Source organism: Teichococcus oryzae (assembly GCF_008386565.1).
GTDB lineage: Bacteria > Pseudomonadota > Alphaproteobacteria > Acetobacterales > Acetobacteraceae > Pseudoroseomonas > Pseudoroseomonas oryzae.
Genome location: NZ_VUKA01000005.1, coordinates 56,841 through 114,044, shown reverse-complemented (window position 1 = coordinate 114,044; position 57,204 = coordinate 56,841). Strand labels below are relative to the sequence as shown.

Here is a 57,204-nt window from a genome sequence, read left to right as displayed (position 1 = left end):
GGCACTCCATCCCGCACCACCGGCAGCATGGAGCGGCCGTCGCAGGCGCGCGGCGGCGTGCCGCCCAGCCAGTCCAGGATGGTGGGCAGCACGTCCACGCTTTCGGTGAAGCAGTCCTCGATCTGGCCGGCGGCCTGCGGCGCATCCGGGTCCTTGATCACCAGCGGAATGCGGAAGCTCTCGTCGTGATAGCCGATCTTGCCGAGCAGGTAGTGGTCGCCCAGCTGCTCGCCATGGTCGCTGGTGAAGATCACCAGCGTGTCCTTCCACTGGTCCGTTTCGTCCAGATAGGCGAAGACCTCGCCCAGGGCCTGGTCCACTTCCGAGATCATGCCGGCATAGGTGGCGCGCATCTGCGCGATGGTGGCCTCGTCCAGTTCCGAGGCCGCGCCGCCGGCACCGTGGAAGAAGGAACCCTGGCTGATGCCGTTGAGGTAGAAGGAATGCAGCGGGTGCTGCTTCGCCTCGTCCTGCCAAGTGGGCCCGCGCACCAGCTTCGGCATATCCGCCGGGTCGTACATGGTGTTGAAGGGCGCGGGCGCGATGAAGGGCGGGTGCGGCCGCCAGTAGCCCAGGTGCAGGAACCAGGGCTTGTCGCCCTTGCCCTTCAGGTAGGTCAAAGCACGCTCGGTGAAATAGGCAGTGTCGGAGAGTTCCGCCGGGATGCGGCTGGGGCGCTGCGTGGCGCCGGGGACGGAATCCTCGCCTTCCGGCAGCCAGATATCCTCGCGGTTCTCCGGCAGATCGAAACCCTTCTGCGCCAGCCAGCCGAAATAGCCGTCCATGCTGGGCTCGAAGGCGCCGACGCTGCGGAAGCCTTCCATCAGGTCACCCAGCAGGGTGAAGCGGAAATCCTTCTCCGTGGTGCCGCGCGGGTCCGGCGTGGTGGTGGTGTAGCCGATCAATGCCGGGTCGTAGCCGATGCCCCGCAGCGCCTTGCCCAGGTTCATGTGCCGGGAATCCAGCGGCACGGTGTTCTGCACCGCCCGGTGGTTCATCAGGTAGAGGCCGGTCAGCAGGCTGGCGCGGGCGGGGCCGCAGGGCACGGCGGTGGTGACATGGTTGCGGAAGGTCACGCCCTCCCGGCACAGCCGGTCGAGATTCGGGGTCTTGAGAAAACCGGCGCCGAGCGCGGGCACGAAATCGGCCCGCCACTGGTCCACCACGATCAAAAGCACATTGCGCCGCTGAGTCACGTTTGCTCCGCCTTGTTCGACGGGCAGCGGCTTAACGGCGAAGCGCGACGTGCCGATGACAGGAAAATGACGGATCGAAGACGCTGAAGGGGAAGGGCAGGCCATGCCCTGGCGACAGCCATTCAGCCAGCCCGGCGGCTGATGTTCCTGGCCGAAGGCGATGGCGAAAAAAGATGCGGCGCCGGGAGGATGTGCCGTGAGGAGAGGAGGCGTGAGAAGCCCGGCGCCGCGAGGGATCGAGTTTGGGGTAGTCTGCCGGGAGAACGGGCCAGAAGCGGATATGTTTCAAGGGGGGCGGGATCGTTGTGTTTCACGCCCGCGCGACAAGCTGATCATCCAGCGGGTCCCGTTCCGCCGGCCAGGCTGGAGCCTGGCGATCAGGAGATGCCTGCCTCATGCCGACGCCGCGAAAGCAAAGGCAGCGCCTGCGCTGGGCCATTCTGGGCCTGGTGGTGCTGTTGCTGTGGGGCATGACGGCGGCGCTCGGGGTTTTCGTGCTGCGGCTTTCCTGGTCCGGCGCCGGCTCCTGAATGGCGGCCCCCCACCGCCGGGGGTCCAGGCCCCCGCCGGCGGGAGCGCTGTTCCTCAGACCGCGCCATGCGCCTCGACATGCAGCGCGTAAAGTGAATGGCTGGACGTCATGTAGAGGCGGTTGTTCTTGGGGCCGCCGAAGGCGAGGTTGGCGCAGCGTTCCGGCAGGCGGATGAAGCCGATCGGCTTGCCCTGCGGATTGAACACCATGACGCCGTCCAGATCCTCCGGCTTGCCGCGCAGGCCGAAGACCTGCCGTCCGCCGTCCATGGACGGCTCCGGCTCCAGCGCGCCATTGCTGCCCCAGCCGCACCAGAGATTGCCGTCGCGATCGACCTTGAAGCCGTCCAGCGCGCCCTGGTCCGCGGCATCGATCAGCTTTGTCTTGTTGCCGACGCTTCCATCGGGCGCGACATCGAAGCTCCAGATGCTGCGGTTCGGCGTACCGCGCCATTCCACCACATAAAGCTTGCTTTCATCCGGGGAGAAGGCGAGGCCGTTGGGGTTGACGATGTCGGTGATCACGGCGCGCAGCGTGCCGTCGGCGGCGATGCGGTACACATTGGTGGTCGGCTGCTCCGGCCTGGCGCGGCTGCCTTCCCATTCGCCATTGATGCCGAACAACGGATCGGTGAACCAGATCGTGTCGTCCGAGCGGACCACCACATCATTCGGCGCGTTGAGCCGCTTGCCCTCGAAGCTGTCCGCCAGAACCGTGATCCGTCCGTCACGCTCCGTCCGCGTCAGGCGCCGCGTCACGGAATGCTCGCAGGTGATCAGGCGGCCCTGGCGGTCTCGCACATTGCCATTGGCGAAATTCGCCGGCTCGCGAAAGACGGTGAAGCTGCCGTCCTTCTCGTCATACTTCATGATGCGGTTGTTCGGGATGTCGCTGCAAAGCAGGTAGCCGCCCTCGGGGAAATAGGCCGGTCCCTCGGCCCAGCGCATGCCCGTGGCGACCTGTTCCAGCGTGCTGCTGTAGATCCGGTACCGGGCGAAGCTGGGATCGAGGATCTGCACCGCCGGATCGGGATAGCGCTGGTTCGGCCGGAAGGGGAAGGATTGCGCCCCGGCCGCGGAGGCCAACAGGGAGCCGCCCGCCATGGCGGCGCCGGCACCCAGCAGCCGGCGTCGTGTGGTGTTCATGTTGCCTTTCTCCTCCAGGGCGGGCTGCGCCGCCTTCTCACATCCGGCGGTCATCGCCCGGACGGCCGTCAAGGCCTGTCCGGGCTCCGCTCCATGGCGCGATCCTGAGCTTTGTCGGGACGTTTTTCCAGCGCGGTTGACGCCTGGGACCTCGCATCCCGGCACGCCGGTTCCTGACACCTGAGGCACCCTGCGGGGCATCGGGCTGAGCAGGCCCATTGACGACCATGAGATCAGCGATTTAGGCAGAAGATCCTGATGCATGGTAAGGGAGACTTATCGGATCATACGTCTGCTGCGCTTCCTGCCGCTGATCGAGAGCGCCGAAGGGCATGACAAGGCTTAGCGCTTCCGGCGGGCCATCGAGCCCACGGCGCTGCTGGAGCCGGGCTTCGACCTGCCGCCTGGCGTGGCAGACCGGTTGCGGCGGGAACAAGGGGAGGTGTCCGGCGGCGCCGCGCGGCGCATGTCGCTCCGGCAGGTGTTTGAAGCCAGTTCCGGCTTTCACCTCGCGCTGATGCAGGCCTCCAACAACCGCTTCTTCGCTGATGCGGTGCTCCGGCTCACACGCCTGCGGCGGCTGATTGGCGACATCATCGCGACGGGCCAGGAACGCCTGACCTCGCAATCGGCCAAGCACCTCGCCATCCTGGACAGCATCGAGCGCGGCGACATGGCGGAAGCTTCCGCGCGCATGCCGCGCCATCTCAACGCCGGACGGGCATCCAAGGCGCGCCTGGTCGCCCAGGGAACGTTGCCGGTGCCCGGAGGTCTGGCCGCGTCGGAATAAGGCCCTGTTCCCGGGACTTCTGCCGTCTATTTCAGTGCAAGAGGTGAATGCGGAATGGAAAGCCGCGTGGCGGCGTTCCCATCATGGCCGGTCATCCAGCGCAACCGCCCGGAACGTTTCCAGCAGGGAGCTGATCGCCGGCCATTCGGCGTATTCCCGGCGGGCGACCAGCACAAGGTTCCGCCGGATGGGCGGCTCCAGCGACAACTCGCTCGGCGGGTGGTCCTGCCGCGACGCCCGCGAATGCTCTGGCAGGATCGCAATGCCGAGCCCGAGATGGACCATGCCGAGAATGGCCTCGATGGAGTCCAGCTCAAGGATGGCGTTCACCTTGATGCTCCTGGCGCGGAGCGCCTCCTCCACGATCTGCCCCACGCCCATGGCCCCGCTGAAGCGGATGAACGGGCGCGTCGCCAGCATCTCCCGGATATCCGGCAGGACCAGGTCATCATGCGCGAAGAGCTTGAGTTCCTCCTCCCGGATCAGCTCGGTCGCCAAGCCGATGTTCGGGCGATCCGGCCCGGTCACGACGGCGGCGTCGAGACGGCCCTGGCCAACCTTGAACATGAGCTCGGCCGAAAGGCCGCTTTCCGCGCGGATCACGAGGCCAGGATGGACGCCACGCAGTTGCAGCAACACCCTGGGAAGGAGGCTTGTCGCCGCGGAAGGAACGACGCCGACGCGGAGCGAGCCGACAAGCTCCGGCGACGCGGCATGAACGGAGGCCCGGAGCGCGTCATACTGGTCGATCAGGGCCCGTGCGCGGTGGACCAGCGTCCAGCCATGCTGGTTCAGCACCGGCGGCCGCGTCGTCCGGTCAAACAGCGTGATTCGCCATTCCTCCTCCAGGGCCTTCATTTGCAGGCTGACTGCGGATTGCGTGATGAAGAGCTGCTCGGCCGCGGCGCTGAAGCCACCGCGATCAGCGATCATGACCAAGGTCTTCAGATGCCGGATTCCCATGCGGCATCATAAGTTTTACTCAACTTAACAGCAAAATTTTAACGATTTACCTTTTGGTCGCCTGTGCCACTCTGGCGGAAAACCGCGACAATGAGGAAATGTGCCGATGCTGCTCAACCTGACGCCGGAGCAGGCGCGCCTCCAGAAACGGGCGAGGGAGGTGGCCGAGGCCGTCGTGCGCGGCCGCGCCGCGGAAACCGACCGCACCGAGGCCTATCCCTGGGACAATGTCCGCGCCCTCAACGAGGCCGGGCTGATCGGCTACACGATCCCAAAGGAATATGGCGGGGCCGGGGGCAGCTTCCTGGATGCTGTCCTGATCGTCGAGGAGATGGCGCGGGTCTGCGGCGTCACCGGCCGCATCGCGGTCGAGGCCAATATGGGCGCCATCTCCGCCGTGATGCGCTACGGCACGGAGGAGCAGAAACGGCTCGCCGCCCGGATCGTGCTGGCCGGCGACAAGCCCGCGATCTGCATCACCGAGCCGAATGCCGGCTCCGCCGCGACGGAGATGACGACCTCCGCCGTCAGGCGGGGCGACGTGTATGTGCTGAACGGGACAAAGCACTGGATCACCGGCGCCGGGGTATCAAAGCTGCACCTGGTCTTTGCCCGCGTCTTCGACGAAACCGGCGAGGAGCAGGGCATCGGCGGCTTCATGATCGCCCATGGCGACACCGGGGTGCCGGACACGCCGGGGTTCCGGATCGGCAAGCGGGAACCCACCATGGGCCTGCGCGGCATCCCCGAGAGCGAGGTGATCATGGAGGACGCCGAGGTCCCGGCGAGCATGGCGCTGCGGCCGCCAGGAGGCTGGCGCCGGGGCTTCGCGGAGCTGATGAACGCCTATAACAGCCAGCGCGTCGGCGCCGGCACCGTGGCGCTCGGGCTCGCGCAGGGCGCCTTCGAGCATGCGCTGGACTACGCCAAGTCGCGCGAGCAGTTCGGCCGCCCGATCGCGGAGTTCCAGGGGCTGCAATGGATGCTCGCCGACATGTCGGTGCAGCTGAACGCGGCGCGCTTGTCGCTCTACAACGCGGCCGGCAGCGCCGATCCCTTTCCTGACCCGATGCTGGCCGCGCAGGCCAAGGTCCTGGCTTCCGAGATGGCCATCAAGGTCACGAATGACGCGCTGCAGATCTTCGGCGCCCGGGGCTACTCGCGCAACCTGCCGCTGGAGCGCATGGTGCGGGATGCGAGGATGTTCACGATCGGCGGTGGCACGGCGCAGGTCCTGCGGACGCAGATCGCCGGACGGCTCCTGGGCCGCAAGCTGCCGCAAACGCGGGATGGCTACCAGCCTGGCGCCCTGAAGGCCGCGGCGGAATAGCAGCCCGGCTCCGCACCGCAGAACCGTGCCGGCGGAATGGTCGGCCAGGTGCCGGAAAGCGAAGATGCCCTTGTGGCGGCGAACAAGAACAGGAGGAGCGACATGAACGACGCTCAGGGCTACCCGCTCACGACATCCAGCCCGCAGGCGGCGCTGCTTTACAACATCGCCCAGCAGAACCTTCTCGAATACCGCCTGGTCACGATGCAATCCATCAAGGACGCGATCGAGGCCGATCCCCATTTCGCGATGGCCCATTGCCTGCGCGGCTACCAGTTCATGATGTACGGGTCCTTTTCCGTGCTGAACAACGCGAAATCGGCCCTGCGCGCGGCGGAGGCCGGGGCGGCGGGGGCGACGGAGCGCGAGCGGATGCATGTCGAGGCGCTGCGCGCCTGGACGGAAGGCCGGACCGGCAGAGCCATCACGACATGGGAGCAGCTCCTCGGCGCCTATCCACTCGACATCGTCGCGCTGCGGATGCACCACTTCAACTGCTTCTGGACGGGGCGCCAGCATTCGCTCCGCGGCGGCGCGGCTGCCGTGCTCGATCGCTGGTCGCAGGACATGCCGGGCTACGGCAATGTGCTGGGAATGCTCGCCTTCGGCTATGAGGAATGCGGCCAGTACCGCGAAGCCGAGAAGTTCGGCCGGCTGGCCGTGCAGCACAACCCGCACGACCTCTGGGCCCTGCACGCCGTCGCGCATGTGATGGAAATGGAGGACCGGCAGCGGGAAGGCATCGACTGGCTGACCCGGCCGGAGGACCACTGGTCCGACCGCAACCCCTTCAAGGGCCATCTCTGGTGGCACCTCGCCCTGTTTCACCTGGAAAGCGGGCATTATGACCAGGTGCTGGATCTTTATGACCGCTGCGTGCGGAACGATGGCTCGACCTTCTATCTCGACATCCAGAACGCGGCCTCGCTGCTGGCACGCCTGGAGCTGCTCGGGGTGGAGGCCGGTGACCGGTGGACGCAGCTGGCGGACTTCGCCGAGAAAAGCATCGGGGATCACGGGCTGATCTTCACCGACCTGCACTACATGATGGCTCTCGCGAAGGAGCGCCGCTTCGACGCGGCCGAGCGTCTCCTCGCCTCGATGGAGGAGTTCGCGGCGGAGGATGCGGCGGACAGCGCCGCGGTGGTGCGGTCGATCGGCCTGCCGCTGTGCCGCGGGATCCTTCGCTTCGAGCAGGGCGACTACGCCGGCGCCGTCGATGCGCTCGCGCCGCTGCACAACAACGACGCGCCGATCGGCGCGAGCCACGCGCAGCGCGACATCATCGACCAGTACCTGATCGAGGCGACGCGGCGCGCCAGCAACCTGCCGCGGACGCGCATGCTGCTGGCCGAGCGTGCCGCGCTGCGGCCGCGCAACAAGGCGGCCGTGGAGCGCCACATCGACGTCACGCGCCGGATCTACAAGACGGCCTGACCTGCGGCCAGGGCGGGCGGCGCCCGCGCCGCCACATCCCGCCAGCCCAGGGGCGGGCAGGCCGGTCAGGCGGCTCCGGAGGCTTTCAGGGCGCCGCTGCCATCAGCCTCCGAAAAGTGGCTCGGCAACGCCCCGCACCCCCAGGCCATGGATGGCCAGGAGCGCGCCGGCATGGGGCTGCCTCGCCCGCTCGTCCTCATCGAGGAAGATCGTGCCGGAGGTCACGTAAAGGATGTCCAGGTCCGGCCCGCCGAAATTGCACATGGTGGGATGCGAGACGGGCAGCCGGACCATGCGGTCCAGCCGGCCCGCCGGGTCGAACCGGCCAACCGCCCAGCCGCCCAGCAGCGCGCCCCAGTAATAGCCTTCCGAATCAAAGGTCGCGCCATCGACCTTCCAGGGCTGGTCGCGGGTTTGCAGGTAGATCCGGCGATCGGCAAGGGTGCCCGCCGCGAGGTCGAGATCGTAGCGGTAATAGGTTTCGGCTGTGCTGTCGCCAAAGATCAGGGTCCGGTCGTCGGGGCTGAAGGCCATGCCGTTGGACACGATGAACCCGCCATCCATCTTGTGGCAGCTGAAGTCGGGATCGAGGCGGTAGAGCGAACCCGTCGCGTCGCTGTTGCCCGGATTGCGCGAGCCGACCCAGTAGCGGCCCTGGCGATCGCAGCGCCCGTCATTGAGGCGGTTCTCCGGCATGTCCGGCTCCGGGTCCAGGACATGCTCCACCTTGCCGGTGCCGAGATCCACGGTGGCGAAGCCGGTCTTCAGCCCCGCGACGATGCCGCCATTCCGGCGGAACACGTAGGAGCCGATATTGGTCGGCATGGGCCAGACATCCACCGTCCCATCCCGGTTGAGCCTTTGCAGGCACGGCTTGCGCGTATCGACCCAGTACAGGACCTGCTCGGTGGGGTGCCACATTGGCACCTCCCCGACGATGTTCCCGGCCGCGTGGGCCACCCGGATGTCGGCGGCGGGCGCTTCGGACATGGCTTTATGATTCCTCCGGCTGTTCTGCTTCGCTTCCGGTGGAAGGTTCATGCTGCGCCGCAAAATGCCGTGCTGTTCGAAGATCCCTGAAAAAGACCTCTGGTCATCTGCGACGGGAGCAGCTTATGTTCTTCCAAGAAAGCGCTTTCTTAAGGCGCAGTGTAGAGACATGATGGCGCGGAACGCAACCGCTCCTGGGGGAGAGACGCCAGTGAACCGAAAGCCCTTGGCTGTGCCGGTCCCGGACCGGCGGGCGCAGCCTGCATGAACGCTTTCCACAAGCTCAAGGACCGCGTCGCCATCGTTGGCGTCGGCAACACGGCTTACGGGAACTTCCCCGAGATCGATGATTTCGGCCTCGGGGCGCGGGCCTTCCGCAATGCGGTGGAGGATTGCGGCATCGGGAAGGACCAGATCGATGGCCTGCTCGTCTGCCGGGTGCCGTCCTATGCGCGCATGGGCGAGATCCTCGGGCTGAACCCGCGCTGGACCGTGCAGATGCCGCCGCATGGGCGGATGTCGGGCATGGCCATCATCGAGGCGGCGGCGGCGCTCGATGCGGGCCTTTGCGACTATGCCGCGCTGATCTATGCGAATATCGGCCGCTCGCGCCGCGTGAACTATGGCGGCGACGAAAGCCCGGGCGTCTGGGACCCGTGGGGCTTCACCTCGCCCGGCGCCTCGCATGCGCTGATGTTTCAGCGCCATTCCGCGCTCTACGGCACGACGACGCGGCAGCTCGCCGAGGTGTCGGTGGCCTTCCGGCACCATGCCTGCCTGAACCCATCGGCGGTGATGAAGCAGCCCATCACCATCGACGACCATGAGGCCGCGCGGCCCATCACGGAGCCGTTGCGCCTGCTCGATTACTGCCTGATCAACGATGGCGCTGTCTGCATCATCATGACAACGAAGGAGCGCGCGCGGGACCTGAAGAAGCGCCCCGTCATGATCTCCGGCATCGGCGCGCGCGAGGCTTATTCCACCGCCTCCATCCCGAATTTCAGCCTGAATTTCTGGTATGACGAGATGCGCGATGTCGCCGCCCAGGCCTATGGCATGGCGGGCGTCGGGCCGGCCGATGTCGATGCGCTGATGTGCTACGACAATTTCAGCCCGACGGTGCTCTTCAGCCTCGAGGGGCTGGGCTTCTGCGAACAGGGCGAAGCGGGCTCCTTTGTCGAGGGCGGCGCGCTGAAGCTCGGAGGCAGGCTTCCGACGAACACCGATGGCGGCCATCTTTCCAACTCCTACATGCAGGGCTGGGCTCTCAACATCGAGGCCGTCCGGCAGCTCCGCGGCGAATGCGAGGGGCGCCAGGTGAAGGATGCCGAGGTGGTGCAGTATTGCGGGGCGACGCCGTGCAGCCGCTCGATCATCTATACGGCAGGCTGAGGAGATGACGATGCAGGGCACCACCGCCAAGCCGCGCCCGAGGATCGACCCGGTCAGCCGCGGCTTCTGGGACAATGCCCGGGCCGGAAAGCTGTCGGTCCAGATGTGCCAGGATTGCGGCGACAAGCATTTCCCCGGCTCGCCCGTTTGCCCGAAATGCCTGTCCGAGAACCAGTCCTGGGCGCCGGTTTCCGGCAAGGGAACGTTGCTGTCCTGGGTGCGCTTCCATCGCGCCTACTGGGACGGCTTCCGGGACGATCTGCCTTATCTCGTCTGCCTTGTCGGACTGGATGAAGGACCGCTGCTGATGAGCAACCTGGCCGGCGTGGAGCCGGAGCAGATCCGCATCGGCGCCAGGGTCGAAGCCATCTTCGAGAGCATCGACGAGGAATTCACCCTGCCGAAGTTCCGCGTCTCGGACTGAACGGCTGAAGACGCGCGCAAGCGCGCGAGCCACCGAAGGGAGGTCAATCCATGAAATTCATCACCAGGGCCATCAAGGCCGGCCTTGTGGCCGTCAGCCTTCTCGGGCCCGGCACGGCGCTCGCGCAGGACCGGGCCAGCACCTTGCGCGTCGTCGTTCATGCCAATCTTCAGATCCTGGACCCGGTGTGGACAACCGCCTTCATCACCGGGCGCCATGCCTATCTCATCTACGACACGCTTTACGCGATGAACTCCCGCTTCGAGCCGAGGCCGCAAATGGCGGAAGGGCACGAGGTCCTGGAGGATGGCCTCGTCTACCGCATCCGCCTGCGCGAAGGGCTGCGCTTCCACGATGGCAACCCGGTGCGCGCCCAGGATGCGGTGGCCTCGCTGCGCCGCTGGTCGATGCGCGATGCCATGGGGCAGAGGATGGCCTCGGTCACGGCATCGATCGACGTGGTGGATGACCGGACCTTCGAGATCCGGCTGAAGGAGCAATGGGGCCTGGTGATCGAGACCCTCGCCAAGGCCTCGAATCCCGCCTTCATCATGCCGGAACGGATCGCCCAGACGCCGCCGACGACGCAGGTCACCGAAACCATCGGCTCGGGGCCGTTCATCTTCGTGCGCGAGGAATGGCGCCCGGGCAATGTCGTGGTCTACCGGCGCAACCCGGATTACGTGCCGCGCGATGAGCCTGCCGACTACATGTCCGGCGGCAAGCGCGCGCTCGTCGAGAGGGTGGAGTGGCGCTACATCCCTGACCACAACACCTCCCTCGCGGCCCTCAACGCCGGCGAGATCGACTACTTCGAGGCGCCTCCGCTCGACTTCATCGCCAGCCTGGAGCGCAACCGCAACGTCCGCATCGTCAAGATCGATCCGCTCGGCACGCAGGGCGCCATCCGCCCGAACTCGCTCTTTCCGCCCTTCAACGACCCCCGCGCCCGGCAGGCGCTTGCACACCTGGTGCGCCAGGAGGACTACATGCGGGTGGTCGTGGGCAATCCCCAGCTCTACCAGGCCTTCTGTGGCGCCTTCTTCCAGTGCGGATCGGGCAACGAGACCACCGTCGGCAGCGAGCCCTTCCGCCAGCCCAATGTGGAGCGGGCGAAGGAGCTGTTCCGGGAAGCGGGCTACAAGGGCGAGCCCATCGTGGTGCTGCAGCCGACCGACCGCGCCCAGTACAACGCCGCCACCATGGTGCTGGTCCAGAGCCTGCGGCGCGCCGGCGTGAATGTGGACGTGCAGGCGATGGACTGGAGCACGCTGCTGTCGCGGCGCGCCAGCCGGAACCCGCCGGACCAGGGCGGCTATCACATCTTCATCACGACGCATGGCGGCCCCGATACCGCGATGCCGGTGTCCAACAGCTGGTTCAATTCCCGTTGCGACCGCGCCAATCCGGGCTGGGCCTGCGACATGGAGCTGGACGCGATGGTGGCCGAGTGGGCCAAGGAAAGCGACGCCGAGAAGCGCCGCCCGATCCTGGAGCGCATCCATCGCCGCGCCTGGGAAACGCTGCCCTACATCCCCTTCGGCCAGTACACCCAGCCCGTCGCCGTGCGCTCGAACATCCATGGCATTCTGGCCGCCGGGATGCCCGTCTACTGGAACATCGAGAAGCGCTGAGCCATGGGGTCCTATATCGCCCGGCGCATCCTCGCCACGCTTCCCGTTCTGGGCGTGGTGGCGGTGATCGTCTTCCTTCTGCTCCGGCTGAGCCCGGGTGACCCGGCGGCGATCATCGCCGGGGATCACGCCACGGCGGACGACATCGCCCAGATCCGCAGGGAGCTCGGGCTGGACCGTCCGCTTCTTGAACAATTCATCCTGTGGCTGGGGCAGCTCCTGAGCGGGGATTTCGGGAACTCGATCTACCTGGACCGGCCCGTTCTGGGGCTCATCGCGGAAAGGGTGGAGCCGACCCTGGCGCTTTCCCTCACCACCATGGCCTTCGCCATCCTGCTGGCCATCCCCGCCGGCGTGGTGGCGGCCTGGCGGGCGGGCTCCTGGGTGGACCAGGCCTTCATGGCGCTGTCGGTGCTCGCCTTCTCCGTGCCGGTCTTCCTGATCGGCTACGGGCTGGTGATGGGGCTGTCGCTCGGCCTGGACATCCTGCCGGTGCAGGGCTTCGTCAGCCTGTGGGACGACCCGCTCGGCTTCGCCGCGCATCTTGTGCTGCCCACGGTCGCGCTGGGGCTGGTCTACACGGCGCTGCTGGCCCGCATCACCCGCGCGACGATGCTGGAAACGCTGAACGAGGACTTCATCCGCACCGCCCGGGCCAAGGGCCTGGCCGAGCCGCGCGTCCTGATCCTGCATGCGCTGAAGAACGCCTCCGTGCCGATCGTCACCACCATCGGCACCGGCATCGCCCTGCTGATCGGCGGCGTGGTGGTCACGGAAAGCGTCTTCGCCATTCCCGGCATCGGGCGCCTGACCATCGATGCCGTGCTGCAGCGGGATTATCCGGTGATCCAGGGCGTCATCCTCGTCATCGCCGGCATCTATGTTTTCGTGAATCTCGCCATCGATCTCACCTATTCGCTCCTGGATCCGAGGATTCGCTACTGATGAGCGCGACGACCCTCCCCGCCGTGGCGGCGCCGCGGTCGCGGCCCGGCCTCCTGCGGCGCTTCCGCCGGTACCCCTTGCCCTCCATCGGCGCCATCCTGCTTCTCGCGCTGGTGGTGTCGGCCCTGGCGGCGCCCTGGATCGCCCCGCACGATCCCTTCGAGATGAACGTGGTGGACCGGCTGGTGCCGCCGGGCGCCGACTACACCTTCGGCACGGATGCCTATGGGCGGGACATCTTCAGCCGCACCCTGCATGGCGGCCGCGTTTCGCTCTTCATCGGCGTGTCGGTTGCCATCGCCAGCACGGCGATCGGCCTGCTCATCGGCGTCGTGGCCGGGTATTTCCGGATGGCGGACGCCATCCTGATGCGCGTCATGGACGGGCTGATGGCCATTCCGGGCATCCTGCTCGCCATCGCGCTGATGTCGCTGACGCGGGCGAGCATCTGGGTGGTGATCGTGGCGATCACCATTCCCGAGGTGCCGCGCGTGGTGAGGCTGGTCCGGGCGGTGGTGCTGACGGTCCGCGAGCAGGTCTATATCGAGGCCGCGACGGCGATCGGCACGCGGTTCCCGCGCCTGATGTGGCGCCACATCCTGCCCAACACCGTGGCCCCGCTGATCGTCCAGGCCACCTATATCGCGGCCTCGGCGGTGCTGGTGGAATCCTATCTCAGCTTCCTCGGCGTCGGCACGCCGCCCGAGGTGCCGAGCTGGGGGAACATCATCGCAGAAGGCCGCCTTTACGTGCAGATCGCCTTCTGGAACATCCTGTTCCCCAGCATCTTCCTGGCGCTGATGGTGCTCTCCATCAACGTCCTCGGCGACGGGCTGCGCGACATGCTCGACCCGCGGCTGGCGAGGCGGCTGTGATGACCGAACAGCCGATCCTGGCCCTGGAAGGGCTGCGCACCGAATTCGCCACGGGCCAGGGCGCGCCCGTGGTCGCGGTGAATGATCTTTCGCTCACCCTGAAGCGGGGCGAGACGCTCTGCATCGTGGGCGAATCAGGCTGCGGGAAAAGCCTCACGGCGCTTTCCATCCTGCGCCTCCTGCCCCGGCCCTATGGCCGGATCGGGGGCGGGCGGGTGCTGCTGGAGGGGCGCGACCTGGCCCAGGCCACGGATGCCGAGATGCGCCAGATCCGTGGCCGCGCCATCTCCATGATCTTCCAGGAGCCGATGACAAGCCTGAACCCGGTGCTCACCATCGGCCGCCAGATCGCCGAGACGGTGATGGTGCATGAAGGGCTGGACTGGACCGCCTGCATGGGCCGCGCCTTGGAGATGCTGCGCCAGGTGCGCATCCCCGAGCCGGAGCGCCGGCTGCACGAATATCCGCACCAGCTTTCCGGCGGCATGCGGCAGCGCGTGATGATCGCCATGGCGCTGGCCTGCCGGCCGCGCGTGCTGCTGGCGGACGAGCCGACCACGGCGCTCGACGTCACCATCCAGGCGCAGATCCTGGACCTGGTGCGGGATCTTCAGGCCGAGACCGGCGCGGCCGTCATCCTCATCACCCATGACCTCGGGGTCGTCGCCGAAATGGCCGACCGGGTCCTCGTCATGTATGCCGGGCACAAGGTGGAGGAAGGAAGCGTCGAGGAGATCTTCGACGCGCCGGCGCATCCCTACACGCAGGGGCTGATGCAGGCGATGCCGCATCTCGGAAGCGGCGAGCACCGCTCGCGGCTCAACGAGATCGCTGGCGTGGTGCCGGCGCTGAACGCCCGGCCGCCGGGCTGCTCCTTCGCGCCGCGCTGCGGGTTGGCGACGGATCGCTGCCGCCAGGAAATGCCGCCGCTCACCGGGCTGGGCGGAACGCATATGGCGGCCTGCTGGGCGGCCGGGGGGAGCCAGGCATGAGCGCGTCGCAACCCGTTCTGGCCGTCGAGGGGCTGGTCAAGCATTACGGCATCCGGCCTGGCCTTTTCGGCCGCGCGCGGGCCCAGGTGCGGGCCGTGGACGGCGTCAGCTTCAGCATCGCGCCGGGCGAGACGCTGGGCCTGGTCGGCGAAAGCGGATGCGGGAAGTCCACGGTGGGCAAGGCGGTCCTGCGGCTGGTGGAGCCGACGGCCGGCCGGGTCACGCTGGAAGGGGAGGACATCACCGCGCTGAACCGCGCCGGCATGATCGCCAGGCGCCGGCGGATGCAGGTGATCTTCCAGGACCCTTATTCCTCCCTGAACCCCCGCATGACGGCGGGCGACATCGTGCAGGAGCCCCTGATCAATTTCGGGATCGGGAGCGCCGGCGAGCAGCGGGAGCGGGTTGCGGCGCTGTTCGCCCGGGTGGGCCTGCGCCCCGATCAGCGGTCCAACTACCCGCATGAATTCTCCGGCGGCCAAAGGCAACGCCTGGGGATCGCGCGGGCCCTGGCGCTCGGGCCCAGCATCATCATCGGGGATGAGCCGGTGTCCGCGCTGGACGTGTCGGTGCAGGCCCAGGTCATCAACCTGATGATGGACCTGCAGGACGAGTTCGGCCTCAGCTATCTTTTCGTGGCGCATGATCTCGGCGTGGTGGAGCATATCAGCCACCGCGTGGCGGTGATGTATCTCGGCAAGATCGTCGAGATCGCGCCGCGGGCCGCGCTTTTCGAGGAACCGCGCCACCCCTACACCGAGGCGCTGCTGTCGGCGGTTCCGGTTTCCCACCCCCGCCAGCGCCGCAAGCGGGTGACGCTTAAGGGCGACGTGCCCAGCCCCGTCAATCCGCCCCCGGGCTGCCGCTTCCATACCCGCTGCCCGATCGCGGTGCCCCTTTGCCGGGAGGTGGAGCCACCCCTGCTGGCCGACCCTTCCGGACACGCTACGGCATGCCATCTTCGCTCCCAGGCCAGTCCGGCCTGAGAAGGGGAAGTAATGGCAGTTCGATCAAAGAGCGGGGCCGTCGCGGCCGACGGCGCCGTCGCGCCCCGGCCGAAGGTGAGGATCGAGGAGGTCGCGCGGGCCGCCGGGGTATCGGCGGCCACCGTGTCGCGCGTCCTCAACCGCACGGCGCTGGTGAGCGATGACCTGCGGGACAGGGTGGAAGCCGCGGCGCGGGAGATGGGCTATGTGGCGCATGGCGCCGCCCGGGCCCTGGCTTCCCGGCGGTCCCGCGCCATGGGCGCCGTGGTGCCGACGCTGACGAACACGATCTTCTCGGACGCGATCGAGGCGTTCCAGCAGAGGCTCGACGCCGAACACCACACCATGCTCCTGGCGACCTATGACTATGACGAGGAGCTGGAATACCGCACCGTCCGCACCATGATCGAGCGCGGCGTGGACGGCCTGATGCTGGTCGGCAGCATGCATCCGCCGCATCTGCTGGAGTTGCTGGAAGCCTCCGGCGTGCCCTTTGTCCAGACCTGGGCATCGCCCAGGCGCAGCGAGCATCCGGCCATCGGCTATGACAATGGCGCGCTGGCCCGCATAGTGGTGGACCACCTCGTCGGGCTGGGGCACCGGGAGATCGGGATGGTCGCCGGGCTGACCCGGCACAATGACCGCGTGCAGGCCCGCATCGCCGGCGTGCGGGGGGCCATGCGGCGCCACAAGCTCCGGCTCCCGCCCGAGCGGATCGTCTACACCCGCTACCGGATCGAGGATGCCCGCGCCGCGCTGCGCGAGATGCAACAACGTGGCCCGATGCCGACCGCGCTCCTCGCCAACAACGACGTGGTGGCGATGGGGCTGGTCGTGGAAGCCGCCGCGCAGGGCCTGTGCGTGCCCGGAGACCTTTCCATCATCGGCGTGGGCGACCTGGAGATGGCCGCGCATATGCGCCCGCCGCTCACCACGGTGCGCACGCCGAAGCGGGCCATCGGAGCCATGGCGGCCGATTACCTGCTGGCGAGGAGCAATGGGCGGGATTTCGACCTCCCGCCCGAACTTTCCATGGAACTCGTGGTGCGCGGCACGACCGCCCCGCCCCCCATGCGTCACAAGGACCCTGATTCATGACGGTACCCAACGCGACCGGCCCCCGCCCGCGGCAAGATGCGCCCGGCTTCCCCGGCATGCTCGACGGCCTGCGCGTGGTCGAGCTGGCCGACGAGAGCGGCGAGTATGTCGGAATGACCCTGGCGGGGCTTGGCGCGGAGGTCATCAAGCTGGAGCCGCCGGGCGGCGCGCCGACCCGCGCCATCGGCCCCTTCCTGGGCGATGAGCCGGGCGCCGAGCGTTCCCTGCATTTCTGGAACTACAACCGCGGCAAGCGGTCCGTCATTCTCGATCCCGGCACGCCGGAGGGCCGGGCCGATCTGAAGCGCCTCCTCGCTTCCGCGGATATTCTCCTGGATGCGAGCGGCGGCGCCGTGGCGAAGGCGCTGGGCACGGAGCCGCGGGAGATCGCGGCGCTGCATCCGGGCCTCATCGTCGCGCGCATGACGGCCTTCGGCGATGCCGGCCCGTGGAAGGACTACAAATCGTCCGACCTCGTGCATCTCGCCCTGGGCGGGGTCATGATGAATTGCGGCTATGATCCGGATCCGTCGGGCCATTACGACACGCCGCCGGTCGCGCCGCAGCTCTGGCACGCCTACCACATCGCCGGGGACCAGATGCTTGTCGGCATCCTCGCGGCCCTGCTGCACCGCCTCCACACGGGGGAGGGGCAGGACCTTTGCGTGGCGATCCACGAAGCCGTCTCGAAGAACACCGAGCTGGACGTGATGTCGTGGGTGATGCGGCGGGCGCCGCTTTTCCGCCAGACCTGCCGGCACGCCGCCGAGAAGCCCACCCATGTGCCCAGCATCGGCCACACCAAGGACGGGCGCTGGTACATCGCCACGGGGGTTTCCGTGCGGGACCAGACGAACCTGGTGCCTTTCCTCGACAACTACGGCATGGCGGCGGACCTCGCATTGCCGGGGGCGGGCGCGGACACCAAGGCCCGCAACGTCCCCGGCTCCGGCGCCAGCGACGAAGGCAAGGCGCATATGCTGGAGATCGTCCAGCGCTTCATCCGGTCCTGGCGCTACGACACCATGCCCTGGCGCGAGGCGCAGGCAGCCGGCCTGCTTTGGGCTCCGCTGCGCAAGCCGCATGAGAATGTCGGCGATGTCCATTGGCAGAAGCGCGGCACCTTCGCCGAGATCGAGCATCCGGAGCATGGGCGGAGCTTCCATTACCCGGTGAGCCGCTGGCTTTCCACGGAAACGGCGTGGAAGGCGGGGCGCCGCGCGCCGCTGCTGGGCGAGGACACGGAAGCCGTCATGGGCGGCCTGGCGCCGAGGCCGCCCATGACCGCGCCCGCCCGGCCACGCGGCGCCCCGGCGCCGGCGCTTTCCGGCTGGAACAAGCCGTTCCCCCTGCAGGGCGTGCGAATCTTCGACTTTTCCTGGTTCCTGGCCTCCGCTGGCGGCACGCGCTTCGCCGCGGCGCTCGGCGCGGATGTGATCAAGGTGGAGTGGAAGGACAATCCGGACACCCGCCTGGCCGCGATGTCCCCGGTGGGCGGGCGGGAAGCACGGCGCGCTGCCACCGCGCCGCTGCAAGGCGTGACCGATCCGGACATGGGCGGCCAGTTCAACAACAAGAATTCCGGCAAGAGCGGGCTTTCCCTGAACATCCGCCACCCGAAGGGGCTGGAGATCGCGCGCCGCCTGATCGCGCAATCGGATGTGGTCGCTGAGGGCTTCTCCCCCGGCGTGCTGGAGCGCCTCGGCCTCGGCTATGACGTGCAGCGCGGCCTGCGGCCGGACATCATCTATGTGCAGCAATCCGGCATGGGCGGCGTCGGCTCCTATGGCCGCTTCCGCACGATCGGGCCCGTGGCGGCCGCCTTCGCCGGAACCTCGGAAATGTCGGGCCTGCCGGAGCCCGCCATGCCGGCCGGCTGGGGCTATTCCTATCTCGACTGGATGGGCGCCTACAGCTTCGCCACGGCGATCATGGGCGCGCTCTTTCACCGCGACCGGACGGGGAAGGGGCAATGGATCGATTCCTCCCAGTGCGAGGCGGGCATCTTCCTCGGCGGCGTGCCGGTGCTGGACTGGTCGGCCAATGGGCGGCTGTGGTCGCGCATCGGCAACCGTTCCCCCTACAAGCCTGCCGCGCCGCATGGCGCCTATCGCTGCGCGGGCGAGGATCGCTGGATCGCCATCTCGGTCTTCGACGAGGCGGCCTGGAGGGCGCTGGCAAAAGTGGCCGGACGGCCGGCCTGGCTGGAGGACCCGCGCTTCGCGACGCTGGAGGCCCGCCTGCTGCACCAGGATGCGCTGGACGCGGCCGTCGGCGAATGGACCGCGGGCCAGGACGCCTATGCCTGCATGCACATCCTGCAGGCTGCCGACGTGCCGGCCGGCGTGTGCCAGAACGCGGAAGATCGCTGCGACCACGACCCGCAGCTTGAGGCGCTGGCCTGGATGACGGAAGTGACCGGCACCAAGATCGGCCGCTGGCCCGTGGCGGAAATCCCCGCGAAGCTGTCCCGCACGCCGCCCTACAGCGGCGGCATCATCGATCGCGGCGCGCCCGGATATGGCGAGGACAATGCGCGCCTGCTGGGTGAGCTGCTGGGCTACTCGTCCGCCGAGATCGCCGCGCTGGCCGAGGAAAACGTGATCTGAGGCGCTGCGGTGAGCCTTCCCGACCAGCCGGCCCTGGTGTTCATCGGCGACATCCACCGCCAATGGCACCATGTGGCCCGTGGCCTGGCCGCGCTGCCGGAGAAGCCGGCGGCGGCGGTGCTGCTGGGCGATATGGAATGCGACCATCCGCTCGACCAGGTGGCGGCGCCGCTGCTGGATGCGGGCATCGCGGTCCACTGGATCTGGGGCAACCATGATTACGATGGCGGCCCGCGGATGTGGGACAATCTGACGTCCCGCGCCCGCAATCCCCGGACCGGAAATGGGGCGCTGAATGCGCGCGTGGCGACCATTGGCGGCATCCGGATCGCGGGGCTGGGCGGCACCTTCCGCCGCCGCGTCTGGGAGCCCCCTGGACCGCCAAGGCTGCGCGGGCGCGTGGAGCTGGCGGCGGATCTGGGCACGCTCGGCGCCGGGTGGACGGCGGAGCAATGCGAGGCGATGCGCCAGGCACTCGCGGCCATGGCGATCTGGCCGGAGGATGTCGCGGCCCTGGCCGGCCTCCGCGCCGATGTGCTGGTGACGCATGAGGCGCCGTCGAGCCATCCGCAGGGCTTCGCGGCCATCGACGCCGTCGCGCGCGCCCTGGGTGCGCGGCTCATCATCCATGGCCACCACCATGTCTGCTACCGCGCCCGCGCCGCGGATGGGCTCCAGGCGCAGGGCGTCGGGGCCGGCTGGGCGCTGGGGCTCGATGGCGCCGTGTGGTGGCAAGGCGAGCCGGACCGCTGGTTCGGCAAGGCCGCGCATGGCTGGCACATGATCTGAGGAAGGAGCATCCCGGGATGCGCATCAGTGATCTTGAGGGCAAGCGGGTTCTTGTCACCGGAGCCTCCACCGGCATCGGTGCCGCGGTGGCACGGGGCTTCGCGGCGCAGGGCGCGCATGTGGCGGTTCACTACAATTCGAGCGACACGGCCGCGAGGGCGGTCGTGGCGGAGATCGAGTCCGCCGGCGGCCGGGCCATCATGCTCCAGGCCGATGTGCGGTCCGTGGAAGCCTGCACGCAACTCGTGCAGGAGGCGGCGGCGGCGCTGGGCGGGCTGGACGTGCTGGTGAACAATGCCGGCGGCGTGGTGAAGCGCCATCCTTTGCGCGACATCGACGATGCGCTCTACGACGAGATCGTCCATCTCAACGCGCGTTCCGTCTTCGCCTGCTCCCGCGCCGCCCTGCCCATCATGGAAGCGGCCGGCGGCGGCTGCATCATTTCCACCACCTCCCTCGCGGCGCGCAATGGCGGGGGCAGCAAGTCCACCCTCTACGCCGCGTCCAAGGCCTTTGTTTCCAACTTCACGCGTGGCCTGGCCAAGGAGGCGGGGCGCAGCGCCGTCCGCGTGAACGCCGTGGCCCCCGGCGTGATCGACAAGCCGGGCCGCATGAAGACCATGCCGGCGCATCAGGTCGAGGGCGCTGTGAAGCTCACCCCCATGCGGCGCCTCGGCTCGGTCGAGGAATGTGTCGGCGCTTATCTTTTTCTCGCCTCGAACCGGATGGCCGGCTTCATCACCGGCCAGATCATCGAGGTGAATGGCGGCTTGCAAATGCCCTGAAGCGGGCGACGCGGCGGAGACCGCGAAACATAACCGGAGGAAACAATGAACACGAAGATCCTGAGGAGGGCGCTCCTGCAGGCCACGGGACTCGCGCCCTTTGCGGCGATGGCGCAGGCGCCGGACTACCCGGACCGGCCGGTCCGCATCGTCGTTCCGTATTCCGCGGGCGGAGGGACCGATGTGACGGCGCGCGCCGCCGCCCAGCGCATGTCGCCCGATCTCGGCCAGCCCGTGATCATCGAGAACCGCGCGGGCGCCAACACGGCGATCGGCGCCGAGAATGTCGCGCGCTCCAGGCCGGATGGCTACAGCCTGCTGATCTCGGGCTCCACGACCTTTGTGCTTCTGCCCCTGCTGTCCCGCCAGCTTTCCTTTGGCCCGGCGGATTTCACGCCGGTGTCCCAGCTCACCCAGCTGCCCATGGCGATGGTGGTGAGCCCCTCCGTCGAGGGCAGCCTGCCCGAGATCATCGGGCGGGTCCAGCGCGCGCCGTCGGAGTTCATCTACGCCCATACGGGAATGGGCAGCGCAGGCCATCTGATGGGGGAGCGGCTCTTCATGAACCATGCGCTGCACCTCAATTCCGTCCCTTATCGCGGCTTTTCCCAGACGCTGGTGGACCTGATGTCCGGCCGGGTCCCGATGACCTTCGAATCCGTGCCGGCCGTGATGCCGTTCCATCGCGAAGGCAAGGTCCGGATCGCCGCCGTGAGCAGCCCGCAGCGCCTGCCCAACCTGCCGGAAGTGCCGACCTTCGTGGAAATGGGATATCCGGGCATGGCCTTCTTCGGCTGGTTCGGCCTGGCCGCGCCGGCGGGCACGCCGGAGGCCATCGTCCGGCGCCTCGCGGATGCTGTGGCGCGCGCCAGCCGCGATCCAGGCTACCGCGCCGCGATCGAGGCCACCGGGCAGCAGGTGGTGGGCAACTCCCCGGACGAATTCGCGGCCGTGATCAAGACGGATATCGCGCAATGGCGCGCGGTGGTGGAGCCGCTGAACATCCGGCTCGATTGAACAAGACATCACTGGAGGACCCGAGGTGACCAGCAAGAAACCCATGGAGCTGCCACGCAGAAGCCTGCTGGCCGCTGGCGGCGCGATGCTCGCCAGTCCGGCCCTGGCCCAGCGGAACTATCCCGCCCGCCCCATCCGCCTGATCGTGCCATGGCTCGCGAGCGCCGCCGCCGATATCCAGCTCCGCGGCCTGGCGCAGATCGCCTCGCGCCATCTGGGGCAGCCCATCGTCATCGAGAACCGGGCGGGCGCGAGCGGAATCCTGGGCGCCCAGCTCGTGGCGAACGAGGGCAAGGGGGATGCCTATCTGCTGACGCAGATGCACAACACCGCCTTTCGTGTCGCCTACATGATGCAGCGCCCGCCCTATGACCTGCTCAACGACTTCACCTATGTGATCAGGCTTGTCGGCTATTCCTACGGCGTCGTGGTGCGGCCTGACTCGCCCTGGCGAACCTGGCAGGACTTCGTCCGCCATGTGAAGGACAATCCGGGCCGGGTCAGCTACGGCACGGCGGGGGTCGGCACCACGCAGCACATCACCATGGAGCAGATCGGCCGCGCCGCGAAGCTGGACTGGGTGCATGTGCCGTTCCGGGGCGGCGGGGACGACCTTCAATCCCTGATGGGCGGCAATCTCGACGCGGTTGCCTCGTCGAGCCTGTGGGCGGAGATGGTGCAGAACGGTCAGCTGCGCCTTCTCGTTTCCTTCGGGGAAGAACGCATCAAGCGCTTTCCGCAGGTGCCGACCTTGCGCGAGGAAGGCATCGATGTCGCGCAAACCTCACCCTATGGGCTGGTCGGGCCCAAGGGGATGGACCCGGGCGCCGTCCGCGTGCTGCACGACGCCCTGCACCGCGCCATGCGGGAGCCCGAGCATCTGGCATTGATCGAGAGGCTGGACATGCCGCTCGCTTACCTGAACAGCGCCGATTACGCGGCGAGCATCCCCGCGCTGATGGAGGAGCAGAAGGCGCTGGTGCGGGATCTCGGGCTGCGGATGTGAGAATGCGCCAAAGCATGGATGTTCTGGCGGACGGCACGTTCCTTCGGGATGCGTGACCGTCCCGGGATGCTCCGGCAGCCGAACCGGCCGCCGGAGCGCGGTGCGCTGTGGCGAAGGCGGGTCACCCCACCTTGAGCGGCGCCCCGGCCTCCAGCCCGAGCATGTCGGCGAGGGTGGCGTTGAAGATGTCGGCTGCCTCATAGGACACCCAGTGCCCTGCCTTGGGGATCACCCGGACATCGGCGCCCGGGCAAAGCGAGCGGATCAGATCGACCCGTTCGTTCACATGCGGGTAGGCCACAGCGTCGCGCTCGCCGAAGATGGCGTGGACGGGCACCCTGATGGATGGAAGCACGTCCCGCACCGCCGCGTCCGACACGATGTTCCGGCTCCGGTAGCGCGCCCGATCGCTGTTCCAGGCCTGGATTTCCACAGCCAGCTCGTCGATCGTGGCGGGGTCGGCCAGCATCAGGCTGGCGAGGTTGGCACGGTGCGCCGCCACGCGGTCCGGCCCCACGCGGCTGCGGACCGAGGTCAGGGGCGTCGCCTCACGCGGCAGCCCGAGCGCCCCGGGCCCGGTGAGGACAACCCGTTCCAGGCCCCGCGGCGCGCGGGCGGCGATATGCGATGAAATCACGGCGCCGAAGGAGAAGCCCACCAGATCGAAGCTGGCGCCCGGCCCGGTCTGGGCCGCGATCCCGTCCGCGAGGATGCCGGCAAGGCCCCAAAGATCGGTGTCGGCCGGCGGCAGGTCGGATTCGCCCAGGCCTGGCGTATCGGGGGCAAGGACGCGCCGGCTGCGCGACAGGAACGGGATGTTGCGTGCCCAGTGCCGCCAGGACCCGGCGCCGCCATGCAACAAGACCAGGGGCTTGCCCTCGCCCCATTCATGCCAGACGACGCGGCCCGCGCCGCAGGGTGTTTCCGAACGCCGGGAGCTGGCTTCAAGGGTGTCGAGCAGAGGGTTCACGGGTGGAATAAGGCCTTGGTGACGGTGGAAGGACAGGTGCCCGGCATCAGGCTTTCGGCACCCACGGTTCGGAGCGGGTTCGGCATCTCATCGGCCTGTTCGACCTGCTGCATCGTTTCGCCCGATGGCCGCCTTCTGGCGCCGCTCCCGTTGTTGCCGGCGTGGCGGAACGGCCTTTCCGCCCGGCGGCCTCCCGTTCAAACGCCGCATCATGAATAATGGATGCCGGGCTTCATGTCAGCAGCGACAAGCATCGTCGGGCCGGTGGTCTGGCCGCCGCCATGGCGCCGATGCCGCCCGCGGCTCATTGCTGGAAGTTCAAGCGCAGGCCTGGCTCCGGCCATTCCAGGGCCGCCACGGCGCCACGGCGCGACAGCGTGACATAGGCCGTCTTCATGTTCTCGCCGCCGAAGCAGATATTCGTCGGATGCGTGTCCGGCATCTCCACCGAGCGCACGACTTTGCCCGACGGGGAAAACACCGTGATCGTACCCGCCAGCAGCGTGGCAACGGCGATGTTGCCGGAGGCCTCGACCGCCAGGCTGTCGAAGCGGCACATTCCGGGCAGGCATGCAACAAGCCGGCCGCCATGCGAGGACGGGTAGGGCGCCTTGCGGATCATGCCCGGCGCCTCGATGTCGAAGGCCCACAGGCGCGCCGCCTCGGTATCCGCGACATACAGCACCGTTTCATCGGGCGACAAGCCGACACCGTTCGGCGTGACGATCGGATAGGCGATCTCGCGGATGGAGGAACCATCGGGCAGCGCGTAGTAGAGCCCGCCATGGTCGCGGTTGCGTTTGTAGCGCTTCCCGAGGTCGGTGAAATAGAAGCCGCCCTGCCTGTCGAAGACGATGTCGTTCGGGGCGGATAAACGGTTTCCGTCGCATTCGGTGTAAAGCGTCCGGCGCTCGCCGCTCGCCGGGTCCACGCGTTCGATATAGCCCCCGGCATAGTCGGCGGATGGGCCGGTGCCCAGGAAGTGCCCGGGCGGGTAATGGCTGCCCCCGTTGTTGCAGACATAAAGCGCGCCATCCGGACCAAGGGCGATGCCGTTCGGGCCGCCCGCGGCGGAACCCAGCCTGGCATAGGTGCCGTCGGCGGTCACCCGCGAGATCCAGCCTCCATTGATCTCGGCGAAGATGACCGAGCCATCGCGCATCGCGACCGGGCCTTCCGGAAAGCCGCGATGGTCAACCAGTATCCGGATGCCGCCCATGCCTTGTTCTCCCTTCGCCGCCCTCAGGCAGCCTGTTCTCGGTACGAGTTTTGAAAGCGCTTTCTCAGAAGGCTATGCGCAGTCCGGACCCCCGGCAAGGTGCTTTCCCGCTGGTTGACGGGCAAGGCCGGCAAGCTGGCCGGACCGCATGCCCGGCCTTGATCCGGGGAAGGGCGAAGCCGTGCCTTTGGCGATCCCGCGTCATCGCTGGACCGGCAATCCACCGCGGCCTATCCTGGGCGGAACAGCTTCTGGCGGTTCTGCGTCCCTCCCGCCCGGTCCGATGAACGGCGGATGCTTCCCGCCGATCCGCCCGCATGAGGAGGTAGAGCGGATTTGGTCCCTGTTTCCCGTGCCTTCTTTGCCCGTCCCGCCGCCAGCGTGGCGCAGGACCTGATCGGCACCATCCTGCTTGTGGACGGGATTGGCGGCTTGATCGTCGAAACGGAGGCCTATGATCACGAAGACCCGGCATCGCACAGCTATGCCGGGCGGACCGCGCGAAATGCCTCGATGTTCGGCCCGCCGGGCCATGCCTATGTTTACCGGTCCTATGGGCTGCACTGGTGCCTCAACTTCGTGTCCGGGGTCGAGCCGCTTGGCAGCGCGGTGCTCATCCGGGCCTTGCAGCCCATGATAGGGATCGAGGCGATGCAGCTTCGGCGCGGCGTCACGGCGCCGAAGCTGCTCTGCGGTGGCCCGGGCCGCCTGAGCGAGGCGCTTGGCGTCACGGGAGCCCTGGATGGTCATCCGCTGGACGAGGCGCCCTTCCTGGTCCTCGCCAGGGAACGGGACGTGCCGGTGGTCTGCGGGCCGCGCATCGGCATCTCGCGCGCGACCGAAATGCCATGGCGCTTCGGGCTGCAGGGGTCGGCCTTCCTCAGCCGCCGCTTTCCGGACCGGGCCGTGCCGCATGCGCCGGCACGGGGGCGGCGGTGCCCGTCACCCTAGCTGCCACCGCGCCGGCCGGCACAGGCGGTTGCCACGAAGGCCAGGGTGAAAAGCAGATGCACAACCAGGAAGATCCGGGCGGCCTCCCGTGCCTCGCCGCTCATGACACCCCAGGCGTCGTTGGCCGTCACGGCGCCGAAGCCGACGATGTTCGCGATGATGACGGCCGCCGGCGGCGCGGGCCGGAGATCCCTTGAAAGCCAGTTCAGCACGGCGATCCCGAGAAAGGGCCCGCCCAGCAGCCGCAGCAATGCCAGCAATTCGGGGGCGGCATCCACCGGCACGGCACCCCGGCCAAACTGCAGGGGAAAGACCATCAGCGCCAGGCCGATGCCGGCGAGGTACAAAGCCGAAAGCGTCAGCGTCAGTTTCGCCATTTCGCCGCCTTCCAACAGGTGATCGCCCATTCCCGGCATCCCCGGCGCCGCTCCCGGCCAGGGCTTTCCAGGCGCGCCTGCCCATGGATAGTGCGAGCCTTCCCGATACTCGATACGAAAATAGAATGGTCGGGCTGCCCTTGCGTGCTAGCCTGCGGTAGCACGGGCCGCAGCGCGTGCCTCGATCCTGGAGAACCCCATGACACGCTTGCCCCTCGTGATGCTGTCTGGCTTCGGACTTCTGCTGGCTGCCTGCAACGCGCCGCCCGCTTCCACGGGGGCGGCCCCCTCCACGGCGGGCTCGCCGACCGCGGGAACCGGGACCATCGCGCCCGTGGAGGGCCGCAGGATGCAGGACCCCGCGCCGGGTGTCGGCAGCCCCACGGCCGGCACTGGTGCCATCAACCCGGTGGAAGGCGCCCGCTCGCTGCCGCCCGGCCCCGGCACCGGCATGCCAACAGCGGGAAGCGGGCTCATCAACCCGATCGAGGGCAGGCGAAACAATCCCCCCACGCCGTGAAGGCAGGATCGCGCCGTTGAGGTGAAGCCCCGCCGCCGGCATCCCTTCCATCCCCAGGGCGGGGCGGCCCGTTCCGCCGGCAAATCCCCTGCCTGGGTTTCCGCGGCGTTCCGGCGGGCACGGGATCGCGCCATGCTCCCCGGGGAGGCTGTTGTGAACCGTTCGGAAGCACGATCCCCATGAACGACATCATCGCCAGCCTTGTTGCCGCTGGCTGCGTGTTCGCGGGGGGCGTTGTCGGCCTGCAGCTCCACCGGGTGCTTCCGAGCCATCACCTGACAAAGGAAACGCTCGACGTCATCAGGATCGGCATGGGCATGATCTCGGTGCTGACCTCCCTGGTTTTCGGTCTTCTGATCGCAACCGCGAAATCCGCGTCGGACTCCGCCGACAGGGAAATGCGCGCCTATGCCGCCGAAACCATCCTGCTTGACCGTACCTTGCAGCGCCATGGAGACGAGGCCGCGGCGTCGCGGGCCCTGCTGCGCCGCTCGACGGAGCGCATCCTGCAGGATCTCTGGCCCGGGAAGGGCGCGCGCTTCGTCGGCATCGACGATGCCTCGGCGGGGGCGCTGCTGGAACAGGTGCAGGATGCAATCCAGGATCTTGCGGCGGGTGATCCCCACCAGGCCTGGATAAGGCAGCAGGCGCTGCAATCGGCCCTGTCCCTGCTTCGCCAGCGCTGGCTTCTGATCGAGCAGGCGGGGCCGACCGTCCGGCCCGTCATTCTGGGCATCGTGATCATCTGGACCGTTGCCATTCTTGTCAGCTTCGGCCTGAACTCGCCGCGCAACGGCACGGTTGTGGCGACTTTCCTGGTGATCGCCCTGGCGATCGGCGCCGCCGTGTTCCTGATCCTGGAAATGGACAGCCAGTTCGCGGGCGTTCTCCGCCTTTCGGAGCAGCCCTTGCTCAGGGCCCTGGCGGAGCTGGAGGGCGGATCGCCCGGCCCGGATGGCTTTCCGCGGCGTTTCGCGCATTGACGCCCCGCCGCGGATGGCGGCGGAACCCTTGTCCGGCACGGCCTCCGGCGAAGGGCCCACATCGGCAAAAGGACAATGATGACGGTCTCCGGCCTGGCCATGCGCGCCGATGGAACCTTCTTCGCGCTGGGTCTTCGCTTCGCCGTTCAGGAGATTGAACCGTGTGGCGGGCGCGGTGCTTTTCACAGGATGGCTTCGGCTCAATCCTTCCGCGTCCCGTCATGGAACAAGGCAGTCCCGGAGCAACGGGGCGGGTGCTCGCGGCCCTGGCAATATCGGCCGGACCTGGCACATCCCGCCCGGGCTGATCGGCGCGCCTTCCACGCCGGACCACAGGACTGTCGCGCGGCGCGGCATCGTCACGACCTTCGCCTTCCCGCTGCTCGGCGGCGCGCTGACCATGCCGCTGCGCCTGCAACGGGCGCAGCGGGAACATCATGCACTCCCTCGCGGGCTGTGGCGGGGCTCGGGCGTCCTCCCATCCCGGCGGGAGGGTGCCGATGCTCGCCCCCGCACAATGCCCGTCGCCGCGCCGAGTTCATCCAGGAGCGCCCGCGCCTCGGCCAGCTCGGGGAGCGTGAAGCCTTCGGTGAACCATTCCTGGACCGGCGCCAGAAGGTCATGGGCCTTGCGGTGCCAGCCGCGGCCGCGCCAAAGCCGCGCCAGGGCAAGGCCGGCGCGCAACTCCCACATCCTGGCCTGTTGCAGGCGCGCCAGCTCGATCGCCCGCAGGAAGCAGGGCTCGGCGTCGCCGCCCGGCAGGGCCAGAAGAAGCTCGCCCCGGGTCCGGTGCAACTCGGCTTCGCAGATCCGCTCGCCGCCGCGCTCCACGAAGGCGAGCGCCTCGTCCAGCAGGGCCAGCCCCCGTTCGGGCCAGCCCGCCCGGCGGTGCAGGTCGGCCAACAGGCCGAGAGCCTGCGGCACAACCGTGCCGGCGCCCCCGGCGCGGTAGGTGGCGAGGGCTTCCTGCATCCGCGCGATCCCTTCCTCCGGACCGCCGCCCGAAAGCATGGCCAGCGCCCAGCTGCGGTAAACGCGCGCCACGTCGCGAAAGGCGGGCGCCTTGGTGCTCAGCGCCTCCAGCTCCTCCGCATGCGCGCGCGTCGCCGCCGGGTCGCGCATCAGGCAATGCAGCGAACATCCGCCGGCCACCAGCGCGGCGGTATGTGACTGGATATGCTGCAGCCGGCGCGCATCGGCCAGCGCCTCCCCGCCCCGCGCCAGGGCCTGGTCGGGGAAGCCGAGGATGAAAAGGGTGTTCGCCAGCCAGGACAACGCCCCGATGCGGGTGTCCATGGGAAAGCTGGTGCCCAGCACGCGGTGCCGCCCAGGGTCGAAAAGATCGAGCACACGCTCAAGATGCCGGCGTGCCGCAACCGGCTGCCCCTTCTTGACCGATGCGTAGCCGATGAGCCGCTCGGCCGACAATTCGGCGGCGGCGTCTTTCTGCGCCAGCGCGAGGCGGAGCATTTCCTCGGCCGCCGCGCAGGCGGTTTCCGGTTCCCCGCGATTGGTGTGGTGGACGGCGAGCCCGGCCAGGACCGGAACAAGCCGCTCCACATCGGCAAGCTGGCGGCAGAGCTGGCGCGCCCGAGCATAGATCCGTCCGGCGGCGGGCGCGGCCTGGCCCTCCACCCAGGTCGTGGCGCTGGCCAGGGGGATCTGCAGCTCAAGCTCCGTGCGGTCGCGCCACTCGTTGCGCGGCAGGCCGTCGAGGAGCCCGAGCGCGGCGGTGAAATGCGCGCGCGCCTCGTGCAGGGAAGAGCGGCTGGCCGAACGCTCGCCCGCGCGCCGGTAAAGCTCGATCGCGGCGCGGGCGTCTCCCGCCTCGGCGCGATGATGCGCCAGGATCTGGGGGTCGCGCTCGGCGGCGTCCGGCCGCAATCGCCCGATGGCCTCGGCCGCGCGGCGGTGCAGGTCGCGCCGGCGCTCGCGCAGCAGGATGCCATAGGCGGCATCCTGCACCAGGGTGTGCTTGAAGGCATAGCGCGCTTCCGGCGGCGTGCCGATGCGGCGCAGCAATCCCGTCGCCTCCAGCTGCGCCAGCCCTTCGGCCAGCTTGGCCGCCGGCAGGCCGGCGACCGCCTCCACCAGGTCATGCGCGAATTCGCGCCCCAGCACGGCGCCGGCCTGCGCGACCTCCCTGACCGAGGCCGAGCGGTCCAGCCGCGCCACCAGGGAGGCCTGCAGGCTGCCCGGCACCGCGAAGGGGGGCAGCGGCCCTTCCAGCACCCAGCGATCCGCTTCCTCGCGCAGCAGGCCGCCTTCCAGCACGGCCCGCCCTACCTCCTCCACGAACAAGGGCACGCCATCCGTCCGCGCCAGGATCTCCGCCTCGACCTCCAGGGGCAGGGCCTTGCCATGCGCGACCCGCCGCAGCAGCGCCAGGTGCTCGGCGCGGGCCAGGCGGTTGATCTGCATCGGCGTGACATGGGACTGGCCGAGCCAGGCCTCGGTGTCGAAATCGGGCCGGTGCGTGATCATCACCAGCATCGGCATCGCCGGCACCTCGGCCACGAGCAGGTTGAGGAACTCGTAGGTGGTCGGGTCGAGCCAGTGCGCGTCCTCCAGCAGCACAAGGAGCGGCTCGCGCGCGGCCAGTCCGCGCAGGCGCCGCAACAGGGCGGTCAGCAGCTTTTCCCGCCGGCGCTGGGGCAGGAGGCCGGGCGAGGGCCACCGGCCCAGCGTCGGCACCGACAACAATTCGGCCACCAGCGCGACATCCTCGGGCGGGGGGTCGAGCGGCAGCAGCAGGGCTTCCAGCTTGGCCAGCCTCGCCTCGGGCGTGTCTGGGGGCGAAAGGCCCGCCGCGCGCTCCAGCCGCGCCACCACGGGTTGCAGCGCGCTGTCCATGTGCTGGGGGGAGCAGTAGAAGGCCATTTCCTGATGCGCCTCGCCGCCGGCCAGCAGGGCTTCCCGCAACGCCGCCGCCAGCCGTGACTTGCCGATCCCGGCCTCGCCGCGCAGCAGGACAACCTGGCCCATGCCGGCGCGGGCCCGGCGCCAGCGGCGCAGCAGCAGCTCAAGCTCCTCGTCGCGACCGACCAGTGGCGCGGCGTTGTCCCGGCGCAGCGCCTCGAAGCGGCTTTCCACCCCGCTTTCGCCGAGCAGGCGGAAGGGCGCGATGTCGCTGCCCAGCCCTTTCAGCGCCAGCGGCTCCAGCGCCTCCCACTCGAACAGCGCCCCGGTGAGGCCACGCGTCACGGAGCAGGCCAGCACGGTGCCGGGTGCCGCGGCGGCCTGCAGGCGCGCCGCGAGATTGGGCGTGGCGCCCACCACGCCGCATTGCCGCGCCGCGGCGTCGCCCAGCATGTCGCCGACAACGACCTCCCCCGTGGCAAGCCCGGCCCGCGCGGTCAGTGTCCCGGCCTCGGGGAATTCAAGCGCGGCAACGGCGCCAACGACGGCGAGCCCGGCGCGCACCGCGCGCTCCACATCGTCCTCCCGCGCCTTCGGCCAGCCGAAATAGGCGAGCACGCCATCGCCCAGGAACTGCGCCACGAAGCCGCCCTGCGCCTCGATCACGGCGGACGCGGCGCGGTGATAGGCCCCCACGGCTTCCCGCAGGTCCTCGGGGTCGAGGCGGGCGGACAGCGCCGTCGAGTTCACCAGGTCGCAGAACAGCACGCTGATCCGCCGCCGCTCGGCCGCCGGGCCGGCGGACAGGGCGGCATCCGGCGGCGGGGCGGCATCGGCCGCCGGCATGGCCGGCGGGGCAGGCGCCGCCGCCTCCCGCCCCGCCTCTCGCCCCGCTGCCGGCCGCAGATCCGCGATGGCTTCAAGGAGCCTGCGGCGATGCCCGACCGAGGAAACGCCGATCTCCCTCAGATCCTCGGCGGTGAGCGAGGGAAGGATGGCCGCGTCGATGTGGTTGTCGCGGAACGCCGCCTCGTATTGCGCGAGGCCGATGGCGCGCAGCCATGCGCCGACGTCGATCATGGCGGGGCCGCGCGCGCCGTGCCGCCGCCTGGAACCAGGCGCCGGAACCGGCGGCCCGGCGCGGCATCCCGCAAGCCGGGCCGGACCGTCAACTCGGCCGGTGGATGGCGCAGCCCGCGAGCCACTGGCTCCTCCCCGTCGCCGGAGCACCGCAATCACGGCTTCAGGAATATAAGCTCCGGGCCGGGCCACCGCTACTGCCGGGAGCGGGGACGTGATGGGCGCCGCGTGGCCTGCTGCGGCTACGGGGCCTGTTGCCCGGGGATCGCCCGGGCTGGCGTTCCCGGCCTGGCCCCTGCCGGCGGCACGACCTCCAGGCCGTCCACAAAGGTCTGGGCCAGCCGGGAAAGCGGCCTCAGCCGCGCCCGCAGAAGGCGGGCGGTGCTGACGATGGCCGGGCGGAAGGGCCGGCTCACCAGGTCATCCGCGCGCGCGCCCATGAAGCCGAAGCCGCTGATCAACCCGACCCCCGCCCCCGCCCGCACCAGGGCGCAGGCGGCCTCGGTGTGCGACACCTCCACGGCGATGCGGAACGGCACATTGGCTTCCGCGAAGGCGCGCGCCAGATGCTCGCCCAGCACGAGGTGCCGGCCGGGGCAGATGATCGGCACATCCGCCAGTTCGGCTGGACCAAGGCTCGGACAGGCGGCCAGGGGATGCGCGGGCGGTAGGATGCAGGCCAGCTCCGTCATGCGCAGGTCGGAAACCAGCAGCGCGTCATGGCCGACCGGGCCGATGATGAAGCCCAGATCGTCCCGGCAGGATGCGACGCGCTGGATGACCTCGTGCGCGCCGAAGGTCTGCAAGGTGACCGAAGCCTCGGGCCGCCGCGCGCGGAACCGCTGGATGGCGCCCGGCAGGACGGAGGCGGCGAGGGCCGGAATGGTGGCGATGGCCAGGATGCCCGCCCGCCCTTCCCGCAATTCCCCCGCCAGGCGCTGGACCTGCTCGATCGCGCTGAAGGCGCCGAGCGTGTCGGGGAACATGATCTGCGCCTCGGCCGTCGGCCGCAGGCGGCGCTTCTCCCGCACGAAGAGCGCGAAGCCGAGGCGCTGTTCCGCCTTTTGCAGCATCCGGGTGACCGCGGGCTGGGAAATGTTCAGGGCCGAGGCCGCCGCCGTGACGCTGCCCAGTTCCATGACCCGGCGGAAGACCTCCATCTCCCGCAGGTCGAAGTTCATAACCACAGGACATGATCTCTGCGCATCTTGGTATTTGCGCACATCGACTGGAGCGCGACAATCTTCCACCCAAAGGCCGGGCCTGCCCTTCCGGGAAGCCGCCAGGGCCTTCTGCAACGGGAAGGAGCCTGCCCTTGAAGGTGGTGGAAATCCGCGGCTACCAGCTCGGCTTCGCGCCGTCCCCCGCGATCGGCAATGCCCGCACGATGATCCGGCGGCGCGACTTCATGCTGCTGGAACTGGTGGCGGATACCGGCGCGCGGGGCTGGGGCGAGGTGTTCTCCTCCCCCGCGGCGGCGGCGGCGCTGGTGCGGACGCGGCTCGGGGGCATGGTGCTGGGCGCCTCGCCGCATCACCATGGCAGGCTTTACGAGGCGATGCTCGGCACGCTGGGCTATGACCGGCGCGGTCCGGGCATGATGGCGATCTCGGCGCTCGACATGGCGCTGCACGACCTCGCCGCGCGGGACCGGGGCATCAGCGTGGCGGAGGCGCTGGGCGGCGCCCTGCGCCGGGACATCCCCGCCTATGCCAGCGCGCCCTTCATCACCGAGGCGGCCGATCCCTACGGGCATTACGCGGCGGAGGTGGATGCCATCCTCCGGCGCGGCTTCCGGGCGGTGAAGCCGCGCGCCGGCGTCTCGCCCCGGGCGGATGGGGCCATGGCCACCGCGATGCGGCGGCAGGCCGGGCCGGATGTCGCCATCATGGTGGACATCAACCAGGGCTACACCGCGCGGGCGGCCATTGAATCCGCGCGGCGCATGGAGGAGGCGGATCTCCTCTGGATCGAGGAGCCCGTGCAGCCGGAGGACATTCCCGGCTATGCCGCCATTTCCGCCGCTGTGCCCACCGCCATCGCGGGCGGGGAGGCCCTGGCCAGCCTGGCGGCCTTCCGCGAGGTATTGTCGGCCGGCGCCATGTCCGTGCTCCAGCCCGATCTCACCGTTTGCGGCGGCTATACGGGCTTTCTCCGCATCGCCTCCCTGGCCGCCGCCTATGACCTGCCGGTGATGCCCCATGTCTTCGGCACCGCGGTGAACATGCGCGCCGCCTTGCAGGCCGCCGCGCTGGTGCCGCCGCGGCGCGGCGGCGGCCCGGCTGCCTATCCGTGGATCGAATACGACGCCTCGGTGAACCCGCTGCTCGATATCGCCGGAGCCTTTCCGCTGCGGCCGGACGGCACGATGGAAGTGCCCGACGCGCCCGGAACCGGGCTGGAGCTGGACCCCGAGCGGCTGGCGCCCTGGATCACCGAGACGTGGCGGTGCGCCGCCTGAAGGACCAGCGGAGGAAACAAGCATGAAGAACCTGACACGGCGCGCCGCCCTGGCCGCCCCATTGGCCGCCCCCTTGGCTGCCCTGGCGCTGGCCGGTGCCACGCGCGGCGCGCGGGCGAACAGCGCGGCCTGGCCGCAACGCCCCGTCACCCTGGTGGTGCCCTTTCCGCCGGGCGGCAGCAACGACGTGGTGGCGCGCCTCCTGGCGCAGCAGATGAGCAACAGCCTCGGCCAGCCCTTCGTGGTGGAGAACCGCCCCGGCGCCAACGGCAATATCGGCGCGGCGCAGGTCGCACGGGCGGCGCCGGATGGCTATACCCTCCTGGTCTCGGGCAATGGCCAGAACGCCATGAATCATGGCCTCTACCGGCAGATGCCCTATGATTCGCGCACGGCCTTCACCCATGTGGCGCAGTTCGCCAGCGTGGCCAATGCGCTGCTGGTCACCCAGGACTTCCCCGCGCGCAGCCTCGCCGATCTGATCCGCATGGCGAAGGAGAAGCCGGGCACGATCAGCTTCGCCAGCCCCGGCAGCGGCTCCTCCGGCCATCTGGCGATGAGCATGCTGACCCGCGCCGCGGGGATCGAGCTGATGCACGTGCCCTACCGGGGCGCGGCGCCGGCGATCACCGACGTCATCGCCGGGCAGGTGCCACTGGTGATGATCAATGTGGACATCCCGCTGCCGCATGTGCGCTCCGGCCGGCTGCGGGTGCTGGCGGTGACGAGCGAAAGCCGCAACGCCCTCTACCCCGATGCGCCCACCGTGGCGGAAAGCGGCTTCCCCGGCTTCTCGGCTTCCGGCTGGATGGGGCTTTCGGCGCCCGCGGGCCTGCCGGCGGACATCGCCGCGAAGCTGGCCGGCGCCGTGGCGGAAGCCCTGCGGGACGGGCAGATCCGCGAGCGCTTCGCGGCCGGCGGCTACATCATCGGGGAACGCGGACCGGAGGATTACGCGCGCTTCATCGATGCCGAGATCACCAAGTGGAGCGGGGTGACGCGGGACCTCGGCGTCACGCTGGATTAGCGCTGGCCGGCGGCCCGGCCATCCCTGGCCCAAGCCGCCACCAGACACCGGTCGCGGCACACCGGATGCGGTGTGCCGCGATCGGCTCAGGCAGGGCTGGGTGGCGGGGGAAGAGCCATGCGCGGCGCGCCGTCCCGCCCCCTCGCGCGGTTCAGACCGCCGCTGTCAGCGGCTCGCCCCCGGCGAAATGGGCCGCCAGGTTGGAAAGAACCAGGTCCCCCATGGCGAGCCGCGTTTCCAGCGTGGCGCTGGCGCGGTGCGGCTGCAGCACGACATGGTCCAGCCCCAGCAGGGCTTCCGGAACCGCGGGCTCGTCCACGAAGACGTCGAGCCCCGCGGCGCCCAGCCGCTTCTCCACCAGTGCCGCGACAAGGGCTGCTTCATCGACGATGCTGCCACGCGCGACATTCACCAGCATGCCCTGCGGCCCGAGCGCATCCAGCACCGCAGCATCGACGATGCCATGCGATTGCAGGCCGCCGGAGGCCGCGATGACCAGGATGTCCGCCCAGCGCGCCAGATCGATCAGCGCCGGCACACGGCGAAAGGAGACGCCGGAAATCTCGGCCACGTCGGTATAGGCGATCTCCATGCCGAATGCTTCCGCCCGGTGCGCGACCGCGCGGCCGATGCGCCCGAGGCCGAGAATGCCGAGCTTGCTGCCGCCGATCTTGCGTCCCAGCGGTAGGCCCTGCCTGGCCCAAAGGCCGGCGCGCACATGGCGGTCGCCCCAGCAGATCTGCCGCGCCGTCGCGAGCAGCAGCGCCATCGCCATGTCCGCCACATCATCGGTCAGCACATCCGGCGTCGTGGTCACGCGGATGCCGTGCACGCGCGCGTAATCGAGATCCACGGCATCCGTGCCGATGCCGTTCACCGCGACGATCTCCAGCGCCGGCAGCGCCTCCATGAGCGCGCGGCCGGCCCCGGCGACGCCGCCGGTGATGATGCCACGGATGCGCGGTCCCATCCCGGCCAGGAAAGCCTCGCGGTTCTCCACCTGGTGCAGCCGGTGCACCGTGAAGGCCTCGTCCAGGCGCCGCTCAAGGGCCGGCATCATCGTGCCGATCAACAACACATCGGGCTTCATCCGCATCTCCTCACCATGATCCGCCCTTGGCCAGGAAGCACCGCCTGGCGGTGGGCCGGTTGTTTCCGGCAGCAGCGAACGGGCCGCGTCGCGCGGTCGCCCGGGGGGCGCGACCCCGGGGGCGCGCGGCCGGGGACGGCCGGCGCATCGCCGCGTGAATGCCAGCACCTGCCTTTGTTCTGGAGCAGCCTGCCAGCGCGGGGCGTTCGCGACCAGCGCCCATGGCGGCGCCGGAAGGGAAATTCCGGTTGCGCCGAACCGATATTGCGCCTTCCGCCCTGCGGCCATGTTGCCATCGCGGCACGAAAAGATAGAGTTCCGCCCGATATGTGCGTGCGCCGGCAGATTTGCTGAAGCCGTGGGCACGGATGCGGACGCCTGACCGAGGGTGCCGCGGCGACATCGCCGCGTGCCGAGGTGGAGGAGGAACGATGTCCGGCAAAAGCCCGCAAGACGTGGCGGCACCGCAAGATTCCGGAACACCGCGGACATGTCGCGGACCAATAAGAACCGCGCGGCGGCGCCGGGATGCCGTCTGAACCACCGCCCGGCGCGATGCGGAGCTGACCGGGCCTGATGATCAAAGGCCGGCACAGCAATCGCCGGCCGCATAAAAGAACAAGGGAGGGTTTGCCATGCGCCGTCGTGATTTCCTGGGGGCCGCTGCCGCCTCCGCCGCCACATTGCCGCTGCCCGCCTTCGCCCAGCCGGAGCGCGCGCGGGTGATGACCTTCATCCCCCATGCAAACCTCGCTTCGCTGGACCCGATCTGGACAACGGCCCTGGTGACCAGCAACCATGGCTACTACGTGTTCGACACGCTGTATGGCGTGGATGGCCGCTTGCGCCCGCATCCGCAGATGGCGGAAGGCCACACCGTTTCGGATGATGGCAGGACCTGGCTCATCCGGCTGCGCGAGGGGCTGCGCTTCCATGACGGCGAGCCCGTGCGCGCGGCGGATTGCGTCGCCAGCCTGCGGCGCTGGGCCGCCCGGGACACCTTCGGCCGGACGCTGGCCGGCGCCGTGGAGGCCTGGGAAAGCGCCGATGACAGGACGCTGCGCATCCGGCTGAAGCGGCCTTTCCCGCTGCTGGTCGACGCGATCGCCAAGCCGGCATCGACCGTGCCGTTCATCATGCCCGAGCGCCTGGCGGCCACCGACCCAAACACCCAGGTGAGCGAGATGGTGGGCTCCGGCCCCTACCGGTTCGTCGCCGGCGAGCACGCTTCCGGCAGCCGCGTCGTTTACGAGAAATTCGCCGGCTACCGGCCGCGCCAGGAAGCGCCCGACTGGACAATGGGTGGCAAGGTCACGCATTTCGACCGCATCGTCTGGCAGATCGTGCCCGACCCCGCGACGGCCGCCGCCGCGCTGCAATCGGGCGAGGTGGACTGGGTGGACCAGGTCCTGCCCGACCTGGTGCCGGTGCTGCGGCGGAACCGCAACATCGCCGTTGGCAACGGCAATCCCGCCGGCCATTTCGCCATCCTGCGCTTCAACCACACGCAGGCGCCGTTCAACAACCAGAAGCTGCGGCAGGTGGTGCTGCGGGCCGTCAACCAGGCGGACTACATGGCGACCGTCACCGCCAATGACGAAGCCGCCTACAAGATCTGCCATTCCTTTTTTCCCTGCGGCACACCTTATGGCACGCCGCCGGCGCCCGATCCGATGGCCACGCGGCCGTCAATGGACGAGTTGCGGCGGCTCGTGCGGGAATCGGGCTATGCGGGCGAGAAGATCGTGATCCTGAGCCCGTCCGACTTCGCGACCGTGGCGCCCTTCGGCCAGGTCACCCACGCCCTTTTCCGCGAACTGGGCCTGAATGCCGAGCTGGTTGAAACCGATTGGGGCGCCCTGATCCAGCGGCGCAACTCCAACCGCGGCCCTGCCGAGAGTGGCGGCTGGAGCGTGTTCCAGATCTGGTGGACCGGCGAAACGCTGGTCAATCCGGCGATGAACGCGATCATGCGCGGCCAGGGCGCCGGCGGATATGCGGGCTGGTACGAAAGCGCGCGGATGGAGGCGCTGAACGAGCGCTGGCTGAATGAAACCACCGAGGCCGGCCGCGCCGCCGTCGCCGCGCAGATGCAGGCCCTCGCCTTCGAGGAGGTCCCCTCCGTCCCGATCGGCCAGTTCTCGATCCACACCGCCTACCGGCGGACGCTGGCCGGCATGGTCGAGGGGCCCGCGCCCTTCCCCTGGGGCGTGCGGCGGGCCTGAGCCGCGCGGGGGCGCCGAACGAACTGCCTTGCGCATGACGAAAACAGGGAGGAAGGCGGTGGCCGGGAACGATCGCGGCGGCAACCTGACGGTCGATGGCGACCGGCTGTGGGACAGCCTGATGCGCATGGCGGAGATCGGCGCCCTGCCGGGTGGCGGGTGCCGCCGGCTGGGACTGACGCCGGAGGACAGCGCCGGCCGGGCGCTGCTGGTCCGCTGGGCGGAGGCGCAGGGCTATGGCATCGGGCGCGATCGCGTCGGCAACCTGTTCATCCGCCGCGCCGGGACGCGGCCGGAGCTTGCGCCGGTGATGATGGGCAGTCACCTCGACACGGTGATGACCGGTGGCCGCTTCGACGGCGTTCTCGGCGTGCTCGGCGGGCTTGAGGTGATGCGCAGCCTCGACGAGGCCGGGATCGCGACGCAGCGCACGCTGGAGCTGGTGGTGTGGACGAATGAGGAGGGCGCCCGTTTCGCGCCGGGCAACACCGGAGCCTTCGCCTTCTCCGGCAAGTATACGCTGGAGCAGGCCCTGGCGCATGCCGACCTGGACGGCACCCGTGTCGGCGATGCGCTCCAGGCTCTGGGCGAGGCCGGCGACGAGCCCGTCGGCAACCGGCCCGTGGACGCCTATTTCGAGCTGCATGTGGAGCAGGGGCCGCATCTCGAACGCGCCGGCGTGCCGGTCGGGGTGGTCACGGGCACCTACACGGTGCGCTATTTCAACCTGACCATCATGGGCGATGCCGCGCATCTGGCCCAGCCGCTGGAGAACCGTCGCGATGCGCTGGTCGGCGCGGCGGAAGCGATCCTGGCGATCCGCCGCGTCGGCGTGTCGCATGGGGAGGATGGGCGCTCCAACGCATCCTGGATCGAGGTCTTCCCGAATGTGCGCGGAACCGTCGCGGCAACGGTGCGGATGTCCTGCGACGTGCGGCACGCCGATCCCGAGGTGACACAGGCCATGGCCGCCGACCTGCATGCGGCGATCGGGGACGCGTCGCGCCGCTCCGGCGTCGCCATGCAGCTGGAGCCCTTCCACCGGTTCGGCCCGATCCTGTTCGATGCCGGGCTGGTGGAACTGCTGCGGGACACCGCGCGCCGGCGCGGCCATGCGTTCCGCGACATCGTCACCGTGGCGGGCCATGACGCCATCGCCCTGGCGCCGGTCCTGCCGACAGCGATGATCTTTGTGCCGAGCGCGGGCGGCCTCAGCCACAATGAGCGCGAACACACCGACCCGGCAGCCTGCGCCGCTGGCGCCGACATGCTGCTGCACGCGGTGCTGGCCCGGGCCGGCCACGCCTGAAACGCGGCGCGGCGGGGCAGGCGCGGCTCCGGAGCGGCAGCGGGCATTCAGGCGGCCAGGTCACCCTGGGCCGCCTCACAGGAGAAAGGGCGCCAATGCGTCCCGCAGCGCGCCTGGTAAAGGTCGCCGGCCCCAAGCTCCACGGCGCGTCCGGCGTCGCCGCCCGTCTTCTGGGTCATCGTGGCGGGCGCGCCGCAGACCGCGCATCGGGCCCGCAGCTTGGTCACGCTGGTGGCCATGGCGCACAGCATGCCGGTGGTCCGGAAGGGGCGGCCCTGCCAGTCCATGTCCAGGCCGCCGGCCGTCACATCGACCCCGGCCAGCAGCAAGGCGCGGATGCCCTCGACCACGTCGCCGTCGAAGCTCGGCGATTCCATGAACTGGATCTCGTCCAGCAGCACCGTCCCGGTTCCGTGCGGGATTTCCGGGGACCCCAGCCCCGGCAGGGTGGCGACCGGCGCCGCCTCCATGCTCAGGCCATCATGGGTCGTCAGGCGCCCGGCGCCGCGCCGGGTGTCGAAGGCGGGCTTGAGGAGGCGGGCGCGCAGGCCCCGCGCCCGGGCGTGGGCCGCCTGTTCGAGCAGAGCAGTGCTTTTGCCCGCGAACATCGGGCCGCAGAAGACCGTCAGCTGTCCGCGGGCCATCACCGGGCCTCCCGGGATGCGGGATGCCGGACCGGGCAGGGGCGAAGGGCGCTCATGCCGCCGCTGTAGCGCCGGGCGGGGCGGGCGTCACGCCGCGATGGCCGCACCCGCCCGCTACCGGCCCGCCGTGGCCAGGGCCGCGCCGATCCCGATGAAGGTGCCGCCCGCCGCGCGGTTGAAGACCCGCCCATGGCGCCCCAGCCAGGGCGAGATCCGCCCGGCGAGCCCGGCCAGCAGCAATTCATAGGCGATCTCCACCGCGACGAAGGTGCCGCCCAGGAACAGGAGCTGCACCGCGAAGCTGTCCCCGGGCACCATGAACTGCGGCAGGAAGGCGGCAAAGAAAAGCAGCGCCTTGGGGTTCGACACCGCGACCAGGAAGCCATCCCCGAACAGCCGCAGCGGCCGCGCCGCGCGCCCTCCGGGCAGCCCGGAAGCCTGGGCCGCCACCACAACCGGGGCGGGCGAGCGCCACAACCGCACGCCGAGATACACGAGGTAGGCGGCGCCCGCCCACTTCGCCGCCGTGAAGGCCGTTCCCGACGCCGCGAGCAGCGCCCCCAGCCCGGCCAGCGAGGCCGCGATCAGGAACAGAAAGCCGACAGCGCCGCCAAGCACCGTCCAGGCGGCCGGGCGAAGGCCGAAGCGTGCGCCATGCGTCAGGGCAAGCAGCCCGTTCGGCCCTGGCGTGAGCGACAATCCGAGGGCCGCGGCGAGGTAAACCAGCCAAAGTTCCAGGCTCATCATGCACCTTTCCGGCTGCGCCGAGCATGGCACGCCCTGGGCCGGCGCTCCACACATCATCGGCGGCCACGGTGCGCCGTGCGCAGCTTGCCAACCTTGCCTTGGCCCCGCGACAGCCCCCGATACCCCCTCGCGATGCTCAGGCGGCCCTGTGGGCCCGTGGCCTGGAGGCGAACTCCCGGTGCAGCACCCGGTTCTTGCCGGCGAACTTCGCCCCGTACATCAGCTCGTCGGCCGCCGACAGGGCTTCCTCCACATCGGCCGGCGCGTCGCGGAAGGACACGGCGCCGACCGAGGCCGTCACTGGCCATCCATGGCGTTCCATCTCGGCCTCCACCTGCTGGCGGATGCGGCCGGCGGCGGGGGCGGCGTCCTGGCCGGCCAGCAGCACCGCGAACTCGTCGCCCCCGAGCCGCGCCGCCATGTCGGAATGCCGGGCGCAGTCCGACAGCGTGGCCGCCACCTGGCGCAGGACCTCGTCCCCCGTGGCGTGGCCATGAAGGTCATTGATCCGCTTGAAGCCGTCCAGGTCCAGGTAGACCAGCGAGAACGGAGGGCCATCGCGCTGCTGGAGCGCGATGGCGCGGTGCAGCGCGTTCAACAGGGCCGGGCGGTTGGCGATGCCGGTCAAGGTATCCGTCAGGGCTGCCTGCCGGACCTTGTGCATGGTGCGGCGCAGCTCCAGGGTGGTCACCACCGTTCCCGCCAGGTAGCGGAGCGCCTCCTGCTGCGTTTCGTTCAGCCGCCGCGGCACGCGGTCGATGACGCAAAGCGTTCCCAGCGCGATGCCTTCCGCATTGACCAGCGGAACGCCGGCATAGAAGCGGAGCCCGATCTCGGCGATCAGGGGATTGTCCCTGAAGCGCGGGTCGAGCGTGGCATCCGGCACCATCAGCACCTCGCCGGGATGCAGGATGGCGTGGGCACAGAACGACACCTCGCGGGGTGTTTCATCCACATCCAGCCCTTGCCGCCCCTTGAAGCATTGCCGGTCGGCATCCACCAGGGAAACCAGGGCAATGGGACATTCGGACAGAATGACCGCCAGCTTGGCGATATCGTTGAAGCTGGCTTCGCAGGCTGTATCCAGCACGTCATAGGAGCGCAGCACGATGAGGCGCTCGACCTCATTCGGCGGGAGCGATGCAGGTGGCATTGAAAATCCCGGCGGGAAATCAGGGCAAGAGCCGCGGCACCCTATAGCATCCCCAGGTTGCTCCAATAACATATTTTTTCGATCTGGGCGCGCAATGTTCCGGCCGCGCGCCTTTCCCGCCGCGACGTCGCGGCGGGAAAGGCATGGGCCTTCCGGGGGGCTTCCCCTGACGGTCAGCCCCGCAGATTGAGGATCTGCCGCGCTTCCGCCGGGGTGGCGGGCTCCGTGCCGAGGGCCCGCATCAGATGAACGGCCTTGTCGACCAGGGCGGCGTTGTTGGGCGCCAAGACGCCGCGCTCCAGATACAGATTGTCCTCCAGGCCGACGCGGACATGCCCGCCCAGCAGCAGTGCCTGCGCCAGCATCGGGTATTCCTGCGCCGAGATGCCGAAGGCCGCCCAGGCGGCATCGGCCGGCAGCAGGCTGCGCATATGCATCATGGAAGCCGGCGTCGAGATCGCGCCGTAGCGGATGCCGAGGACGATCTGGAACAGGGCGGGAGATTTCAGCACCCCTTCCCGGATCAGGTGGTTCGCCAGCTGGATGTCGCCCGTGTCGAACACCTCCAGCTCCGGCAGCACGCCGATCTCCTGCACAGCGCGGGCCATTTCCGCCACATGGGCGGGAATGTTGATCGCCGCGCGCGTGTTGAACCACATGGTGTTCAGGTCGAGCGTGCAGATCTCGGGCTTCAGTTCCAGCACATGGCGGATGCGCTCGGCGGGCGGGCACAGCGTGGTGCCGGGGCCGGCGATGGCGGGGTTCTCGGCACCCGGGGAAAAGCTGGCGCCGGGGCCGGTGGTCAGGTTGAGCACCACATCGACGCCGCTGCCGCGGATGCGGTCCACAAGCTCGCGATACAGTTCCAGCTTCATGCTCGGCGCGCCGGTTTCCGGGTCACGCACATGGAGGTGGACGATGGCCGCACCGGCGCGGGCGGCATCGATGGCCTGCTCGGCGATCTGCCGGGGCGTGACCGGGACGTTGACATGCCGGTCCGTCATTGGCGCGCTGCCGGTGACGGCGCAGGTCAGGATAACTTTCTTCATGGGGCTTCCCGCAGGATTCGCGTTGGCGAGGGCAGGGGAAGGAACATTTTCCCTCCCCATGCCCCGCATCGGTTGTGTCAGATGAAGGTCAGCAGCCGGCGCGGCGTTTCGACCATGATCTTGTTCAGCTCCGCCTCGGTGAAGCCGCGGCGGCGGGCGAGGGGCAGCACCTTCTTGTAGATATGCGCATAGCCCCAGCCGCCGAATTCCGTCATGTGCGCGGTGTGGCAGATGTCCTGGCTGATCACGATCTGGTCGCCATGCCCGCGCTCGATGAGCTTGCGGATGTCGCGCAGCCGCTGCGCGTCATTCGGCATGTCGATGTCGATATTGGGGGCGTAGTAGCAGCTTTCCTGCCCGAACAGGTCCCATTCCAGCACCACGCCCGCATCGGCCAGCCGGAACAGCCGGTCATCGTCGAAGATGGTGCGGTCGATATGGTCGATGATGGTGCGGGACAGGTCGGCGCCATGCGCGCGCAGGAACTCCACCAGCATCCAGGGATGGTCCTGGTGCCGCGCCGGGTGGATGGTCAGCGCCGCGCCGGTTTCCTGCTGCGCCAGGCAGGCGGCGTGCAGCATCTTTTTCTCGAGGTCCGTCCAGGGCCACTGGCAGCCGATCTCGCCCAACAGCCCGGCGCGCACATCCGTGCCCCAGGCGCCGAGCTGGATCTGATCCACCATCTCCTGCGCCAGCTCCTCCAGGCTCCGGTTTGCATTGGCCGGGTCCTGGTAGTCATGCACGTAATGGCCGGAGCCCATCACGATCTGCGCGCCGCTGTCGCGCGAAACCTGCGCCAGGCCGTTGGGGTCGGGCATCAGGCCGCCGATGGTCAGCTCCACGATGGTGCGGCCGCCCTTCTGCACCACCTCGGCGGCGGCGCGGGTGGCGACGCCGACATCGAGCTGCGTGGTGTTGCTTTCGACCTTGATCTCGGAGGTCGCCAGATTCCACCATTGCTGCAGGTCCAGCTCGGAGGGCGGCGGCGGGTTGCTCCGCTGCGGCGGCGGCGTGATGTTCCAGATCAGGTGCTCATGCATCAGGGTGGAGCCCAGCTCGGCCGGGTCGATCAGGCCCAGCACCGTCTGCGCCTTGCCCCGCATCTGGTCGCGCGTCAGCCTCGTCATGTCGGTTTCCCTTGCTTTATGGCGTGTTGTTGGTCGGCTCAGGCGCGGCGCACATTCCAGGGATAGGGCGCCGCGCCCTGGAGGAACCCGGTAAGGTTGGCACGATAGGCCGTCCGCATGAAGAACTGGCCGAGGGGCACGATCGGGGCTTCCTTGAAGGATTCGACCTGGATCTTCTCGGCGATGGCGGCGCGTGACGCATCATCCGGCGCATCCAGCCATTCCGCCGCCAGCGCCTCGACCCGCGCATTCTCGTACCAGCCGAACCAGCCGCGCTCGCCCTGGCCGCGCAGGGTGGGATTGACCGCGGGGGTGTAGACGGTCAGGGATGGCCACCAGGTGTGGAAGATGCTCCAGCCGCCCTGATCCACCGGCGCCCGGCTGCCACGCCGCTGCACGACGGAGCCCCAGTCGGTTTCCACCAGCTCCACATTCATGCCGAGGCGCTTCAGCAGATCCGCCGTCACCAGGCCGAAGGGCGACATGCTCGGCATGTCGGACGGGTTGATGATGACGACGCGCTCGCCATTGTAGCCGGCGTCGTTCAGCATCTTCCGGGCGCGCTCCAGGTCGCGCTTGCCCTTCAGCGGTTCCGCGCCCGTCTCGTTGGCATAGGGCGTGCCGCAGGGCCAGACGGAATAACAGGTGCGGAACAGCTCCTCCTCATTGGCCGTCACCGCGCGCATGTAGTCTTCCTGGCTGGCGGCGTGGAGGATGGCGTGGCGGATGGCCGCCTTGTTGAAGGGCGCGTGCAGGCAGTTGAAGCGCAGCGTGCCGATATAGCCGGCGGGATCGTTGACCGCGATCTTCACGTCGCGGTTCCTTTGCAGCACCGGAGCGAGATCGGGATGGATCTGGTCCCACCAATCGACCTCGCCGGTCTGCAGGGCGCCGGCGGCGGTCGCGGCATCCGGGATGATGTGCCATTCGATGCGGTCGAAATGCGCCACCTTTCCGCCGGCGGTCCGCTCCGCCGCTTCCTGCCGGGGCACGTAGGCGGCGAACTTGGCATAAGCGGCGCGGCTGCCGGACACGTATTCATCGGCCAGGAAGCGGTACGGGCCGGACCCCACCATCTCGGTGACCTGCTTGAACGGGTCGGTCGCGGCGAGCCGTTCCGGCATCATGAACGGCGTGTGGGAGGAGGTCTTGGCCAGGGCGGCCAGCATCAGGGGGAAGGGCTTGTTCAGGCGGATGCGGATGGTGCGGTCATCCGCCGCCCCCCATTCCTCGACGCGCGCGGCGAGGGACTGGCCGAAGGTGTCCCGCTTGCTCCACCGCGCCAGGCTGGCGGCGCAGTCGCGCGCCAGCACCTTCTCGCCATCATGCCAGCGAAGGCCCTCACGCAGGCGGATCTGCCAGACCAGCCCGTCATCCGAGACGGTATGCCCCTCGGCCATCTGCGGCTGCACGCGCAGGTCGTTGTCCAGGCCGTAGAGCGTGTCGAAGACATAATAGCCATGGTTGCTGGTGACCGCCGCCGTGGTCCAGATCGGGTCCAGCGACGTCAGGTTAGCCTGCGGCACGAAGCGCATGACCCTGGCATCGGCCGCGCGCGCGCGCATGGGCGGGGCAGCCGCGGCGGCGACCAAGCCGGCCGATGTGGCGATGAAACGACGGCGATGCATCTGCAGTCTCCAGTTCCTGGATTGTTGTGCCGCGGCCGGTTCCCCGCCGCTCGCGCGGGGCCGCGCCACGCTTTCTTGGTCTTCCCCGGGGTCATCCGCGCCCGCGCCGGGCGTGATGCCGGGGCGGGCGCGGATCAGGCCTTCAGCCCGGCCGTCATGAGGAGCGGCGCGGCTCGTTCCATGATCCCGGCACCCGCATCGGCGAAGCGGCCCCTGGCCTCTCCGCCGGGATGGCCGGCGCCGAAGCGCGGGCGGGAACAGGTGGGGGTGCCATGCGTTCTACCTCGCGGTATGTGTCGGCAGTCGGAAAGCTATCGACATCTAAATTCTAAATGAAATGTGATCACAAAAATACTGGCATGACAATGACGATGACACCGGAAGCGCTGCCTTTTGCCGACCTTCCCCTGGAGGAGCAGGCTTACCGCCGGCTGCGGCAGGCCCTGGTGGCCGGGGTGTTCGCGCCCGGCGACAAGCTTTCCATCCGCCGCATCGCCGAGGCGCTGGGCACCAGCCCGATGCCGGCGCGCACCGCGCTGCGCCGGCTGGCGATCGAGCAGGCGGTGGATGTGCTGCCCTCCGGCACCGCCATCGTGCCGCGCCTGACGCGCCCGGCCTTTCTGGAGCTCAGCACCATCCGCGCGACGCTGGAGCCGCTGGCCACCCGCCTGGCGGCGCCGCGGCTCGATGCCGCCACCCTGCGGACGCTGGAAGGGCTGCTGGCCGAGCATGACGCCGCGCGGGCCGCGGGCAAGCCGGAGCAGCTTCTGCGGGTGGACCGGGAATTCCTGTTCACCCTGTACCGGCAGGCCGATGCGCCGATGCTGCTCGGCATGATCGAGGCGCTGTGGCTGCGGCGCGGCCCCCTGTTCTGGGAAGCCCGCTGGGTGCTGATGAGCCAGCCCGGGGACAAGGCGCATCGCCACGGCCCGCTGCTGGAAGCGCTGCGCAAGGGCGACGCCGCCGTCGCCGCCCGCGAGCTGGAGGCCGAGATCAACGACGCGACGCGCGTGCTGCTTCGGGAGATGCGGTTCCAGGGCGACCCGCCCGCGAACATCCTGCCCAGCCTCGGCAAGGCACCGCGAGCGCGGGCCAAGCTGACGTTGGGCTGAGGGGCCCACGGCGCTGCCATCCCGTATCCCGCGCGGTCGGGCTCCGCTCCGCGGCGTCCCGATCCCGAACGGGGACGCTAAAGCAGATCCCGATCAGGCGGGATCGCCTGATCGGGTGAAGATGCTCTAGGCCGCGCGCCGGTCCAGCCAGTCCCGGAAGCGGTACCAGTTCCCCACCATGGGAAGCATCCAGGGATGCCCGGTGTAGAGGGGACGGGTGGGGAAGTCCCGCCCGTCGAACACCGGCATGCGGTTGCTTTTCCCGAGCAGCTTCTTCCCGAGCTCCGCCCCCAGATAGGACAGCATCGCGACGCCCGCGCCGTTGCAGGCCATGGCGTAGTGCAGGCCCTTCGGCGTCACGCCCATATGCGGCAGGTAGTCGAAGGCGAAGGCCACATTGCCGGTCCAGGCATGGGTGATGCGCGTGCCCTTCAGCTGCGGCCAGCGCGCCAGCATCATCTCGTGCAGGATCGGCGCCGAAACCTCGGGCGTGACCTGGGTGAAGCGGGCGCGGCCGCCGAAGACCACCCGCCGGTTGTCGTGGGAAAGCCGGTAATAGCAAAGGATGCGGCGGCTGTCGGCCAGGGTGCGGGCCTTGGGGATCAGGCTGCGCGCCAGCTCCGGGTCGATCTCCTCCGTGGCGATGATGTGGGAGGCGACGGGGATCAGGCGGCGGCGCAGATCCGGCGTCAGGGACCCGGTATAGCCATTGGTGGCGATCACCACCTCCCGCGCCAGGATCGGCCCGCGCGAGGTTTCCACCCGCCAGCCTTCCCCGACGCGGGTCAGCGCGCCCGCCTTGGTGCGCCCGAGCAGCGTCGCGCCATGGCGCCGCGCCGCCTGCATGAGACCACGGTGATACAGCGCCGGATGGATCTTTCCCGTCCGATTCACCACCATGCCGCCGTAGTAATAGTCGGAGGCGATCTCCTCCCTTTGCCGCTCGCGCGGCAGCATGGAGGCATCGGCATCCGCGAATTCGTTCAGGGCGTCGATCTTCGCGGCCATACCGTCATAATGCTTCGGCGTCCAGGCGCCCACGAAGCGGCCGGTGCGCTCGTAATGGCAGTTGATCCCTTCGCGCTGGACCAGGGCCTCGATATGCGCGAGCCCTTCCGAGGCATCGCCCATGATGGCGCGCAGCCAGTCCCGCATTTCCTCCGGGCTTTGCCGGCCCTTCGCCCCTGACAGCCCCTTGCCGACATTGTTGCCGCCCGAAACGCCGCCGCCATTGCGGGTCGAGGCGCCATAGCCGAGCGGCTCGGCATCCAGCACCACGGCATGGGCGCCGCCACGGCCGAGTTCGATCGCGCAGTTCAGCCCGGTCAGCCCCCCGCCGACGATGACGATGTCGGCCTTGGCGGGAAGCTCTGCCGGAGGATCGTCCCCGCCCATGTCGATCGCTTCCCACCAGAAGGGGCGGGCCTTGAACTCGGGATGGAAGATGGATGTGTCCATGGCTTACCTCAGCGCGTGATGGTCGTGGTGAGCGCGCCACGGCCGAACAAGGTGGTCAGGCCCAGCGCGACGCTGACCAGCAGGATCTGGAGAACCGACACCGCGGCGATGGTCGGGTCGATCTCCATCAGGATGTTGTCGAACATCTTCTTCGGCAGCGTCATCGACGTGCCGGACAGGAACATCGCCAGCACCAGCTCGTCGAAGGAGCTGATGAAGGACAGGAAGGCGGCCGAAACCAGGCTGGGGCGCAGCTGCGGCAGGGTGACGCGCCAGATGATCCAGGGCCAGGAGGCCCCCAGCCCCGCCGCGGCCTGTTCCTGCGCCTCGTCGAAGCTGCGCAGGCTGGCGCTGACCAGGATGACAACGAAGGGCAGCGCCAGCACGGTGTGGGCGATGGCGACGCCATACCATTCCCCGATCAGCTGCAGGCGCGAGAACACGCCGTAAAGCGCGATGGAGATGATGATGGTCGGCACGATGATGGGCGCCGCCGTCAGCCGGTCCAGCAGGCGGATGCCGGGGAGGCGGGAACGGACCAGGAAGAAGGACAGCGGCACGCCCAGCCCCATGGCGAGCACGGTGCAGAGCGTGGCCGCCTGCACGCTGCGGATCGTCGCCTCGATCCAGCTCGGGTCGTCCAGGTAGCGCTGGTACCATTGCAAGGAATAGCCGGGCGGCGGGAACTGGAGGTAGGAGGCCGATGAAAAGGAGATCGGGAACACCACCAGGAGCGGCAGCAGCAGAAAGGCGAAAACCGCCGCCGCGAAGATCCCGAGCAACAGCTTCCCGGTGGAGCGCTGCTGGGAGCGCTGTTTACTGCGTCGCAAGGCGGGCTCCCCGGGTCAGGCGGCCGATCAGGGCATAGATGGCCAGGGTGGCGAGAAGGAGCAGGGTGGAAAGGGCCGCCGCGAAGGGCCAGTCCAGGAATTCCCGCACCTGCTGCTCGATGAGCATGGACACCATCACCACATGCCCGCCGCCCAGCAGGGCCGGCGTGATGAAGAAGCCGAGGGACAGCACGAAGACCAGCGCGCAGCCCGCGGAAACGCCGGGCAGGGAGAGCGGCAGGGTGATGCGCAGGAAGGAGCGCCAGGCCGGCGCGCCGAGGCCCTCCGCGGCGCGCGGCAGATCGGGGTCGATGCGCAGCAGCGAGGCATAGATCGGCAGCACCATGTAGGGCAGCAGCACATGCACCATGCCGATCAGCACGCCGGCGGTATTGTGCAGCAACGGCAGCGGCGCCTCGATCCAGCCCCAGTCGCGCAGGGTGCGGTTGATCACGCCATTGCGGCCGAGCAGCACGAGCCAGGCATAGGTGCGGACCAGCACGCTGGTCCAGAAGGGCAGCAGCAGCGCGAACATGCCGAGCGCCAGGCCGACGCGGCCCGCGCGCGAAAGCCAGAGCGCGACCGGATAGGCCAGCACCAGGCAGATCCCCATCACCATCAGGGCGATCTTCATGCTGTCGAGCAGGACGCTGACATAAAGCCCGTCCAGCGCCGCCTTCTCGAAATGCGCCAGCGTGCCGCCTTCCACCGACATGGAAAGAAGGCGCAGCACCGGCCAGGCGAAGATGGCGCCCAGCAGCAGCAGCGCGGGCACGGCCAGGAGCAGGAGGCCCCTTTCGCGCCGCCGCGCGATGACCTCGCGGTTATGTCCGGGGGACGACATGCACATCCTCCGCGGAGAAGCCGACCGTCACGCTGTCGCCCTCGGCGGGCGGCGGCGGCGCCGAGGGGCGCAGCGGAATGCGGGCGAGAACCACCGGCCCACCCTCCAGGCGCAGGCGGAGCTTGGCTGAAAGGCCCAGGAACACCGTGTCGATGACGGTGCCCCGCGCCCGGCAGGGCAGGGCCTCCACCTCCTCGCCGAGGCGCAGCGCCTCGGGCCGGAGCAGGAGGGTGACCGGCCCGTCCGGCTGGGTGGAAGGCAGCGGAACCCGGCCAAAGCCGGGAAGCTCGGCGCCGCCGCCCTTCGCGGTGCCTTCCAGGAGATTGGACTCGCCCAGGAAGTCCGCCACGAAGCGGGTCGCCGGCCGGGCATAAAGATCGCCTGGAAAGCCGACCTGCTCGATGCGCCCCTTGTCCATCACCGCGATGCGGTCGGACATGATCAGGGCTTCCTCCTGGTCATGCGTGATGAAGATGGTGGTCAGGCGCAGGTTGCGTTGCAGGCGCCGGACCTCGAGCTGCAGCGATTCACGCAGCTTGCGGTCCAGCGCGCCGAAGGGCTCGTCCAGCAGAAGGAGGCGCGGGCCGAACACCACGGCGCGCGCCAGCGCCACGCGCTGCTGCTGCCCGCCGGAAAGCTGGCGCGGCAGGCGCTGGCCGAAGGCCTGCAGCTCCACCAGCCGCAGCGCCTCCTCCACCCGGCGGGTGATCTCCTCGCGCGGGCGGCGGCGCATCTCCAGCGGAAAGGCGATGTTCTGCGCCACGGTCATGTGGGGAAACAGCGCGTAGTTCTGGAACACCATCCCGACATCGCGCCGGCGGGGCGGTGCCAGTGTGACATCCTCCCCGCCCACCAGGACCGTGCCTTCATCGGGGATCTCGAACCCGGCGATGGTTTTCAGAAGGGTTGTCTTGCCTGAGCCCGAGGGCCCGAGAATGGTCAGGAACTCGCCCTCGGCGACGTCGAGATCGACGCCGCCGAGAGCCGCCACGGGGCCGAAACGCCGCACGATCCCTTGAACGGAAAGCTGCACCTGCCTCAGCCCCGCTGCAGCATCCAGCGCGTCCAGCGTTCCTGCGCCTTCTGGCCGTTCTCGGTCCACCAGCTGGTGTTCAGCCAGAACTGCTTTTCCAGATTCGCCGGCGCGGTCGGCAGCAGCGGCCGCAGCTCCTCCGCGACATAGTTCACCGTGTCGGGATGCAGCCCGGCATAGGACAGCTCGGTGGCGTAGATGGCCTGGAGGCGCGGGTTGGTCATGGTTTGGAGGAATTTCTGCCCCCAATAGGCATGGCGCGTGCCGCGCGGGATGCCCCAGGAGCTGCTCTTCAACGAGCCCTGGGTGAAATCGGAGCCGACCGGCGCCTGCTTCTTGGCCAGCTCAAAGAAGCGCCCGTTCCAGCCGGTCGCCAGCACCACTTCCTTGTCCACCAGCATCTGCGCCGGCTGCGCGCCCGTGCTCCACCAGACGGCGATATGCGGCCGGATCTCGTCGAGCTTGCGGAAGGCGCGGTCCATGTCGAGCGGGTAAAGCTTGTCCATCGGCACGCCATCGGCGAGCAGCGCGAATTCAAGGTTGTCCACCGGATGGTTGCGCAGCGACCGGGCGCCGGGGAAACGGCGGACATCCCAGAACTCGGCCCAGCCCTTCGGATGGCTGCCATCCTTGAACACGTCGCTGCGGAAGCCAAGCACCGTGGAATAGGCGGAGCCCACGAAGATATGCGACTTGCGGCCGACATCCGGATATTTCGAGAGATCGACGATGGACGTGTCGATCGGCTCCAGCAGGTTCATCTCCGTCGCGCGGTCGCCGTCCTGGCCGCCGATCTCGGTCACCGTCCATTCCGGGTTGCCGCTGTTCACCATGGCGCGCAGCTTGCCGAAATCCACCGGCGAGGTGTCGACGACGCGGATGCCGTGCTCGCGCTCGAAATCCGCGAAATAGGCGATCCGCAGGAACTGCGCCATGGAGCCGCCCGAGGCGTTCACCACGATACGGTCCGGCTTTGGCGGCGTGGCGCCCTGCGCAAAGGCCGGCAGGGGCAGGCCGGCGGCGAGGAGGCCGCCGCCGGCCCGCAGGATTCCACGACGGTTCATGTTGAATGGCATGGTTGCACCTTCTTCTGGCTGTTCGGACAGGATGGGCGGGTCGGTTTGCCGGAAGCCCCGCGCGCGCTGGATGAAGAACACTGCGCGGGGCCGGATTCGCGATCAACAGGCGGGGCCGGATCAACAGGCGAGGCCGGGCCGGGCATGCCCCCGGGCACGGGAATGCCGGCATCGGGTTCGCCGCGACGCGACAAAGCTCCCACGGGCCGGAACACTCCCTTTCTGCCCCTCCAGATTTGATTCGAAATTCTAAATTATTGTGATCACGAATACGGGACCGCGCAAGCCTTCCGTGAAGGCCCGCGCGATCTTCCGGCGCTCCTCGCCGGCCCTCACGGCCCGCCGCCAGGCCGGCTCAGCACTCCGTCCACCGCCTGGCCAAGCAGCTCGACGATCCGGTCGATCTCCTCCGGGCGCGCGGTGTAGGGCGGGGCGATGATCACATGGTCGCCGGTGCGGCCATCGATGGTGCCGCCCATCGGGTAGATCATCACGCCGGCCGCCATGGCGGCGTCCTTCACCGCCTCGTTCACCTTGCGCGCGGGGTCGAAGCTGCGGCGGCTGGCGCGGTCCTCGACGAATTCCAGGGCCCAGAAGAGGCCGCGGCCGCGGATGTCGCCAACATGCGCGTGGTTGCCGAAGCGCTCCTGCAACCCGGCCTCCAGCCGCGCGCCCATGGCCCGCACATTGGACAGCAGGTCGTCCTCGCGGATGATGCGCTGCACGGCCAGCGCCGCCGCGCAGGCCACCGGATGCGCCTGGTAGGTGTGGCCATGCTTGAAGGCGCCGGAGCCTTCCGACAGGGCCCGCACAATTTTGCCCTGCGCCAGGATGGCGCCGATCGGCTGGTAGCCGCCGCCCAGTCCCTTGGCGATGGTCTGGATGTCGGGTGTCACGCCCTCCTGCTCCCAGGCATGCAGCGTGCCGGAGCGGCCCATGCCGCACATCACCTCGTCGAGGATCAGCAGCGCGCCATGACGGTCGCACACTTCCCGCATGGCGGGGAAATAGCCGGGCAGGGCGGTGACGCAGCCCGCCGTGGCGCCGACGATGGGCTCGGCCACAAAGGCCGCGATGGTGTCGGGGCCGAGGCGCTGGAACTCGGCCTCCAGCTCGGCGGCGAGGCGCGCGACATAGTCGGCGTCGCTTTCCCCCTCTCCCTGGAAGCGGTAGGCGAAGCAGGGCGAGACATGGCTGAAGCAATTGGCCAGGATCGGCTCATAGGGCTCGCGCCGGGCCATGTTGCCGCCGAGGCCGAGGGCACCCAGCGTGTTGCCGTGATAGCTCTGCCGCCGGGCGATGAAGCGGCTGCGCCGCGGCTGGCCGATCTCCAGGAAGTATTGCCGCGCCAGCTTCAGCGCCGCTTCCATCGCCTCGGAGCCGGAGGACACGAAATAAGCGTGGGTCAGGCCACCGGGGCTGTCGCCCACCAGCAGGTCGGCCAGTTCCTCGGCCGCCTCGCAGGTGAAGAAGACGGTGTGGGCATAGGCGATCTGCCGCGCCTGCTCGGTGATGGCGCGCACCACGCGCTCGTCGCCATGGCCGATGCAGGCGACGGCGGCGCCGCCCGAGGCATCGATCACCGGCGGGCCCTCGGTGCCGCGCACCAGCAGCCCCTTTCCGGACACGGCCAGCATGGGTTCCTTGCGAAGGCTGCGGTGAAGGATGCGGCTCATGACAGATGCTCCGAGGAAAAGCGGGTGACGACGTTGCGCAACAGGCGGGAAACGGGATTGTTGAAGTCGTTGCTGGGCAGGCTGCCGCAGAAGGTGATCGAGCCGGTCGAGAACACGGCGCCGCCCTGCGCGGTCTCGAAATAAACCATCTCGGCGCGCACCAGCTCGGCCGGCTTCTCGCCGGTGACCGTGCTCAGATGGGACAGAAGCTCCTCCGGCACCGCGACGAAATGCGACTGGTGGCCTTCCGACCGGGCGAGGATGCGCGCATTGGGCGGCGTGCCCTGTGTCCAGTCGGCGCGGTCCAGCTCGAATCCGGCGGCGCCGCCGCCCGAAAGGCCGAAATCGCCGATGATCTCGTTGTCGATGCCCTCGAAGATCCAGGCCAGCTCCGGCTCATGGGATGCCTTCAGGCGCCGGAAATGCGAGCCCTCGAACAACCCCTGGCTGGAAAAGCCGATGCCCGCCAGCATTTGCGGCGGCCGCCCGTTGCGGCGCCACAGCCCGCCATAGGCGCCGTCCAGCTGCTGGTAATATTCGCCGGCCTCCGCCGCCCAGGCGCGGATGCCGCCCTCGGCCCGCCGCACCTCGATGACATGCGGCAGGTCGGCCCGCCGCGCGACGCGCCAGTAGAAGCCGTTGCCGCCGAGATAGCAGAGCCGCCCGCCGGTGCCGACATAGTCCTGCAACGCGTCCAGCGTGCCGACCGTGTGGTATTCCGGGTGCGACCCGGTCAGCACCACCTTGTAGGGGCGCAACAGCTCCACCCCTTCATTGTCGAGATCCTCATCGGTGATGATGTCCATCCCGATGCCGAGCGCGTCGGCCCAGGCGATCAGATGCGTGTCGGCGGGATAATGGCGCAGGCCGGAGCCGCGCGCGTCGTTGAAGGTCAGGAAGCCGGGCCGCCAGGTCAGGATGGGCCGCAGGCGGGAGGACATCGAGATGCCGCTATTGTCCGGATGCCGGTTGTAGGTGGAATAGCCGTAATCCGCATGTTCCTGCGGATTGTGCGGATAGGCGCCCCATTCGGCGCGGCGCGCCTTGTAGTCGTCGTCGCAGTTCTTGCGCGCGTGGTTGGCATAGGCCTGGTAGGTGAAGGTGGAGGCCAGAAAGGCGACCGGCGCCGTCGCCGTGCCGCGGGGCGGCAGCACGTAGAACGGGATGATGTCCTCGTGCCCGCCGGCGCGCAGCCGGATGCCATAGGCGCCGCTCGGCAGGCCCTCGGGGATGGTGACGGAGAAATCCGTGTCCCAGCCGCAATCCTCCAGGTCGTCGGCATGGAAGTTGATGGCGGCGTAGTGGCGCGGCGCGTGCTTCCAGTCCATCTCGCTGCCATCCCAGCGCGAGCCGCGCACCGCGCGCGTCGGCAGGTTGACCACGCGGCCATGCAGCGCGTGCGGGCCGCGGTCGTGGATGGATTGCGTGTCGATGCCGACCGAGAAATCCCACCAGGCGATGAGGCCCTCGCCCTCGGCCGGCTCGGCCGCCGCGATGGGGCCGGCCTGGATGAAGGGGTCCTCGATGCGGCCCTCGAAAACGGCGCGCGCGGCGCCGCCCTGCCAGGCCGCGCCAAAGGAAAGCGGCGCGGCGGGCAGTTCCTCCAGGCTGATGTTCCGGCATTCGGCGCTGCCTTCATGCGAGGCGGCGCCCCAGATGCGGCGCAGCGGCGTTTGCGTCAGCCGCAACCCGTTGTTCCGGAAGTCGAGCGTCACGGCGTACCAGCCGCGCGTCACCATCGGCGCGGCCAGGGCGCAGCGCGCTTCGCCGCGCGGCCCCTTGCTTTCAAAAACAAGCCCATCCTGGCTGACCGACAGCGACCAGCCTTCGCCGGCCTCGTTCAGCCGCGCCATCAGGACGGCCGGCGTGCCGGTCAGCAGCATGGGCTGCACGCGCAGGCCGATCGTCGCCTCGGCCGGCAGAACAAGCGCCGCGGCGGCCTCCACCAGCGCGCAGGAGCCCAGATGCACCGGCTGGAAGCGGCCGGGATAATGCCCGGCGAAATCGGCCGCGACCTCCCGCAGCCGCATGCCCGGCCCGGCCGGGTTGGGATCGCCCGAGATCACCCGGACCAGATCGGCCCTGTAATCGCCCGGCAGGGTGCTGGAAACCTTCACGGCCAGGGTGTCGCCGGCACGGCCCGAGATGCGGTCGAGATAGCCTGTCAGGGGAACGGTCATGATGTTGTCCGGTTGGGAAGCGGCAGGGGGCGTGGAAGGCCGGCCTCAGGCGCGGCGCACGTTCCAGGGCACCGGGCGCAGCGCCTTCAGCATGCCGGTGAGCGATTTCCGGTAGGCGGTGCGGACGGAGAAGATGCCGAGCGGTACGGTAGGCGCCTCCCGCATGGCGAGCGCGTTCATCTGGGCGGCGATGGCGGCCCGCCCTGCCTCGTCCGGCGCGCGCAGCCATTCGGCGTTCAGCGCCTCCATCCGTTCATTGCTGTACCAGCCGGTCCAGCCACGGTCGCCGAGGCCGCGGATCAGCGCGTTGGTGACCGGCACGGCGATGCCCGCCCCGCCCCACCAGGTGTGGTAAAGGCTCCAGCCGCCCTTGTCCGGCGTTTCGCGCGAAACGGCGCGGGAGATCAGCGAGCCCCAGTCCATTTCCTGCAATTCGACATTCATGCCGAGCTGCTTCAGCAGGTCGTGCGTCACATGGCCGAAGGGCGCGATGATCGGCACGTCGGAAGGGTTCATGATGACCACCTTCTCGCCATTGTAGCCGGCGGCGGAAAGGGCGCGCTTCTTGGCCGTGATGTCGGGCGTATCGCTCATGCCCGCGTCTTCGGGCGGAGTGCCATAGGGGGTGCCGCAGGGAA

At 69.1% G+C, this 57,204-nt stretch carries 49 protein-coding genes (2 of these 49 running past the window's edge); 25 read left to right on the top strand and 24 right to left on the bottom strand.

The window, feature by feature from the left end; translation table 11 throughout:
- Positions 1-1,196, bottom strand: the 5' portion of a protein-coding gene (gene pehA, locus F0Q34_RS12325) for a phosphoric/sulfuric ester hydrolase PehA (RefSeq protein ID WP_206668007.1). The gene continues 337 nt to the left of window position 1, outside the view; 1,196 of the gene's 1,533 nt are visible here — the first part of the coding sequence; it begins with the start codon at positions 1,194-1,196; the stop codon falls past the left edge of the window.
- 395 nt (positions 1,197-1,591) lie between these two features.
- On the opposite strand from pehA, the gene F0Q34_RS22515 reads away from it, so the two are divergent.
- Complete coding sequence (locus F0Q34_RS22515; RefSeq protein WP_277755279.1) at positions 1,592-1,726, top strand: hypothetical protein; 135 nt, start codon at positions 1,592-1,594, stop codon at positions 1,724-1,726.
- 55 nt (positions 1,727-1,781) lie between these two features.
- Here the strand turns inward: F0Q34_RS22515 and F0Q34_RS12320 are convergent, their stop codons facing one another.
- Positions 1,782-2,873 carry an SMP-30/gluconolactonase/LRE family protein gene (locus F0Q34_RS12320; RefSeq protein ID WP_149812520.1) on the bottom strand — a complete coding sequence of 364 codons (1,092 nt, stop codon included), beginning with the start codon at positions 2,871-2,873 and terminating at the stop codon, positions 1,782-1,784.
- Between the two features lie 361 nt (positions 2,874-3,234).
- Here F0Q34_RS12320 and F0Q34_RS12315 point away from each other — a divergent pair, with 361 nt between their 5' ends.
- Positions 3,235-3,663 (top strand): FCD domain-containing protein, encoded by a 429-nt coding sequence (locus F0Q34_RS12315; protein WP_277755280.1) that lies wholly within the window; start codon positions 3,235-3,237, stop codon positions 3,661-3,663.
- An 81-nt stretch (positions 3,664-3,744) separates the two neighbouring features.
- Here F0Q34_RS12315 and F0Q34_RS12310 read toward each other — a convergent pair whose 3' ends face one another.
- On the bottom strand, positions 3,745-4,626 hold the full coding sequence (locus F0Q34_RS12310; protein WP_149812518.1) for a LysR family transcriptional regulator: 882 nt from the start codon (positions 4,624-4,626) through the stop codon (positions 3,745-3,747).
- 106 nt (positions 4,627-4,732) lie between these two features.
- On the opposite strand from F0Q34_RS12310, the gene acdA reads away from it, so the two are divergent.
- Both acdA and F0Q34_RS12300 read left to right on the top strand, forming a co-directional pair.
- Positions 4,733-5,956, top strand: a complete 1,224-nt coding sequence (acdA, locus tag F0Q34_RS12305) for a 3-sulfinopropanoyl-CoA desulfinase (protein ID WP_149812517.1) — start codon at positions 4,733-4,735, stop codon at positions 5,954-5,956.
- Between the two features lie 102 nt (positions 5,957-6,058).
- On the top strand, positions 6,059-7,393 hold the full coding sequence (locus F0Q34_RS12300) for a tetratricopeptide repeat protein (protein WP_149812516.1): 1,335 nt from the start codon (positions 6,059-6,061) through the stop codon (positions 7,391-7,393).
- 102 nt (positions 7,394-7,495) lie between these two features.
- Here F0Q34_RS12300 and F0Q34_RS12295 read toward each other — a convergent pair whose 3' ends face one another.
- On the bottom strand, positions 7,496-8,383 hold the full coding sequence (locus F0Q34_RS12295) for an SMP-30/gluconolactonase/LRE family protein (protein WP_161600859.1): 888 nt from the start codon (positions 8,381-8,383) through the stop codon (positions 7,496-7,498).
- Between the two features lie 264 nt (positions 8,384-8,647).
- Here F0Q34_RS12295 and F0Q34_RS12290 point away from each other — a divergent pair, with 264 nt between their 5' ends.
- The 13 genes from F0Q34_RS12290 to F0Q34_RS12230 are packed head-to-tail and all read left to right on the top strand — an operon-like array spanning position 8,648 to position 22,938.
- Positions 8,648-9,778, top strand: coding sequence for a thiolase family protein (locus F0Q34_RS12290; RefSeq protein WP_149812514.1), 1,131 nt, complete (start codon positions 8,648-8,650; stop codon positions 9,776-9,778).
- A 10-nt stretch (positions 9,779-9,788) separates the two neighbouring features.
- Positions 9,789-10,202: a Zn-ribbon domain-containing OB-fold protein gene (locus F0Q34_RS12285; RefSeq protein ID WP_149812513.1), complete on the top strand. Its 414-nt coding sequence runs from the start codon at positions 9,789-9,791 to the stop codon at positions 10,200-10,202.
- A 50-nt stretch (positions 10,203-10,252) separates the two neighbouring features.
- Entirely contained in the window at positions 10,253-11,836 is a 1,584-nt protein-coding gene (locus F0Q34_RS12280) for an ABC transporter substrate-binding protein (protein WP_149812512.1), read from the top strand.
- A gap of 3 nt (positions 11,837-11,839) precedes the next feature.
- On the top strand, positions 11,840-12,781 hold the full coding sequence (locus F0Q34_RS12275) for an ABC transporter permease (protein ID WP_149812511.1): 942 nt from the start codon (positions 11,840-11,842) through the stop codon (positions 12,779-12,781).
- Positions 12,781-13,656, top strand: a complete 876-nt coding sequence (locus tag F0Q34_RS12270) for an ABC transporter permease (protein ID WP_149812510.1) — start codon at positions 12,781-12,783, stop codon at positions 13,654-13,656. The genes F0Q34_RS12275 and F0Q34_RS12270 overlap by 1 nt, the downstream gene beginning before the upstream one ends.
- Entirely contained in the window at positions 13,656-14,648 is a 993-nt protein-coding gene (locus F0Q34_RS12265) for an ABC transporter ATP-binding protein (protein WP_149812509.1), read from the top strand. The genes F0Q34_RS12270 and F0Q34_RS12265 overlap by 1 nt, the downstream gene beginning before the upstream one ends.
- Positions 14,645-15,634, top strand: coding sequence for an ABC transporter ATP-binding protein (locus F0Q34_RS12260; protein WP_149812508.1), 990 nt, complete (start codon positions 14,645-14,647; stop codon positions 15,632-15,634). Before F0Q34_RS12265 ends, F0Q34_RS12260 begins: the two co-directional genes overlap by 4 nt.
- Before the next feature lie 12 nt (positions 15,635-15,646).
- The gene (locus tag F0Q34_RS12255; RefSeq protein ID WP_149812507.1) at positions 15,647-16,732 is read left to right on the top strand and encodes a LacI family DNA-binding transcriptional regulator; all 1,086 of its coding nucleotides are present in this window, start codon (positions 15,647-15,649) and stop codon (positions 16,730-16,732) included.
- Positions 16,729-19,341, top strand: coding sequence for a CaiB/BaiF CoA transferase family protein (locus tag F0Q34_RS12250; RefSeq protein WP_206668006.1), 2,613 nt, complete (start codon positions 16,729-16,731; stop codon positions 19,339-19,341). The genes F0Q34_RS12255 and F0Q34_RS12250 overlap by 4 nt, the downstream gene beginning before the upstream one ends.
- A 9-nt stretch (positions 19,342-19,350) precedes the next feature.
- Positions 19,351-20,130: a metallophosphoesterase family protein gene (locus tag F0Q34_RS12245; protein WP_149812506.1), complete on the top strand. Its 780-nt coding sequence runs from the start codon at positions 19,351-19,353 to the stop codon at positions 20,128-20,130.
- Between the two features lie 17 nt (positions 20,131-20,147).
- Complete coding sequence (locus tag F0Q34_RS12240; protein ID WP_206668005.1) at positions 20,148-20,915, top strand: SDR family NAD(P)-dependent oxidoreductase; 768 nt, start codon at positions 20,148-20,150, stop codon at positions 20,913-20,915.
- Positions 20,916-20,960: 45 nt separating this feature from the next.
- Positions 20,961-21,932 (top strand): Bug family tripartite tricarboxylate transporter substrate binding protein, encoded by a 972-nt coding sequence (locus F0Q34_RS12235; RefSeq protein WP_149812505.1) that lies wholly within the window; start codon positions 20,961-20,963, stop codon positions 21,930-21,932.
- Between the two features lie 25 nt (positions 21,933-21,957).
- Positions 21,958-22,938 (top strand): tripartite tricarboxylate transporter substrate binding protein, encoded by a 981-nt coding sequence (locus F0Q34_RS12230; RefSeq protein WP_241665459.1) that lies wholly within the window; start codon positions 21,958-21,960, stop codon positions 22,936-22,938.
- Between the two features lie 121 nt (positions 22,939-23,059).
- Here F0Q34_RS12230 and F0Q34_RS12225 read toward each other — a convergent pair whose 3' ends face one another.
- Together F0Q34_RS12225 and F0Q34_RS12220 are read right to left on the bottom strand one after the other, a co-directional pair.
- The gene (locus F0Q34_RS12225) at positions 23,060-23,908 is read right to left on the bottom strand and encodes an alpha/beta fold hydrolase (RefSeq protein ID WP_161600858.1); all 849 of its coding nucleotides are present in this window, start codon (positions 23,906-23,908) and stop codon (positions 23,060-23,062) included.
- Between the two features lie 304 nt (positions 23,909-24,212).
- Positions 24,213-25,127, bottom strand: coding sequence for an SMP-30/gluconolactonase/LRE family protein (locus tag F0Q34_RS12220; protein ID WP_149812503.1), 915 nt, complete (start codon positions 25,125-25,127; stop codon positions 24,213-24,215).
- Positions 25,128-25,463: 336 nt separating this feature from the next.
- Between F0Q34_RS12220 and F0Q34_RS12215 the strand changes: the two genes are divergently transcribed.
- On the top strand, positions 25,464-26,078 hold the full coding sequence (locus F0Q34_RS12215; RefSeq protein WP_149812502.1) for a DNA-3-methyladenine glycosylase: 615 nt from the start codon (positions 25,464-25,466) through the stop codon (positions 26,076-26,078).
- Here F0Q34_RS12215 and F0Q34_RS12210 read toward each other — a convergent pair.
- Complete coding sequence (locus F0Q34_RS12210; RefSeq protein WP_206668004.1) at positions 26,075-26,485, bottom strand: hypothetical protein; 411 nt, start codon at positions 26,483-26,485, stop codon at positions 26,075-26,077. The genes F0Q34_RS12215 and F0Q34_RS12210 overlap by 4 nt on opposite strands.
- A 169-nt stretch (positions 26,486-26,654) precedes the next feature.
- Between F0Q34_RS12210 and F0Q34_RS21815 the strand changes: the two genes are divergently transcribed.
- Complete coding sequence (locus F0Q34_RS21815; protein ID WP_161600857.1) at positions 26,655-26,975, top strand: hypothetical protein; 321 nt, start codon at positions 26,655-26,657, stop codon at positions 26,973-26,975.
- Positions 26,976-27,154: 179 nt separating this feature from the next.
- Positions 27,155-27,958: a bestrophin-like domain gene (locus tag F0Q34_RS12200; protein ID WP_149812501.1), complete on the top strand. Its 804-nt coding sequence runs from the start codon at positions 27,155-27,157 to the stop codon at positions 27,956-27,958.
- 435 nt (positions 27,959-28,393) lie between these two features.
- Here F0Q34_RS12200 and F0Q34_RS12195 read toward each other — a convergent pair whose 3' ends face one another.
- Together F0Q34_RS12195 and F0Q34_RS12190 are read right to left on the bottom strand one after the other, a co-directional pair.
- Positions 28,394-31,897 carry an ATP-binding protein gene (locus F0Q34_RS12195; protein WP_149812500.1) on the bottom strand — a complete coding sequence of 1,168 codons (3,504 nt, stop codon included), beginning with the start codon at positions 31,895-31,897 and terminating at the stop codon, positions 28,394-28,396.
- A gap of 242 nt (positions 31,898-32,139) precedes the next feature.
- Entirely contained in the window at positions 32,140-33,078 is a 939-nt protein-coding gene (locus tag F0Q34_RS12190) for a LysR family transcriptional regulator (RefSeq protein WP_149812499.1), read from the bottom strand.
- Positions 33,079-33,218: 140 nt separating this feature from the next.
- On the opposite strand from F0Q34_RS12190, the gene F0Q34_RS12185 reads away from it, so the two are divergent.
- Both F0Q34_RS12185 and F0Q34_RS12180 read left to right on the top strand, forming a co-directional pair.
- Complete coding sequence (locus F0Q34_RS12185; protein WP_241665468.1) at positions 33,219-34,358, top strand: mandelate racemase/muconate lactonizing enzyme family protein; 1,140 nt, start codon at positions 33,219-33,221, stop codon at positions 34,356-34,358.
- Positions 34,359-34,380: 22 nt separating this feature from the next.
- Positions 34,381-35,385, top strand: a complete 1,005-nt coding sequence (locus tag F0Q34_RS12180) for a Bug family tripartite tricarboxylate transporter substrate binding protein (protein ID WP_149812497.1) — start codon at positions 34,381-34,383, stop codon at positions 35,383-35,385.
- A gap of 151 nt (positions 35,386-35,536) precedes the next feature.
- Here the strand turns inward: F0Q34_RS12180 and F0Q34_RS12175 are convergent, their stop codons facing one another.
- Entirely contained in the window at positions 35,537-36,475 is a 939-nt protein-coding gene (locus F0Q34_RS12175) for a 2-hydroxyacid dehydrogenase (protein ID WP_149812496.1), read from the bottom strand.
- A gap of 635 nt (positions 36,476-37,110) precedes the next feature.
- Between F0Q34_RS12175 and F0Q34_RS12170 the strand changes: the two genes are divergently transcribed.
- Complete coding sequence (locus F0Q34_RS12170; protein WP_149812495.1) at positions 37,111-38,700, top strand: ABC transporter substrate-binding protein; 1,590 nt, start codon at positions 37,111-37,113, stop codon at positions 38,698-38,700.
- A gap of 58 nt (positions 38,701-38,758) precedes the next feature.
- Positions 38,759-40,009, top strand: a complete 1,251-nt coding sequence (locus F0Q34_RS12165; protein ID WP_161600855.1) for an allantoate amidohydrolase — start codon at positions 38,759-38,761, stop codon at positions 40,007-40,009.
- 47 nt (positions 40,010-40,056) lie between these two features.
- Here the strand turns inward: F0Q34_RS12165 and F0Q34_RS12160 are convergent, their stop codons facing one another.
- From F0Q34_RS12160 to F0Q34_RS12135, 6 genes are all read right to left on the bottom strand, one after another.
- The gene (locus tag F0Q34_RS12160; RefSeq protein WP_149812493.1) at positions 40,057-40,653 is read right to left on the bottom strand and encodes a thymidine kinase; all 597 of its coding nucleotides are present in this window, start codon (positions 40,651-40,653) and stop codon (positions 40,057-40,059) included.
- Positions 40,654-40,767: 114 nt separating this feature from the next.
- Positions 40,768-41,397 carry a LysE family translocator gene (locus F0Q34_RS12155; protein WP_149812639.1) on the bottom strand — a complete coding sequence of 210 codons (630 nt, stop codon included), beginning with the start codon at positions 41,395-41,397 and terminating at the stop codon, positions 40,768-40,770.
- A gap of 139 nt (positions 41,398-41,536) precedes the next feature.
- Positions 41,537-42,553: a sensor domain-containing diguanylate cyclase gene (locus F0Q34_RS22335; protein ID WP_161600854.1), complete on the bottom strand. Its 1,017-nt coding sequence runs from the start codon at positions 42,551-42,553 to the stop codon at positions 41,537-41,539.
- Positions 42,554-42,726: 173 nt separating this feature from the next.
- On the bottom strand, positions 42,727-43,602 hold the full coding sequence (locus F0Q34_RS12145; protein WP_149812491.1) for a BKACE family enzyme: 876 nt from the start codon (positions 43,600-43,602) through the stop codon (positions 42,727-42,729).
- Between the two features lie 77 nt (positions 43,603-43,679).
- The gene (locus F0Q34_RS12140) at positions 43,680-44,729 is read right to left on the bottom strand and encodes a phosphotriesterase family protein (protein ID WP_149812490.1); all 1,050 of its coding nucleotides are present in this window, start codon (positions 44,727-44,729) and stop codon (positions 43,680-43,682) included.
- Positions 44,730-44,767: 38 nt separating this feature from the next.
- Complete coding sequence (locus tag F0Q34_RS12135) at positions 44,768-46,357, bottom strand: ABC transporter substrate-binding protein (RefSeq protein ID WP_149812489.1); 1,590 nt, start codon at positions 46,355-46,357, stop codon at positions 44,768-44,770.
- 359 nt (positions 46,358-46,716) lie between these two features.
- Between F0Q34_RS12135 and F0Q34_RS12130 the strand changes: the two genes are divergently transcribed.
- The gene (locus F0Q34_RS12130; RefSeq protein WP_161600853.1) at positions 46,717-47,469 is read left to right on the top strand and encodes a GntR family transcriptional regulator; all 753 of its coding nucleotides are present in this window, start codon (positions 46,717-46,719) and stop codon (positions 47,467-47,469) included.
- 126 nt (positions 47,470-47,595) lie between these two features.
- Here the strand turns inward: F0Q34_RS12130 and F0Q34_RS12125 are convergent, their stop codons facing one another.
- The 8 genes from F0Q34_RS12125 to F0Q34_RS12090 all read right to left on the bottom strand — a co-directional run.
- Positions 47,596-48,927 carry an NAD(P)/FAD-dependent oxidoreductase gene (locus F0Q34_RS12125; RefSeq protein ID WP_149812487.1) on the bottom strand — a complete coding sequence of 444 codons (1,332 nt, stop codon included), beginning with the start codon at positions 48,925-48,927 and terminating at the stop codon, positions 47,596-47,598.
- Positions 48,928-48,935: 8 nt separating this feature from the next.
- A complete protein-coding gene (locus F0Q34_RS12120) occupies positions 48,936-49,757 on the bottom strand; it encodes an ABC transporter permease (protein ID WP_149812486.1) in 822 nt (273 codons plus the stop codon).
- Complete coding sequence (locus tag F0Q34_RS12115) at positions 49,744-50,601, bottom strand: ABC transporter permease (RefSeq protein ID WP_174242042.1); 858 nt, start codon at positions 50,599-50,601, stop codon at positions 49,744-49,746. The genes F0Q34_RS12120 and F0Q34_RS12115 overlap by 14 nt, the downstream gene beginning before the upstream one ends.
- Entirely contained in the window at positions 50,582-51,634 is a 1,053-nt protein-coding gene (locus tag F0Q34_RS12110; RefSeq protein ID WP_149812484.1) for an ABC transporter ATP-binding protein, read from the bottom strand. The genes F0Q34_RS12115 and F0Q34_RS12110 overlap by 20 nt, the downstream gene beginning before the upstream one ends.
- 5 nt (positions 51,635-51,639) lie before the next feature.
- Entirely contained in the window at positions 51,640-52,710 is a 1,071-nt protein-coding gene (locus tag F0Q34_RS12105; RefSeq protein WP_149812483.1) for an ABC transporter substrate-binding protein, read from the bottom strand.
- A gap of 332 nt (positions 52,711-53,042) precedes the next feature.
- Positions 53,043-54,386, bottom strand: coding sequence for an aspartate aminotransferase family protein (locus tag F0Q34_RS12100; RefSeq protein WP_149812482.1), 1,344 nt, complete (start codon positions 54,384-54,386; stop codon positions 53,043-53,045).
- Positions 54,383-56,566 (bottom strand): N,N-dimethylformamidase beta subunit family domain-containing protein, encoded by a 2,184-nt coding sequence (locus F0Q34_RS12095; RefSeq protein WP_149812481.1) that lies wholly within the window; start codon positions 56,564-56,566, stop codon positions 54,383-54,385. Before F0Q34_RS12095 ends, F0Q34_RS12100 begins: the two co-directional genes overlap by 4 nt.
- 45 nt (positions 56,567-56,611) lie before the next feature.
- Positions 56,612-57,204: the final stretch of an ABC transporter substrate-binding protein gene (locus F0Q34_RS12090; protein WP_149812480.1), read on the bottom strand. Its footprint extends 1,012 nt past the window's final position; 593 of the gene's 1,605 nt are visible here — the last part of the coding sequence; its start codon lies beyond the right edge, outside the window; it ends in the stop codon at positions 56,612-56,614.

Coding starts and splice junctions, on each gene's coding strand:
- F0Q34_RS22515 (WP_277755279.1), top strand. CDS start 1,592: ATGCCGACGCCGCGAAAGCAAAGGCAGCGCCTGCGCTGGGCCATTCTG.
- F0Q34_RS12320 (WP_149812520.1), bottom strand. CDS start 2,873: ATGAACACCACACGACGCCGGCTGCTGGGTGCCGGCGCCGCCATGGCG.
- F0Q34_RS12310 (WP_149812518.1), bottom strand. CDS start 4,626: ATGGGAATCCGGCATCTGAAGACCTTGGTCATGATCGCTGATCGCGGT.
- acdA (WP_149812517.1), top strand. CDS start 4,733: ATGCTGCTCAACCTGACGCCGGAGCAGGCGCGCCTCCAGAAACGGGCG.
- F0Q34_RS12300 (WP_149812516.1), top strand. CDS start 6,059: ATGAACGACGCTCAGGGCTACCCGCTCACGACATCCAGCCCGCAGGCG.
- F0Q34_RS12295 (WP_161600859.1), bottom strand. CDS start 8,383: ATGTCCGAAGCGCCCGCCGCCGACATCCGGGTGGCCCACGCGGCCGGG.
- F0Q34_RS12290 (WP_149812514.1), top strand. CDS start 8,648: ATGAACGCTTTCCACAAGCTCAAGGACCGCGTCGCCATCGTTGGCGTC.
- F0Q34_RS12285 (WP_149812513.1), top strand. CDS start 9,789: ATGCAGGGCACCACCGCCAAGCCGCGCCCGAGGATCGACCCGGTCAGC.
- F0Q34_RS12280 (WP_149812512.1), top strand. CDS start 10,253: ATGAAATTCATCACCAGGGCCATCAAGGCCGGCCTTGTGGCCGTCAGC.
- F0Q34_RS12275 (WP_149812511.1), top strand. CDS start 11,840: ATGGGGTCCTATATCGCCCGGCGCATCCTCGCCACGCTTCCCGTTCTG.
- F0Q34_RS12270 (WP_149812510.1), top strand. CDS start 12,781: ATGAGCGCGACGACCCTCCCCGCCGTGGCGGCGCCGCGGTCGCGGCCC.
- F0Q34_RS12265 (WP_149812509.1), top strand. CDS start 13,656: ATGACCGAACAGCCGATCCTGGCCCTGGAAGGGCTGCGCACCGAATTC.
- F0Q34_RS12260 (WP_149812508.1), top strand. CDS start 14,645: ATGAGCGCGTCGCAACCCGTTCTGGCCGTCGAGGGGCTGGTCAAGCAT.
- F0Q34_RS12255 (WP_149812507.1), top strand. CDS start 15,647: ATGGCAGTTCGATCAAAGAGCGGGGCCGTCGCGGCCGACGGCGCCGTC.
- F0Q34_RS12250 (WP_206668006.1), top strand. CDS start 16,729: ATGACGGTACCCAACGCGACCGGCCCCCGCCCGCGGCAAGATGCGCCC.
- F0Q34_RS12240 (WP_206668005.1), top strand. CDS start 20,148: ATGCGCATCAGTGATCTTGAGGGCAAGCGGGTTCTTGTCACCGGAGCC.
- F0Q34_RS12235 (WP_149812505.1), top strand. CDS start 20,961: ATGAACACGAAGATCCTGAGGAGGGCGCTCCTGCAGGCCACGGGACTC.
- F0Q34_RS12220 (WP_149812503.1), bottom strand. CDS start 25,127: ATGGGCGGCATCCGGATACTGGTTGACCATCGCGGCTTTCCGGAAGGC.
- F0Q34_RS12210 (WP_206668004.1), bottom strand. CDS start 26,485: ATGGGCGATCACCTGTTGGAAGGCGGCGAAATGGCGAAACTGACGCTG.
- F0Q34_RS21815 (WP_161600857.1), top strand. CDS start 26,655: ATGACACGCTTGCCCCTCGTGATGCTGTCTGGCTTCGGACTTCTGCTG.
- F0Q34_RS12200 (WP_149812501.1), top strand. CDS start 27,155: ATGAACGACATCATCGCCAGCCTTGTTGCCGCTGGCTGCGTGTTCGCG.
- F0Q34_RS12195 (WP_149812500.1), bottom strand. CDS start 31,897: ATGATCGACGTCGGCGCATGGCTGCGCGCCATCGGCCTCGCGCAATAC.
- F0Q34_RS12190 (WP_149812499.1), bottom strand. CDS start 33,078: ATGAACTTCGACCTGCGGGAGATGGAGGTCTTCCGCCGGGTCATGGAA.
- F0Q34_RS12180 (WP_149812497.1), top strand. CDS start 34,381: ATGAAGAACCTGACACGGCGCGCCGCCCTGGCCGCCCCATTGGCCGCC.
- F0Q34_RS12175 (WP_149812496.1), bottom strand. CDS start 36,475: ATGAAGCCCGATGTGTTGTTGATCGGCACGATGATGCCGGCCCTTGAG.
- F0Q34_RS12170 (WP_149812495.1), top strand. CDS start 37,111: ATGCGCCGTCGTGATTTCCTGGGGGCCGCTGCCGCCTCCGCCGCCACA.
- F0Q34_RS12160 (WP_149812493.1), bottom strand. CDS start 40,653: ATGGCCCGCGGACAGCTGACGGTCTTCTGCGGCCCGATGTTCGCGGGC.
- F0Q34_RS12155 (WP_149812639.1), bottom strand. CDS start 41,397: ATGAGCCTGGAACTTTGGCTGGTTTACCTCGCCGCGGCCCTCGGATTG.
- F0Q34_RS22335 (WP_161600854.1), bottom strand. CDS start 42,553: ATGCCACCTGCATCGCTCCCGCCGAATGAGGTCGAGCGCCTCATCGTG.
- F0Q34_RS12145 (WP_149812491.1), bottom strand. CDS start 43,602: ATGAAGAAAGTTATCCTGACCTGCGCCGTCACCGGCAGCGCGCCAATG.
- F0Q34_RS12140 (WP_149812490.1), bottom strand. CDS start 44,729: ATGACGAGGCTGACGCGCGACCAGATGCGGGGCAAGGCGCAGACGGTG.
- F0Q34_RS12135 (WP_149812489.1), bottom strand. CDS start 46,357: ATGCATCGCCGTCGTTTCATCGCCACATCGGCCGGCTTGGTCGCCGCC.
- F0Q34_RS12130 (WP_161600853.1), top strand. CDS start 46,717: ATGACAATGACGATGACACCGGAAGCGCTGCCTTTTGCCGACCTTCCC.
- F0Q34_RS12125 (WP_149812487.1), bottom strand. CDS start 48,927: ATGGACACATCCATCTTCCATCCCGAGTTCAAGGCCCGCCCCTTCTGG.
- F0Q34_RS12115 (WP_174242042.1), bottom strand. CDS start 50,601: ATGTCGTCCCCCGGACATAACCGCGAGGTCATCGCGCGGCGGCGCGAA.
- F0Q34_RS12105 (WP_149812483.1), bottom strand. CDS start 52,710: ATGCCATTCAACATGAACCGTCGTGGAATCCTGCGGGCCGGCGGCGGC.
- F0Q34_RS12100 (WP_149812482.1), bottom strand. CDS start 54,386: ATGAGCCGCATCCTTCACCGCAGCCTTCGCAAGGAACCCATGCTGGCC.
- F0Q34_RS12095 (WP_149812481.1), bottom strand. CDS start 56,566: ATGACCGTTCCCCTGACAGGCTATCTCGACCGCATCTCGGGCCGTGCC.